The sequence below is a fragment of the Gammaproteobacteria bacterium genome (assembly GCA_019748175.1).
Classification (GTDB): domain Bacteria; phylum Pseudomonadota; class Gammaproteobacteria; order JAIEPX01; family JAIEPX01; genus JAIEPX01.
The window spans coordinates 1-57,671 of sequence record JAIEPX010000010.1 but is presented as its reverse complement, the minus strand read 5'-3'; the positions used below and the strand labels follow the sequence as shown (position 1 = coordinate 57,671).

The following is a 57,671-nucleotide window of genomic DNA, read 5'->3' as shown; positions in this document are numbered from 1 at the left end:
GTCGACGTAGCTCAACTGGCCGATCACTTGCTCAACTTCACCGCACTCTACTCTATAGCCACGTATTTTAACTTGATGATCAATACGTCCGACATAGACAATATTACCATCTGGCAAGCTGTACCCTAAATCACCAGTCTTATAAATTTTCTCCTCTTTACGGAAAGGGTGTGGTAAAAATTTTGCTTCAGTGAGATCTTTTCGATTTAAATAGCCCAACGCCAACTGATTACCACCTAAATAAATTTCACCAACAACCCCAATTGGCAATAATCGCAATTGATCATCCAAAACATACATTTGTTGGTTTTTGAAGGCTTTTCCTACTGGTAAACTTGGGGTTTTCGGCACTAAATCAACAACTTCGTATATCGTATCAGCTACTGAAGTTTCAGTTGCACCATATTCATTGATAAACCGAATAGTTTTATTTTCAGCTCGCCAAAATGCAACATCATCGTGATATAAAGCCTCGCCACCAACAACAACTGTCAAGCCTGGATAGGTCCCTAACACTTCCTTTGGCAATAAATCACGCAGCAAACGTAAATGAGCCGGCGTAATCTTTAACAAGCTAAAATCAGAACGTTTTGTAAGCGCTTCAGCTAACTCTACAACTCCTGCAGACTCTGGCAACATAAAGACAGTCTTTCCGACCAAGACTGGCCCAAATAAACTTGTGACTGTCAAATCAAACCCCAATGAAGAGTGAACCAGAGCTCCACAGCCATTAGCAATTCCAAACTCTTCCAGCGCAAACTGCATATAGTGGGATAAACCCTCGTGACAAATCATAACCCCTTTGGGGTTTCCAGTAGAACCTGAAGTATAAATAACATACGCTAAATCATTCGGATCTGACTGGATGTCTAAATTCCCTACTTCAGCTGCGGCAATCTCGGGGTCTTTATCAATATTGACGACCTGGCCACCAATTTCAGCGAAAGCATGATATCTGGACGCCATGCGCTCTAGAGTTAATAACAGTTTAGATTTAGTATCTTTCAAAATATAATTAATTCGTTCTTGAGGGTAACCAGGGTCAATCGGAACATAAGCAGCGCCTGTTTTTAATACACCTAATAATCCAATCAATAGCTCCAGAGAACGCTCAACACAAATTCCAACAAGCAACCCTCGACACACGCCCTGATTTCTCAAATAATTCGCCAATTGGTTAGCACGTTTATTAAGCTGAGAGTAGGTTAATTCAACAGATTCATATATTAACGCGATTGCATGAGGTGTTTTTACAACTTGTTCTTCAAATAATTTATGAACAGTAACACCTACTCGATAATCCTCATCAGTAGCATTCCACACGAGTAAAATTTCATTACGTTCCTGCTCAGTTAAAATTGTGATATCACCTACTTTAGCAGACAATCGGGAAACAACAGAACTTAGAACGTGTTGAATATGATCAACCAATCTTTTGACGGATGAGTGAGAAATCAAATCATTATCATAGTTCACTTGCAAACTTAATGTGTCGCTCAAATATGAGAGCAAGGTAATTGGATAATTTGTTTTTGAATAGCCACGAGGACCAGTTATTGTAATATTTGAAGGAGTTTCAAGATCATATCCTGGGTAGTTCTCATGAACAAACAAGCTAGAGAATAATATATTTTCACGTGCAACTCCAGCTATCGCTTGTATTTCAGCCAATGAAAGGTAACTGTTGAGATTAATATCGTTGAACTGCTCCTGAAGAGATTTCAAAAATGACTCAATATCTTGTGATTTATTTAACTGCACCCTAACTGGCAAGGTGTTGATCAGCAAACCAGTCATACTATCTATGCCAGATAATGACACAGAGCGACCAGAAACTGTTGTTCCAAATACCACATCAGAACTACGCGTGTAGCAGGATAACACAACTGCCCATGAAAAATGCATCAATGTACTGATAGTAATCCCAAGTTGTTTTGCAAACTCAACTATTTTTTGACTCATTTGTTGGTCAAAGTTTAATTTAAGCTCACCAAATTTAGTTATAGATTTGAATAGATCGATTGGCTGCTCATGAATACCTAGAGTATCAGCACACTGATAATCCATAAATTGTTTACGCCAAAATGATTCTACCTCGGAACGATCTTGATTTTTAATCCAAGCAATGTAACTTTCATAGGGCTCAATAATGACAGACTGACTGGCAGACAATTCTTGAGTTTCCAGGAGTTTGAAATATCGAGAATGCAAAGATTTAATTATAATGGCCATTGACCAGCCGTCTAAAATAATATGATGACTTGTCACCAGCACTCTAGCGAAAGTATCTGAAAAGCGAATTACGTGTACTCGGAAAGAACAGCCCGGTTTACTAAATTCAAATCCTTTCTTCTTATCCTCTTCGAGATAAGAGGAAAACTCTTCATCACAGCGTTTAAAATCTTTTGACCTCCAATCAAGTTCAACCCAACCTAACTCTGCAGATTGAGACACTATCTGTAATGGCTCAGAGAAACCTTCCCAAACAAAAGAAGTGCGAAGAGCATCGAAATCAGAGACCACACTTAACCATGCAAGCTTATATTTTTCAATGTCAAACTCACCCTGATAATCAAAATCTAATTGTACATAATATTGATCAGAGTCAGGCATATGCAGGGCATGAAAGAATAAACCTTCTTGCAATGGACTTAAAGAATATATACGTTCGATAGAGTATTGCTGTTCTATCTTTTCTAATTGCTCTTGTTGTAACTTTGCTAGTGGAAAATCAGAACATGTGAACCCACCCACGCCAGGCTGCATACAATGTGCAATTAATTGTTGTAAACTTTCTTCATAGAGATGCGCAAATAATTGAATATCTTCATAACCAATGACAGAAGCGTCATAGTCTACTTGTAAAGACAGCCGATCATTAACTACCCAGCCACTAACCTCAATTAACTTCAGTCCTGGATGTCCCCCAGCATTTTCACCAATACTTTCCTTTGCTATCAACCAGTCGCCTACCACACTTTCATTTAATCGCCCGAAATAATTAAAGTTAATTTGCGCTCGATCCGACTGAGCCAAAACCATACTACGAGGGTCACCTGACAAATAGCGCAACATACCATAACCAAGACCTTTCATGGGTATTAATCGTAATTGCTCTTTTACAGACTTGATTATCAGAGCTAAATTTTGAGGGCTGAAAAGCTCGCTAGAATCTGTAGACAAAATAGACTGCGGTAAAGACAGGCAAACTGGGTATAAACTTGTAAACCAACCGACCGTACTGCTAAGATCCACACTTCCAAATAGCTCTTCCCTTCCATGCCCTTCCAAGCTCAAGAATACATCACGGCGTGACTTCCATTGACAAATACAAAGCAACAGTGCTGATAATAATAGGTCGTCTTTTTGAGTATGGTACGCTTGCATTGATTCCCCTAAGAACGCTCGCGTACTATCTGTCCCCAAATTAATTTCGACTGTTTGTAGATTAGCCTCAGGTTCACCCGCGACTTTGAATAGATCAGTGACTTTTTCACCAAGCCGCAACCAATAAGACCATTGCGATTGCACCATTTCAGAATGCACTGATTTTATTAATACTTCACCCCACTTTTGATAGGTATCACTCAATCTGAGAACCTCTGGGTTTCTTTTTTGACTCAAAGCCTGGTAAATTCGTTGAAATTCAGAAATGAGCATCCTCCATGAAACGGCGTCTACCACCAAGTGATGAATAGTCCAAAATAACCTCTGACTGCCATCTTTAAATCCAGTAAATAGAGCCAACTGCATGGTTGGCCCACTCTCAATATTTAATCCCATTTGTAAGCTGTTACAAATAGATATTAGAATCTCAGGGGACCATTGATCTGAAGAATTGATATCAATAACTTTGAAATCAATATTATAAACATTCGCATCGTCAGAATAAACTTGAGACCATTGACCATCTTTATTTCGATAGTAACGCAATCGCAGAACATCATGTTGCTCAATTAATTTTCTGAGAGTATTAATCGACAACTCAGGTTTTAATGTTATGTTATCCGATAGATGGAATAAAAATGATTGATTAAAGTGCTGAAAATCATTATTTGATTTTTCAAAAAACCAATGCTGTATAGGTAGCAATGGTGCAAACCCTTCTGTTTTTAACGAGCGTATATGCAATGTTGAATCATTTACTTGTGCGACTTGTGCCAAATATGAAATGGTAGGATTAATAAACAATTGCTTAACAGTAAAAATCAAGCCTTTTAATTTTGCACGGGCAACAAACTGTATTGCTATAATCGAATCACCGCCAGAACTAAAAAAATTATCGTTAATACCAATCTGTTTTACCTGAAGAAGATCACGTAAAATTTTATGTAAGGTCACCTCTTTCCAATTTCGAGGAATTGCTGATTCAACAAAGTTTCGATTTATTGTAAAATCCGGCTTAGGCAAAACTGCACGGTCTACTTTACCATTGATAGTCAAAGGCATCACATCCATCTCCACAAAAACAGTGGGGATCATATAACTTGGCAGCTGTTTTTCGATATTACTTCTTACTCTTTCGGTGACCGCTACCTGACCAGGAACCGGAACCACATAAGCAACTAATCGCTTACTACCGTGCTGATCATCACAGGCTAAAACTAGTACTTGATTGACGTAATCTAATTGTGCAATCACTTGTTCTACCTCACCACACTCCACTCTATATCCACGAATCTTTACCTGTTGATCAATTCGACCAACATACACAACATTTCCATCTGGTAAAAGATAACCAAGATCTCCCGTCTTATAAATCTTCTCACCTAAACGGAATGGGTTCGGCAAAAACTTCGCTTCTGTTAAATCATGTCGATTTAAATATCCCAATGCTAACTGGTTACCACCTAAATAAATCTCGCCTATAACTCCAATAGGCAATAAATCTAAATTATCATCCAAAACATACATCTGCTGGTTTTTAAAGGCTTTTCCTACAGGAATACTCGCTGTGCTGGGAATCACGTCCGTGATTTCATATGTTGTATCTGCTACTGAAGTCTCAGTTGCACCATAAAGATTGATAAAGCGTATTGATTTGTTTTCTGCTCGCCAAAATGCGACATCCTCTTGGCATAAGGCCTCACCCCCAACAACCACCGTTAAAACAGTATGCTTAGTTAACACTTCTTTTGGTAATAATTCTCGCAATAGACGCAAATGTGCGGGGGTTATTTTCAATAAACTGTAATCGAATCGCTGTGCAAGTGCCTCCACTAAACCCGCAAATCCTGCCTGCTCCGACACCATGAAAACGGTTTTCCCCACCAATAGTGGTCCATACAAGCTAGTAACTGTAATATCAAAACCAAAAGAAGAATGCATCAAAGAACCGCAGCCACTATCGATGCGAAACTCCCCCAAGGAAAACTGCAAATAATGCGATAAGCCCTCGTGAGAGATCATTACTCCTTTGGGTTTTCCAGTTGACCCAGAAGTATAAATAACATAAGCCAAATCATTTGCTTCTGATGCGAGGTCTAAATTATCAGAAATAGAAAAATTAATCTCCGGTGTGGAATCAAGACTAACTACTTTCCCACCTCGTTCAACAAAACTTCGATATCTGGAGCTCAAACTTTTTTGAGTTAATAAAAACTTGGCTTGGGTATCCTGCAAAATAAAATCAATCCGATCATCTGGGTAGTCAGGATCAATTGGAACATAGCCTGCACCCGATTTTAATATGCCAAGCAGACCAATCAACATTTCCAAACTGCGCTCAATGGATATAGCCACAAGCTGTCCTCGACCTACACCTTGGCCAGACAGGTAATGCGCGACTTGATTTGCACGCTTATTGAGTTGATCATAGGTTAATTCAGTGGACTCAAAAGCTAATGCTATTGCATTCGGCGTATTCTCAACTTGCTCTTCAAATAATTTTTGTACCGTAACGTTTTTTCGATAAATACCATCCGTACCATTCCATTCGAATAGAATTTTCTTACGCTCTGAGTCTGTTAAAAGTGGTAATGCATACACATTTTTTTCCGGCTGAGCGATAACACTTCTAAGTAACACAGTAAAATGAGTTAACATCCTCTGCGCAGTTGTATGATCATACAAATCTACAGCGTAATTTAAATCAATTACTACGCGCCCATCGTCAGGCTCCTGAACATCCCAAGTCAAATCAAATTTTGCCGGATCAGAAGCCATACCTGTGTTCTTAGAAACCCTAAGCCCTTCTAAATCTAGGTCACCCATATCACGGTTCTGCATAACAAGCATCACCTGAAATAGAGGTGTTCGATTTAATTCTCGCTCGATTTTTAGATAATCCACCAATTGCTCAAATGGAACATCCTGATGGGCATAAGCCCCTAATGTCAGGTCTCGTACACGCTGAAGCAAATCAACAAAACGATCGTTTTTTTGAATTTGTGCTCTTAATGCCAGAGTATTAACAAAAAAACCAATGATCCCTTCAAGTTCTACTGACCGCCGATTAGCTACAGGAGTACCAACAACAATGTCTTGCGCCCCTGTATATCGATGCAGCAATACAACCAGAACAGAAAGGAAAACCATGAACAGACTACAGCGCTCTTTTTCTGCGAATGCTCTTAATCCAGCGACCACATCTTGTTCGAGCTCATACGAAACAGACCGCCCAATATAACTCAACTCTTGAGGTCTTAATCTATCGGTTGGTAAATTTAAATTTTGGGGCGCGTTGGCCAAACTTTCTTGCCAATAAGATAATTGAACGCGCAAGTACTCATCTTGTAGCCATTGCCGCTGCCATATTGCATAGTCAGCATATTGAAATTTTTGTGAACTAAATCCCAAGAGGCTATCTTGATTTTTCACATGCCAACGATAAAACTTCTGCAGATCTGCCCACAACACACCAAGTGACCAACCATCACTGATAATATGATGCATATTAAACAATAATACATGATGATCAGAAGAAAGTTGCAGCAACAAGACTTTCCATAAAGGCCCTGAACTCAAATCAAACACATGTTGCTGATCCATTAACATGTATGATTGGAGCGCTTTTTCCTGCTCACTTGTGCTTAACGCCATTAAGTCTATAGTTCGCAAATTTATTTCTGCCATATCATCAATTTGCTGATAAGCAACACCAAGCTCTGATGGAAAGTGTGTACGTAAAATCTCATGACTATTCAACAAATTATTTAAAGCATTCTCTAAACATCTCGTCAACAATTTTCCTCGTAAATTCATAGCCAAAGGAATATTATAAGCTGATTTATTTTCAAGCAGCTGATCTAAAAACCACAAACGCTGCTGAGCAAATGACAATTCTAAACGCTCAGGACGTACCTGCTTCACCAACGGCGGCAACAATGTTTTCCCTGCTTGCTCTAAATTTGTTCGTACTAGTCGAGCAATTTCATCGATACTACTTCTCTCAAAGATTTCCTTTATACTTATCTCCACCTCAAATACTACTCGCAATCTCGACACTAGCTGAGTAACCAATAATGAGTGCCCACCCAGTTTAAAAAAATCATCTGACATCTTGACAATATTAGTTGACAATAATTCGCCTATTATCTTAGCAACTTGATGACCTACCCAATCTTGCGGAGCTTGACTCACCTCCTGATCACACTCGTAATTTCCAGGTTTTGGCAATGCACTTCGATCAACCTTTCCATTAGCACTCAATGGAATTGACTCCAGCACAACATAAGCACTCGGAATCATATAATTTGGCAATTCCTTCCTTAGATGTTCTCGTATGCTTTCGATTAAACTCTGCTCGTTGCCTTGACTATTTACAACTAAATAGGCTACTAATCGTTTGTCACCCACCCGATCTTCACGGGCTATTACAATCACTTTATTAATTACACTAATTTTCGCGATAGCACCTTCCACTTCACCACATTCGATTCTAAATCCTCGAATTTTTACCTGATTATCTACTCGACCTAAAAAGACTATATTTCCATCAGACATATAACGTGCTTTATCGCCCGTTTTATAAAGTCTTTCTTGTAACTTTTGGCTAACAATAAAATTCGCTTTTGTTTTTTCAGGATCATTCCAATAGCCTTTCGCTAAACCATCTCCTGCAATATAGAGATCCCCCATCACACCAACAGGAACCGGTGCTAAATATTGGTCCAATATATAATATCGTTGGTTACTCAATGGACGACCATAAGGGATGCTCACCCATCGAGGATCTACATCTTGGATAGCAAAGAAATTCGACCATATTGAAGCTTCCGTAGCACCTCCCATACCAATTAACTGAACAGGCCCTGGCATTAAACGCCTCACATCAACCGGTAGGGTTAAAGGAATATAATCTCCACTAAGCATAATGACTTTCAGAGATTTTAATTCACTCTTTTCATACTCCGCTTTCTTTGGCTCATCAAGATATTCCAACAGTATTTGCAAAAAGGCCGGAACAGAATCCCAGACTGTAATATTATATTTTGCAATTAATTCAACCCAATAACTTGGATCTCTTGCTCTATCAGACCTCAACAATACACACGTCGCACCAATCGCTAGCATTCCAAAAATATCATACACCGAAAGATCAAATGTCATTTCTGATAATGCAATTACACTATCATTGGCTCCAAACAGAAACCGTTTATTAATATCTACGATTGTATTAACAGCACCTTGATGCGCTATAACAACACCTTTAGGCTTACCCGTTGTTCCTGAAGTAAAAATAACGTACGCCGTTTCTTCAGAATTAATATCAACATGAGGAGGGTCACAATAAGAATTAAATCCGAGAAATTCCTTATCTAACATAATCAAAGCAACATCCAGCCCGTAGCTTTCTAACGTGCTCTGCGTTAGCATCACCTTGATACCTGCATCTTGTAAAATCGACCCTACTCTCTCTCTAGGGTAAGTCGGAGATATTGGGACATAGGCTGCACCTGATTTTAATATCCCCAACAACCCAATAACCATCTCTAATGAACGCTCCACACATATTCCTACCAAATGCCCCACACCAATACCTTGACCTATTAAATAATGCGCCAGCTGATTTGATTTGTTATGTAATTCTTGGTACGTTAATTCTTTCCCATCGTAAACAACAGCAACATGGTTTGGTGTTTTTAATACTTGCCTCTCAAATAAACCATGCAGTGTTTGCTCTTTTGGATAAACCGATGCTGTATCATTCCAAGAAACCAGGATCTGCTTCCGCTCAGACTCAGTCAGCATAGGCAAGTCACTTATCCGTGCTTGTGGATTAGCAAGAACCCCTTCTAACAACACTATAAAATGATTGAGCGTTCTTTCAATGGTGGCTTTTTCATATAAGTCTTTCGCATAAGTAATCTCGAGAGACAATCCTCCTGATTTTTTTTCTTCGAAGCAAAAAGTTAAATCAAATTTTGCTGAATCCGTCACCAAACCGTCGAGCCGAAAAACATCCAAAGCCTCCAATTCGAATTCACTATCTGTTTCATACTGAAGAAGTAACATAACTTGAAATAAGGGTGAGCGATTAAGCTGTCGCTCTAACTTTAAATGATCAACAATTCGTTCAAATGGAACATCCTGATGAGCATACGCTTCCAAAGTAACTTCTTTTACTCTATTTAATAAATCAATGAAACGATTACCACTTTTGACCTCCGCCCTAAGAGCCAAAGTATTGGCAAAAAAACCAATCATACGCTCGGTCTCTCGGAAATGACGATTTGCTATTGGAGCACCTACTACAATATCGTCACTACCTGTTTGCCGATGCAGCAACACATTTAATACTGACAAGAGCAACATAAATGTACTGCAACGCTCTACTTCCGCGAGTAATTTAATTTTAGCTCCTATAGAATCACTCAACACACAAGCCACTCGACAACCAACGTAGCTTAATTGATTTGGTCGCGGCATATCTGTGGGCAACGTTAACTCACTCGGCACATCACGCAATTGCTTTTCCCAATACATTAATTCTTTTTCTAAGCGCTCACCTTGTAACCAATCACGCTGCCACAAAGCGTAATCAACATATTGCAAAGACGAGGAAGGCAAGCACAATTCTTCTGCGTAACCATTAAGATGATGGGAGTAAAGAGATGACAACTCTTTGAAAAATAACCCCACAGACCAACCATCACAGATACTATGATGGACATTAAAGAGCAATGTACAATCTTCTTCAGAAAAATACAGCAGTTGTGCGAACCACAGGGGACCACTACTAAGGTTAAATATATGATTCTGATTTAACTCCATCTGACCTTTAATACAAATAAGCCTTTCCTCAGCATTAGAACCACTTAAATCAAGGAAATGAAATCCTAGCGTGTGTTTTTCATCAATCACTTGATAAGGTTTGCCCAAATTAGACGGAAAATACGTTCGTAATATTTCGTGACGCGCGATAACATCATGAAAGGCATTTTTCAAAGCGTCTAAAGATATTCTTCCTCGGATACGAAAACCCATGTCAATATTATAAATCGATTTATTTTCAAGTAGCTGATCTAAAAACCACAGACGCTGCTGAGCAAATGACAATTCTAAACGCTCAGGACGTACCTGCTTCACCAACGGCGGCAACAATGTTTTCCCTGCTTGCTCTAAATTTGTTCGTACTAGTCGAGCAATTTCATCGATACTACTTCTCTCAAAGATTTCCTTTATACTTATCTCCACCTCAAATACTACTCGCAATCTCGACACTAGCTGAGTAACCAATAATGAGTGCCCACCCAGTTTAAAAAAATCATCTGACATCTTGACAATATTAGTTGACAATAATTCGCCTATTATCTTAGCAACTTGATGACCTACCCAATCTTGCGGAGCTTGACTCACCTCCTGATCACACTCGTAATTTCCAGGTTTTGGCAATGCACTTCGATCAACCTTTCCATTAGCACTCAATGGAATTGACTCCAGCACAACATAAGCACTCGGAATCATATAATTTGGCAATTCCTTCCTTAGATGTTCTCGTATGCTTTCGATTAAACTCTGCTCGTTGCCTTGACTATTTACAACTAAATAGGCTACTAATCGTTTGTCACCCACCCGATCTTCACGGGCTATTACAATCACTTTATTAATTACACTAATTTTCGCGATAGCACCTTCCACTTCACCACATTCGATTCTAAATCCTCGAATTTTTACCTGATTATCTACTCGACCTAAAAAGACTATATTTCCATCAGACATATAACGTGCTTTATCGCCCGTTTTATAAAGTCTTTCTTGTAACTTTTGGCTAACAATAAAATTCGCTTTTGTTTTTTCAGGATCATTCCAATAGCCTTTCGCTAAACCATCTCCTGCAATATAGAGATCCCCCATCACACCAACAGGAACCGGTGCTAAATATTGGTCCAATATATAATATCGTTGGTTACTCAATGGACGACCATAAGGGATGCTCACCCATCGAGGATCTACATCTTGGATAGCAAAGAAATTCGACCATATTGAAGCTTCCGTAGCACCTCCCATACCAATTAACTGAACAGGCCCTGGCATTAAACGCCTCACATCAACCGGTAGGGTTAAAGGAATATAATCTCCACTAAGCATAATGACTTTCAGAGATTTTAATTCACTCTTTTCATACTCCGCTTTCTTTGGCTCATCAAGATATTCCAACAGTATTTGCAAAAAGGCCGGAACAGAATCCCAGACTGTAATATTATATTTTGCAATTAATTCAACCCAATAACTTGGATCTCTTGCTCTATCAGACCTCAACAATACACACGTCGCACCAATCGCTAGCATTCCAAAAATATCATACACCGAAAGATCAAATGTCATTTCTGATAATGCAATTACACTATCATTGGCTCCAAACAGAAACCGTTTATTAATATCTACGATTGTATTAACAGCACCTTGATGCGCTATAACAACACCTTTAGGCTTACCCGTTGTTCCTGAAGTAAAAATAACGTACGCCGTTTCTTCAGAATTAATATCAACATGAGGAGGGTCACAATAAGAATTAAATCCGAGAAATTCCTTATCTAACATAATCAAAGCAACATCCAGCCCGTAGCTTTCTAACGTGCTCTGCGTTAGCATCACCTTGATACCTGCATCTTGTAAAATCGACCCTACTCTCTCTCTAGGGTAAGTCGGAGATATTGGGACATAGGCTGCACCTGATTTTAATATCCCCAACAACCCAATAACCATCTCTAATGAACGCTCCACACATATTCCTACCAAATGCCCCACACCAATACCTTGACCTATTAAATAATGCGCCAGCTGATTTGATTTGTTATGTAATTCTTGGTACGTTAATTCTTTCCCATCGTAAACAACAGCAACATGGTTTGGTGTTTTTAATACTTGCCTCTCAAATAAACCATGCAGTGTTTGCTCTTTTGGATAAACCGATGCTGTATCATTCCAAGAAACCAGGATCTGCTTCCGCTCAGACTCAGTCAGCATAGGCAAGTCACTTATCCGTGCTTGTGGATTAGCAAGAACCCCTTCTAACAACACTATAAAATGATTGAGCGTTCTTTCAATGGTGGCTTTTTCATATAAGTCTTTCGCATAAGTAATCTCGAGAGACAATCCTCCTGATTTTTTTTCTTCGAAGCAAAAAGTTAAATCAAATTTTGCTGAATCTGAAATCAGTCCGTCAACTCGAGAGGCGCTTAAACCTTCGAACTCAAGACCAACGTCATCTTCAACCTCTAGTAGTAACATAACTTGAAATAATGGTGTGCGATTAGTCATTCGTTGAATTTTTAGATGATCTACAACTTGCTCGAATGGCACATTCTGATTTGCGTAAGCACTTAACGTCAATTCACGCACCCTATTTAGCAGACTCAAAAATGTATCATCACATTTTATCTCAGACCGCAATGCCAAAGTATTCACAAAAAAACCAATTAAACCTTCGGTCTCTTTAAAATTCCTGTTAGCAATTGGGCTGCCCACAACAAGATCTTCAGCCCCGGTATATCTGTGCAACAACACATTCAGTAATGACAACAATACCATAAACAGAGTGCAATGCTTCTGCCCAGCCAATGATTTCAAATGTGTAAGTACTGCTTCGCTCAACTCACAACTAACCTGCCCTCCTTCATAAGTCAACACAGGAGGACGTGGCCGATCTGTTGGTAAGTCCAAGTAAGATGGAGCACCAGACAGTTGAGATACCCAATACGAAAGCTCACTGGTCAAACTCTCACCCTTGAGCCAATCTCGCTGCCATAGGGTGTAATCAATGTACTGTACTGGCAACGGCTCAAGCTCTATTCCTATTTCTTTTTCCGATTGATGGTATGAATAGAACTCTGCTAACTCTGACCAAAAAACTCTCAGCGACCATCCATCACAAATGACATGATGCATAATTAGTAAAACTATATGCTGATCTTCAGCTAACTTAACCAATTGCATACGCCACAGGGGGGCGGTGTTCAAATCAAAAGGCTCACGAAGAGCATTGCTCAACGTACGATGCACTGCATCATTTTGTGAATCAACTGAGACACTGCTTAGATCCACCACAGACAACTTAATCGCGCTCTCTTCACTTATCTTTTGTGTGGGCCTACCAAGAAGAGAAGGAAAATATATTCTCAAAACCTCATGACGTTGCATTAAGTCATACAACGCACGCTTTAATGAATTTACTGAGAGCAGTCCATGAAACTTCTTTATATAAGGCACATTATACACTGACTTATTTTCATACAACTGGTTTAAAAACCACAAACGTTGCTGAGCAAAGGACAAAGGTATATTTTCTGGACGAATCTGTTTTACCAGTTTAGGGGGTGCGAATTGATTTATTGCTTGCATATCGTTACGAACAACTGTCGCAATGTCTGATATGTCAGTACAATCAAGCACCTTTCTAATACTAATCTCCACTGAAAAAACAAGGCGCAAACGTGACACCAGCTGTGTAATTGATAACGAATCCCCTCCCAGCGAGAAAAAACTATCCGTCATACTGATAGAATTCAAGTCAAGCAATTCGCTACAGACCTGCGCTACTTGCTCCTCCACCCAATCTTGCGGACTCCGAAGTGCCGTGGCGTTTTGGATATATGTTTCAGGCCTGAATAATGCGGCACGATCTATTTTGCCATTTATTGTTAGTGGCATCTTTTCCAGGACTACCACGGTGGGCACCATATATTCCTGTAAATGCATAACACACAGCGCAAGAAGCTTTTCCTTCAGAAGGTCTACTTGCTCACGATGTGTAAAAACATCCTTTGGAACCACATAAGCCACCAACCGCTGTTGACCGGGAATATCTTCGCGAAGCAGTACAACAGAGTCCTTTATTTCTTCACACTGTCGTAACACAATCTCAATTTCGACGAGTTCTACTCTATAACCTCGAAGCTTTACCTGATAATCAGATCGACCTAAATATTCTATCGTACCATCTGCCAAATATCTGGCTCTATCGCCCATCCTATATAAAGTCTTATACGAATCGTAATCAGGATAAAATGGATTTTGAATAAACCGATCTGATGTGATCGATGGATCTAAATAACCATCTGCTATTCCGGCTCCACTTACACATAGCTCACCAACGACACCGATCGGACATAAATCAAAATTTTCCTCAAGAATATAGCTGCGTGTGTTACTAATAGCTCTACCAATTGGAACGGTCGAAGAAAGTCTATCCCATTGATCAGCTTCATAGCATGTCACATCAATCACTTCTGATGAACCATACATATTCAGAAGTTTCGCATTTGAAAAAACTTCATTAAATGCAATAACAAGATTGGAAGATAAAGCCTCTCCAGAAATGAAAAAGTACTTTAGGTTTGGCAATTTCCTTGTCCCAATCACTTCTAGAATCATTTTTAATAATGATGGCACGAGAAAGATTTGGGTAACAGAATTAGCATCCAAAAAGTTTACCAACTCTTGAGGGTTTTTGAGTTTGTCAATTGATGCCATAGCCATTTTCGAACCACTTAGCAAACAACTCACTATCTCAGTAATCGAGTCAATAAAATTAATTGTTGTCTTCTGACAAAAAATCTCATCTTCTTGCATGTGATAATGTTCTTGTACCCATAAAAATCGGTTAACCATTCCTCGATGATGCCCCTTTACGCCTTTTGGTTTCCCTGTTGATCCGGAAGTGTAAATCACATAAGCCAAGCTATCTGGCTCAACAATGGATTCTAAATTTGTTGCCAGGAATTGATGAGAACTTTTATTCATCTTATCTAAAATGAGAATATTCCTATTATGAGAATACCCCTCAAATCGTTGAGCCAAATGTGATTGAGTAAGTAGAATTTTAGCCCCTGAATCCTCCAACATATACCGCAACCGTTCTGGAGGACATATAGGATCTAAAGGCACGTATACTGCCCCTGCTTTGAGTATCCCAAAAATTCCGATAATTAGATCAAAACTTGTTTCAGCACTCAATGCAACCATCGTCCCGACTTGAACTTCCAAACTTCTCAAGCGATGAGCAAGCTCATTAGCTCTAGCATTCAACTCATGATAAGTAAGTTGAGCTTCACCTAAGACCAGGGCAATCTTACTAGGCGCTTTAACCACTTGCTCTTCAAATAACTGATGAATTGTTTTATTTAGGGTATAATTTTTTTGTGACCGCCCCCAATTCTTAAGTAGTTTTTCACGCTCATGGGCAGCTACTACCGGTAAAGTTGCAATGCTTTGCTCTGGATTTTTGATGACAGCTTGGAGTAAAACACAGAAATTCCCCAACAACCTTTCAATAGTATCGCGATCATACAAATTGCTAGCATAGCTAATATCAATTTTTAATCGTCCATCATCTAACTCGGTAACACGCCAAATAAAATCATTTTTGGCCTGTTCAGCTACAAAACTGGTTATTTTATTAACTTGCAAATCTCCTAAATTCGCCCGAGCTTTTTCCTGGACATCCATAACTAATACTGTGTGAAATAATGGCGAGAGATCCGCTCTAGATTGGGTCTTTAGATGATCGATCACTTGTTCGAATGGGACTTCTTGATGGCAATAAGCCTCAAGAATTGTGCTACGTACATGTTGAAGTGCCACATTAAACTGGTCACTCGACTTGAGCACGGTTCGTAATGCCAAACAGTTAGAAAATGGGCCTATCAGTCGTCGCAGCTCTTCAATTGGTCGATTGGGAAGGCGAATCCCTAATACGACATCTTCCACACTTGTGTATCGATGAATCAAGACCTTTAACACACCCACTAGTGCCATAAATAAAGTACAATCGTGTACCGTTGCCAACGCATTTAAAGCCAAGGTATCTTCAGTGTTAATCTCACAAGAAATGTGCTCAAATTCATAATTTAAAACATCTGTTCGAGGCCTGTCTGTCTTTACAAAAGACTGAGACGGGATGTTCGCGAGCTTGTCAAACCAGTATGCTAACTCAGCTTCTAAACGCTCACCCTGCAACCAACCTCGTTGCCACAAGGCGTAATCAGCATACTGAATGGGTAATCTCGTTAAATTCAATTGCGCAGCATTTACGCTTAAATGATGAAAATACTGCTCAAATAAGTCAGAGAAAAACAGTTCAAGAGATAACTCATCGCTTATAGCAGCATCCAAAATTAAAACAAGCACATGATCTTCGATACCAAAATTTAAAAGTTGCATTTTCCATAAAGGCCCCTTACTCAAATCAAAAACAAATCGTTGATTTAGTCCAATTTGCTTTCGAATGCAGGATTCTCTGTCCTCGAGAGCAATTTCGTGAAAATCAATCTTTTCAAAAGTAACTTGGGGTTTTTTACAAATTCGTTGATAAGGATTTCCCTTGTGCAATTTAAAATGTGTGCGTAAAATCTGATGGCGTATCGACAAGTCAGTTAGTGCATTTTTTAAGCAATCTACAGACAACACCCCCTTTAACTGGACCACATTCACATTTGAGCACCTTAAACGCTGTTGCAGTCGTCCCGAACTCCAAACCTGCCTCTGCATGAATGATAATGGTATATGGGTTGGTCGAATTTGTAATACTATAGGTGAAGCTTGAATTTCTGAATCTGCTTTTTTGAACGTAAAGTCTTCAATAACCTGGGATTCATTTTTTGTGAAGAGTTTCATGACTTAAAATCCTTGCTGGTAGTAAATTTAATTCCATTAAAATTCGCAATATCCACAATGTTAACTACTTTTGATTTCAGAAACAATTTAATTTTGCTTGCCTGACACTCAGAGTCAAAAGCTCATTGACACCACTATTATTCTATACTGACTTAATAACTATGATTCTTTATACCTTAGACATTTTCTTAACTTAATTAGGCAGAACTAATAAGAGAAGACAAAATAGGTAAAGCCGAGAGCTCTATGTATCAATATATTAACCCGCAATTAATGTTATCCATATCGACTCAAAAAGCGTAGCTACTCTCAAATAAAATATCTTTAATCTTAAGCACAAAAATAGATCTTTTACCAATTTAGCGCCTTCAATTAACTTGCAGTGAAAAACCAACTCGATTACTAGTGGCGGCCTAATACAATCATTTGACATCACAAAATAGATACAGTAGTATTTTCGCTGAACGTTGTTGCATTTTAATTTTTCCAAAAATTACTCGACATAACGAAGGTTGCCGCACGACTGTTTGCACAACCTCAGAACAGATTTTCATCAATACTCAAGGAGAGAGTATATGGCTCACCAGACAATTGACTATTTCTTAAAGCACGTATCACACGATAGCATTCATAATATACTTAGAATTCAATCTGAATTATTGTTCGCCCTTCATAGTTTTGCGTATGCTAACAAATTTACACAACTCTTGCCTCTCTTGCTGTCTCCCATAACCGACCCTTTGAATCATTCGGTGTATCCAGCTGATTTGACATACAAAAACCGCAAACTAAAACTCACTGCAAGCATGATTTTCCATAAACAGTTATCTTTTGTAAACGCAAACATCAAGAAACTCTACATTGTATCACCCAACATTCGCCTTGAACTTGACGAAATCAAGTCATCTAAACATCACATGATAGAGTTCTCGCAATTTGATGTCGAAATTCGTGATGCCAATCGCTTTGAAGTAATGACGCTTATCGAAGAATTACTCGTGCATGTTTTCAACCATATCGAAACCCATTGCGCTGAAGAGTTACATGATATGGGCTCAAAACTACCTAGGCTGAAAAGACCATTTAAAACAATTGACTCATCTGAAATCTCCAGTGACGACCTAGACACCGAGATTAATGCTCTATCCTATGAAAGTGACCAGCCATTTTTCTTATTGAATTTAAAAAGAGAATTCTATGACGCTGAAAGCTCAGATACACCTGGAACTTACAATAATTTTGATCTGATTTATCCACAAGGTTTTGGCGAGGCCTTATCAGGGGCCGAGCGAGAATACGAATATGCTCAAATTATTCGACGCATGGATCTACAAGGTGTTGACAAATCACACTTCGAAAACTACCTAGAAATTGCCAAACATGGAAAACTCTCTAAATCAGCAGGCTTTGGAATCGGTTTACAACGATTATTACGCTTTATTTGCGCCAAAGACACAATCAAGGAGGTCTGCTACTTTGATCGCAGTGTAGGCTCCGAATTTATATTCTAATGCCCAAACTTATGCTAAAAATAAAAAAAACCGCAAAGGAGCTTCTTAACAAAGAAAATTTAATGCGTCTTTTACAGCAAATTGATATAGAAGAGCATATTTCTAACAGCTACCTGCACCTTACTGCCAACGAAAATGTCATGTCAGATACAGCAAGAAAATGCTTATCCAGCAAATTGTCCGATCGCTACCATATAGGAACTTCTCTAGATCACCTAGATAACACGCCTGTTACTCAATTTGGCAACTTATCATTTATTGCCCTGAACAATCTATATGAACTTGAATCCGACATTCGATTAATTAGCCAAAAAATCTTGCATTGCGCACTTTCTGACTTTCGCCCTCTATCGGGAATTCATGCACTGATGTGCACACTTATCTCCGCCACCAAGATTGGCGATTGCGTATTTTCTATCGACCCGACAGATGGGGGGCATTTTGCCACAACAAATCTTCTAAATCAGCTCGGCCGCAAATCGGCCTTAATGCGATTTGATAGCACTTTGACCATTGACATAAGTCATTTTGAGGAACTCGTTAAAATACATAAACCTGCTGCTATAATTTTTGATCACAGCGCAACACTAACTGAATTCCCATTGAAGCAAATTCGCAATATTGCAGGCGAACAAGTACGTATAATTTTCGATGCTTCACACACATTAGGACTTATTATTGGCGGTTGTTTTCAAAATCCACTATCTGATGGCTGTGATATTCTTCAAGGAAATACCCACAAAACATTTCCAGGACCACAAAAGGCAATGATTCATTTCCGCGATCTGCACCTTGGAAAACAGGTGATGACCGACATTGGTAAAGCTTTGGTTTCCAGTCAACACACACACCATACTTTAGCACTGTTCGTCACAATGCTAGAAATGTCATATTTTGGGCCGCAGTACGCACAGCAAATGATCAATAATGCGCGCGCACTCTGCAAATATCTCTCAGATGATGGCTTTGATCTTGTAGGTGTCGGCGAACACCATACCAACACAAATTTAGTCCTCATTGACCTAAAAGATGATTATGCATTACGTAACGCATGTAATCGCTTATCCTACGCAGGGATAGGAACTAATGCCAGAACGATCTATAACAAAAATGTCCTACGCATTGGCACACAAGAACTCACTAGGCGCGGAATGAAAGAAGAGGAGATGAAAAAAATTGCTGACTTTTTTAAAAGAACTCTATTAATCCAGGAAAATCCAACTACTGTACGAACTGATGTTATTGCGCTAAACGATAGCTTTCGTTCCGTGCTTTTTTCTTTTGATGGAGAGACACATGATAACAAATAGCAACACCCAAGATTCTCTTTTCGACAAAATATGGCATGCACATGTTCACAAACATGAGAAAGATTATCCTGCTATTATGAAAATAGATTTTACTATTTTGCATGAGGTAACGTCCGCCCAAGCTTTTTCTGAATTGACACGCAGAAACTTGCCAGTGAGAAATCCCGATCGCTGCTTATCCGTCCTGGACCATAGCATTCCAACCACCTCGGACCGAAGCCAAGTTGTAGATGCTATAGCAGAATTACAAATAAACACTCACAGAAAAAACTCGATTGACAACAAAATATTACTGATGGACTATAACGATACCTTCCATGGTATATCGCATGTCATAGCTCCGGAAATGGGTGTAATTCATCCTGGGATGACAGTAGTTTGCGGTGATTCACATACTCCCACACTAGGTGCTTTTGGCGCATTGGCCATAGGGATTGGCACCACCGAGCTTGCTGAAGTGCTAGCAACCTCATATTTGTTAATCCACAAACCAAAAACAATGAATATCATCATCAATGGTAAACCTAGACAACATGTCTACGTTAAAGATGTTATCATGAAAATTATCCAAAAAATTGGTTGTGCAGGTGCTCTTGGTTATGTCATTGAGTACTCCGGTGATTATGTTTCCAGCCTATCGATGGAAGAACGAATGACCCTGTGCAATATGTCCACAGAGGCCGGCGCCAAATCTGCCCTCATCGCACCTGATCTAATTACTTATTCTTATTTGCAAACAAAAATGAATGTTGATCATGCACAATTTACGGCTTACTATGAACAATGGGTATATTATAATAGAGATGAAAATGCGAATTACGACAAAAGTATTTCCATCGACATATCTGAACTTCGCCCCATGGTCAGCTGGGGAACCAATCCAGAACAAGCAATACAAATTGACGATAATATACCGAGCGCAGACAGTTTAGAGCATAAAGGAGCTCTATCACTAAAAGAATCCTTACAATATAATCAACTACATGAAAATACCCCTATCTACGGAACACCAATAGACTATGCTTTCGTTGGATCTTGCACCAACGGTCGAATTGAAGACTTGCGTGTGGTAGCAAAAATCTTAAAAGACAAGAAAGTTCACGCTAATGTTACCTTCTTAATTGTTCCCGGCTCTGAAAACGTTCGAAAGGAAGCAGAAAAGGAGGGTTTGGCTAATATTTTTCGGGTCGCTGGGGCTGAGTTCCGAAATCCGGGATGCTCAATGTGTGTAGCTATGAACGGTGACTTTGTTCCGCCCGGCAAACGTTGTATTAGCGCCAGTAATAGAAACTACATCGGACGTCAGGGCCCAGGGAGTTACACTCACATTGCCTCTCCAGCAACTGTTGCTGCAAGTGCTATTGTGGGGGTCATTACGTCTGCCGCATCAATAAACGATGAATCCTAGGGATAAAATCATGAGCCCATCTACCCAAATTACTGGTTTTGCGCTTTATGCACCATTTGACAATATCGACACCGACTTGATCATCCCAGCACAACATATTACCTCAATTGAAAAAGATGGCTATCTCAAAGGAGTATTTGAACAGCTAGGTTTTGTTCGTCAAAAAATTGTTGGGGATGTCAACGCCAAAAATGAATACGTCATGATCTCTCAAAGTAACTTCGGTTGTGGCTCTTCAAGGGAACAAGCCATTTGGGCACTCAAGGAAGCTAAAGTTACTGCTGTGATTGCGAGCAGCTTCGCAGAAATATTCTCTAACAATGCAGCGCGTAACCAATTTCCATTAATTTGTGTTGAAAACAATGATATTTCAGCTCTGCTTTTACCAGGAAATTCAGAGCAATTTATTAGCATTGATCTAGAAAAATCATTAATTTCGACCTCTCATGGCCTGAATATCACTTTTCAGATGAATGCTTATGTAAAAAGATGTTTGCTCGGTGACATAAATCATATTGACTATATCTTAGCTAACATCTAAACAATATAATAAGCTACTGAGCACCCGAACACAACATACCATTAGTATTTCATTTGTCTGCTTATTTGCTGAGCCTCAAGTTGTTACTACCAGATTGACCAGATGGGTCCTTTTCTGGCGACTTAGGAGGAACGCTCGTAGGCAGATTAAATTTCGTAGGTCTTGGAGATGCCCGAGGAGACTTAGCTGCATTACTTTGACCACCAGGAGCTGCCGTGAATGCAAACATTGAATTTCCCAGCGGGACTGCCCCAGACGTCGCTGTAGGTTGAGCAGACGGAGTCTTCGCAACAACATCACTAACATGCTGGAAATGCTGACCGACTAACTCGATGCATACCGAAACGCGCGATAGATTGTGTTTGAAACGAAATTCGACTGGCAGATTATTTGATGGCTCTAGCTTTAACTCAGCTAAATTACCAGTTTTTGAATCGTTGTATCGAACCGTAATTTGAAGTCCAAACATGGAAGAAAATAAATTTACTTCATCGAGAAAAACAAAGTAACTAGGCTCAAGAACCGCTTTTGCATAAATGTCGAATACAATTATATTATGGAAAAATTTGTTTCTTATTGCCTGAACATCGTACATCTCAGTGCTAGCGGTTTGCTTTATTAAGCCAATATATTTTGGCGCCAACTCAAACAACTTATCTCGAATGCACACTTCATTAAGAATATTTAAAATTTCATTTCGCTTCGCCCAAAAATCTTTCGGGCCTGGATTAGAAGAAAGCAGCTCACGTATAGCAATAATCTCAGCAAAATGCTTCTTGTCTTTGGTTAATCCTGGGCTATCATAGAAATCTTTCATCATTGTGCAAAATAATGGCTGGTAAGCCTTGTCGAGAGTAGCTATCCCATCATACATCAGATCTATCTCGCTAGATATCAGCGAAGAAGCTTTTTCCAACTCACTTATAGTCTTTGTTCTCAGCTGAATCACCGAACTAACATTCAACTGTGGCATTTTGGAAGGATCATCAAGATAAATTGAAAACATTTTCTCAAGACAATCCTTAAGCACGAGTGGCATATTATTATCATTCAGCGATTTGAATTTTGTCAGAACGTTATACCAATGTTCACGTACTTTGGCAGCATCAGCATATTGATATACACCTTTAGAATTAGGGGAACCGAGACACGCATGAAAAAAGCAGTTTCCATCTCCAATTGTGGGATTGCCCTTCATTGATAATATTTGTGGCAAAGTTTTTTTGTCAAGCCAGGATGCTGCCCTTACAGGTTTGCCATCACGATACGCCTCAATTCGCTCTCCCTTATCACTTGGCTCATAGCCTGCATAATACCAAAACAAATCCCTGTAAACTCCGTCTCTAAAAGCCCCCCCCAAATCATCATCCAGCTCTCCTCCTAAGTATGAATGCAATCCTTCCTCAATAATTGTGCCCACGGGTTTCTTTTCCATTCCGGGAGCTTGGTACAAATCTTTACCAAATACAAAAATGCTGCCCTGAGTTGTTTCAGAGAGCATTTTTGCCACCATCATGTTGTGAGTTATCACTACAGCTGCACATCCCTTCCTATTACTCAACATCTTAATAAAAGTATCCACAACCTTGTATGCAACATATGCATCCAAAGCTGCTGTTGGTTCATCTAATAAATAAAGCCTTGCATTTTCTTTCATAAATAGTCGAGCAATCCCAATACGCTGCCGCTCTCCCCCTGAGACTTCCTGACCTATAGGTGATGTTAAACCAAGTTTATCTGAGAGCGAAGTTAATTCTGCAGATTTAACCGCTTCTAAAAATTTCTCATGATAAGGCCTAAAGTCAGTTTCTAGGTTAGCTTTTCTGGTTCTGTAAGTTTCAACTTTTTGTTCACTTAGATGCTCATAATAATAGAGCAATCTCAAGAGATCAGCACGAACCATTTGAATGTATTCCTTTGTTTCTTCTTTTTCCACAAGACGCTGTGAACGTTCAAAATAAAGGTCCAAAAAGAACATTAATTTTTTGACTGTTATTAGCATTCCTTTGATCGAAGATTTATATACACTCACCTCTGTTGTTCTATCCGCACAGCTTTTCCTTAATTCACCTTGCTGAAGAAATAATTTATCATACAGTTTCTTAATCTTATTACTGCGAAATTCTGTAGCCTCTTGTTCATTATGGCTATTGGAAGTGCGGGTACAATTAAGCGGCGAGTTTTGATAGCTTGCCATTTCTAAGCATTTTAGCTTAACAACGGCATCATTATTCGGATTCGCGAAATACACTGTAATATCATTATAGATTTGCAATGCCCGTGAAATTAGCTCAATTTCCTCAAGCACCTGAAACTGATCATCAGAGATACCTGGGTCTCCATAACACACATTATAACGTAAAGACTTGTCATGAAATATCTGGACATGCTGAGGCAAATATCCAACATAATCCGTAAGTAATGAAGGAGAATTGTCTTGGAGCGCAAAAAAATCGAGACCATTCAGTGTAATCGTTAACTTCTGCTTAAAATCTGGATGAATTTTTGAGAGCCCTAATAAAATATTGAAAATGGTACTTTTTCCTGCACCACTGAATCCAACAGAGGTATATATTTTGCCAGGAGAGACATCTAGTGTAGCATCATGAAGCACAATACTCTGAGGTTTCAGCTTGTAAGCAAATTCATTTGCCTTAAAGTGCATAAGCAGAGACCTATCATCCTCAGAAAACAATTGATCAACATACTGGGTGTTAGTGCTATTTCGGACATCTTTTGGACTCAATTCGTTTGATGCAAACCTATCAAGATACTCTCTGATTGCGTTATTTAAATTTTTTAATATTATTTTATACTGATATACTTCATTCATTGAGGTCAATGTCAAACTAAGCTGAGAGAAGTATGGGAATATATATGTAAGCACCAATAAAATATCATTTAGATCGCTGATCGTTAGGACACCCGAGGGGGAGGCTTCAGATTTAGCGATAATTTTTACGCTGAGAAATACAATAACCACCAAGACTGGGACAGAATTGGTAATGAGTTTTGCTGTTGCTAACCTTTGAAATAAAATTTCCTGCTCATGAGAACACGAGCCAATGGCAGAAAAAGCTACTCTCCCTTGTAGAGCCTCTTTGTTGAGAGTCAGCATTGTACTGTGATAATCTGGTATGGTGGATAGTTTTTCAATTAGATTGTTATAATTTATGGTCTGAGTGATCACTGTTTGCTTATTAAGCAAAAGACTATTAATGGCATAGCCACCAAAGATATATAAAAGGCCACCTCCTCCCCATACTAAGCAAAAGACTGGGCTACCATTGGAACCGCGCGCATAATACAACGCCAAACCGCCCATCCCAATGAAAATCTCTGCTAACCCTGGCCATAACTGACCAACAACAGCATCATAAAAAAGACTCGCATAGGGAATTCGTGATATGTTTCCAACAAGAATGCTACGTTCATGCAGTATTACTTCGTTATCTAAAGCGATTAAATGTCGAGCATACCGCTCCCCAAACTTGCGCAAAGCCGTTTCTCGAACTTTATACGTCATGTAATATCTGAGATGAGGAATTAGATAAAAATACGAATTTGCTACCATATAACCAACTGCTATTGTAACTGCCGTAGGTGTTAAATTAAACACATCTTTAAGCAACGTCGGTTGCCCAACAATAGTAGAAATAAGATCTGCAGCTAAGATAGCACTTGCGACTCTAGCAACGGGTTGTCCAAGCCCTCCAAGAACCACATCAAATACTATAATCTGTGCTTTTTGAAAGAAGCCCCAGGTCTGTTTGAAATCAAGTAGCGTTATTGAACCAAAGAAAGACTTTAGCCAATTATAAAAATCGTAGCCGGTGACCTCTTCACTACGCCGACTCTCCCATTCTTCGTAATCGTACACAGAATACACTCCTTGTTACGCATACCAGAAACGCATTAAATCAGAACTAACACTTGTTACCCAATATATATTCTGGGGTATCTGGAGTTAAATATCATAACACTGGCTATTTGTACAGTCCTGCCCTAATCAATAAAAACATCGCATCAGAACACACCATAATATCTTACAAAAAAAGGTTGCAGCATTAAATATTAATGATCAATGCTTCTGATCATCAGTGGCAGTATTAGTATTTCTCAATTATCTTGTACACATTCTTCACTAATAATTCCGCCCTGTCGTTCTGTTCATCAACAGCACTATTAAATGCAGCTGAGATGATAATTCCACTAGCAGGGACATAAATATACAATGCGCGAAATCCCTCCATCTTTCCCTCATAAGACCAGTAGCGACCCAGCATCTTATCAAAACCCTGAAAGACTCCTAGCCCATAGGCAGATGAATCATTTTTCGATGTCTTATCGATTGGCTTACCAGTAGCAGTTGAAACAAGCTGTGTTAGTTTTGCTTTCTGTTTGGCATCTAGAAGATTATTATCTATCATCAATGCTTTGTGCCAATTGATGATATCAACCGTATTAGATATTATCGCTCCAGAAGCACCTGCTGAGGAAAGATTATTCCTACTTGTGTCTTCACCAAGAGTTTTTACGTTGCCGTAAGGGTTGTACTGATAACCATGTGCCAAGCGATTTGCAACTTCCTTGGGCATTGTCGGTACTGGATAAAAAGTATTAGACAATTCCGCATGCTTAAAAAGGCGGCTTTCAATTTCACTCTTGAAAGAATTTTTCGTCACTCTTTCTATTATCATTGAAGTCAAAATATAACCTGTATTATTGTAGTTATATCCGTGCATTAAAGGTGGTGAAAAATTACCGGGCGGGTAAGCATACGAAATTATCTCCTGATTAGTCCAAACATGCCCCCCATCGTAATATGCTTCGGCATTGAAAGCCACCGAGCTTGTGTAATTCGGTATACCACTGGTCATATTCAATAAAGAAGCAAGCGAAATACCTGACCACTTTGTGTATTCCGGGAGTAGGCGTTTCAAATTTTGATTCAAATCAACTTTTTTTTCTTTTTCCAACTGCAAAAGTATAGCTGATGTAAATGATTTTGTGATGCTTCCAATTTCAAATAAAGTATTCGAATCGATTTTTTTACTATTCTTATCATGTCCACATCTGCCGATATAATAGCTTCTTATTCCTCGTTTTGGGATATAAATAGAAAGAGCGATACCTGAAAAATACTCTTTGTCCCTATAAGCATTATAATGTAATGTCAGCACCTCATTCACTCGATCATCTATCGAATTTGCAGATGCAACAGTGAAGTAGAATGCACCAATTACAACAGCATAAAAATGACATCTCCAAAACATAAACAGAGACCCTCCTGCTAATTATTACCAAACTTCGCATCTGAAGTTATTAGACTGTAAGCAACAAGATAAAACATTAACCACAGGCAGTATAGCGTCTGCCTGATTATCATACTATAAAATCATGAAGTCGCCTGTAGAATATTTCCAGGTAATACACAGGGCCTACCAAGCTGATACCCTAATAGCACAAAAATACGCAACTTCATTGAAATGACGTCCGTCAAAATCTGTAGCTGTTCAAACTTGATGCATAAATTACCGATTTTCTCTAGTCACTCACAGTCAGCTAATGTTGAGACTGTCAACTTTCTCCTGCCAGATTCTTTTTCGATTAAGAAATGGTCCCTACATAAAATGCATCTTGCAATCCCAAATAACTGAAAGGATTACGGTCTATCTGACTCCTTTTCATTTTTTAAAACTCGTGTTTTAAATAAACTCGGTATCTGTAAGAAGCTGTCAAATTTTTAATCTTATATTTAGCACTTTCAACTTGATAACTACAAGCGTTACACTACTTCGATGCTGATTGAGTAATAACACCACACACCATTCTGCCACCACCGCCACCCGATTTGGCAGGCTCGTCAGAATAATTATCTCCACCTTCATGAATCATTAGAGATCGATGTCTGATGTCTTCAATATGTTTAATTCGAGGAGCAAGAACTGGCGTGGTCGCTTCACCTTTGGCATCTACTGTTAAAACAGGCAGATCACCTAAATGACCATTCTCATTATCGGGCCCAAGATGCTTACCTGTTTTATTCGGATCAAAATGCCCACCCGCTGCCGTACCATTATTTTGGCAACTATCAAATTCATGAATATGAAATCCATGTAATCCTGGCGTCAATCCTTTTAAATGTGGTGTAAATAATAATCCATTTTTAGTAGGGGAAATTTCTACAAATCCTACTGACTTACCTACTCCTTTTTCCACAGTAAAACTCATGGGTACAGAAATTTTTACATCTGCATATGAAACAATTGCTATCATCAAAGAAGCACTAAAAACAATCCATTGCGTAAGTTTCATCACTAGAGTCTCCTGTTAATTTTGAAGAGAAAGCATAGGCTTTAATCGCACAAGCAAGATTAATTAATCAAAACGCTGATTTGCACAACTCAAACAACCACCCAGGAAACAAACCTAAAACCAAAACGGCCAGGCCATTGATAGTTAAAGCAATCTGCATATCTTTTGGTATCGCATATGCTTTTTCAGAGTCTGGTTCTTCAAAGTACATCACTTTCACAACACGAATATAATAATAAGCGCCTACAATTGCGAATAATAATGCCAAAGCGGCTAACCAGACTAAATCGACTTGAATTAATGCTTTTAACACGCCAACTTTAGCCCAAAATCCTACTAGCGGAGGAACACCTGCCATTGAAAACATCATGATTAACATGATAAAAGCTAACCAAGGATTACGATTGTTTAATCCTTTAAAATCAGCGATATTTTCCACTTCATATCCCGCTCTACTCATTAACACCAATAATCCGAATGAACCTAATGTCATTAATGAATAGGTGATAATATAAAAAGTAGAAGCAGCATAGCCTTGATTATTGGCTGCAATCACACCCAATATCATGTATCCCATATGGGCAATCGACGAATACGCTAACATTCTTTTGATATTCGCTTGAACAATTGCTGCGAAATTACCCAATGCCATAGAAAGCACCGCGATTGCAATTAAATCTTGCTGCCACTGAATATGCAGAGAAGGCATTGCATCGACTAATAATCGTATCACCATCCCTAATGCAGCTATTTTTGGTGCACTTGCTATAAATAGTGTAACTGCATTTGGGGCGCCTTCGTACACATCAGGTAACCACATATGAAAAGGCACTGCGCCTAATTTAAAGGCAATGCCTACCATCACAAACGCTAAACCAAATATTAAAATGAGTTGTTGTTCTGGCGCAGTATTAGCAATAGCAGACGCAACCAGAGAAAAGTCTAAATTATTTGTGGCACCATAAATCATGGAGATACCATATAAAAGCATCCCGCTTGCCATAGCACCAATGATAAAATATTTCATCGCCGCTTCAGCTGCCATACCTGATTCACGCTTCATTGCCACCATTGCGTAGACTGGAAGCGACATTAATTCGACGCCTAAATATAAGGTTAAAAAATGATGTGAGGACACTAACACCATCATTCCCAACATCGCAAATAAGCCTAAAATATAATATTCACCCCGCGGCATATCATTATCAGCGAGATATACTCGCGAATAAAAAAAGCACAGAAACACTGAGAGTTCAATAAATAGTTTCAGAATTACGGCAAATTTATCAAGAATAAACGTGTTATCAAATGTTAGCATCGTGGGTTCGTTAATGAATCCCAGTGTAAAAACAGCCGCGATTAAAATCGTTAATTGCACAGCAGCATAGGTAATGATTGGACGTTTCTGCCCCCAAAATGCTTGGACGAGTAATGCCAAGGTACCTAATGAAAAAACAATCATTTCTGGAAATGCAGGAACTAAATTTGGAATGTCATAGGACATACTCATTAACCTCTTTATAACTTACTTTGTAAACTTAATTGCACTAAATGATCAATGGATGAATGCATCACGCGCAATAATGATTCAGGATAAAAACCAATGACAAAAATTGCGATTACGAGCATCATTAATACACTCCACTCTAACCACGACACATCCTTTAATGTTGCAACGTCATTACTAATCACTTCACCATAAAAAACTCGTTTATACATCCACAATGTATAGCTAGCCCCAATAATTAACGTCAATCCTGCAGCAATCGCAATCCAGAAATTCGCTTTGAAAGCGCTTAAAATCACCATAAATTCACCGACGAAACCACTCGTGCCAGGTAAACCTACATTCGACATTGCAAACACCATAAACAGCGCAGCAAAAACTGGCATAGTGTTCGCAATACCACCGAACTTAGCAATTTCACGAGTATGCATCCGATCATATAACATACCGAATCCAAGGAAGAGTGCACCAGAACCAAATCCGTGCGAAATCATTTGAACCATGGCACCTTCAAGTCCCATAAACGCATCTTGATGATTCCCCGTGGCTTTCACAATCATATAAATCATAAAGCAGCCCAGTGTCACGAATCCCATATGAGCAACCGAAGAGTAGGCAATTAATCGTTTCATATCAGTTTGCGCCAATGCGATCAGACCAATATAAACAATCGCAATTAGAGAAAGCCCAATCATTAACCAGCTCAATGTATTCGATGCATCAGGGGTGATTGGCATACTGAATCGGAAAAATCCGTAACCGCCCACTTTCAACATTAAGGCTGCCAAAATAACAGATCCACCTGCAGGTGCTTCGGTATGCGCATCAGGCAACCATGTATGCACTGGCCACATGGGCACCTTTACAGCAAACGCTAATAAAAACGCTAAGAATATGAGCACTTGTTGAATCATCGTTAACGGTAAGCTATAAAAACTTGGTATTGAAAAACTATCTGCACGCATTCCTAAATACAACATGACAATTAACATCAGTGCAGAACCCAAAAATGTATACAAGAAAAACTTTATTGCTGCGTAGGAACGATTTTGACTTCCCCAAATTCCGATTGCTAAATACATAGGTATCAGCATTGCTTCCCAAAACACATAAAATAGCATCGCATCAATCGCAACAAACACACCAACAGTCATTGCTTGCAACACTAAAAATGTCGCCAAATATTGAGTAGCCTTATCTTGAATCGCTTTCCACGACGCTAAGATTACAATCAGAGAAGTAAAAACGGTTAAAATGACTAACGGCATCGCGATACCATCTACACCAATATCATATTGAATTCCAAACATCGGAATCCACGATAAGGTTTCCCGGAATTGATACGCATAAGTTGTTGTATCAAAATTTGTATACAACGGAATACACAATAATAAGCACAGAAAAACAGTCGCAATCGCTAGAATACGTCCTAGTTTTTCAAAACCGATTTTTCCTAAAAATAAAACCACAGCTGCCGATAAGGTCGGAAGCCAGATTTGCAAACTCAGTAAAGGTAAATTCGTTAACATTCTTTAATCACCTAACTCAACACAACCCAAAGTAACAGAGCCACAATGCCCAAAATCATGGAAAACGCGTAATGATATAAATAACCGGATTGCACTCGCCGAATCAGCGAAGCAACGCGTTGAACTCCACGACCAGATCCATTGACCAACCAACTATCGATCACTTTTGCGTCAGCAAAGTAATAGAAAAAATTACTTAGTGTTCTAGTACCACGCACAAATACCAACTGATTCAATGCATCAAAACCGTAGCGTTTTAGAAGTACGTAACGCACTGTAGCAAAACGTTCTGCAAATAATTTAGGTAACTCAGGTTTTTTAATATAACAAATCCATGCTGTCGCAAGCCCGGCCATCGTAAACCAGAAAGTTAATCCTAAAAATCCGTGCAGCATCATCGGTAACACACCATGATACTCTTTCGCTAATTCTCCCAACACATCGAGTCCAGCTGGTACCAACATAGTTTGCCCCATGAGCTTTGGCTGGGTGAATAACATGGGGCCCACAATCAGCACGCCCAACAGCACAGAAGCAATCGCAAGAATAATGAGTGGCACGGTAATAACCGCTTTCGTTTCATGTAAATGGGAACGGGTTTCTTCGTCCATGCGTTCAGAAGTATGAAATGCTAAAAAGAGGGCACGAAATGAATATACGGCTGTAACAAAAGCACCTATTAATAAACAACAATACGCATAAAATGCACCTGACACATGTGATTCACGAACAGCTTCAATAATCGTATCTTTTGAGAAAAATCCTGCGAATGGCGGGATTGCTGTTATCGCGAGAGTACCAATTAAAAAAGTAATATATGTGATGGGCATATATTTTCGTAAATTTCCCATCTTGTGCAAATTTTGTTCGTGATGCATCGCAATAATGACAGAACCCGCCCCTAAGAATAATAGTGCTTTAAAGCACGCATGAGTCGCTAAATGAAAAATGCCCGCTTCATAAGCACCTGCACCATTGGCAGCCATCATATAACCTAATTGTGACATCGTTGAAAAAGCAATCACGCGTTTAATATCATTTTCAACGACGGCTAATAATCCGAGTGATAAAGCGCCTGTAGCACCGATTATCATCACCACAGACATTGCGGTTGGACTGAGATTATAGAGCGGAGACATTCTAGCCACCATGTAAACACCCGCTGTCACCATCGTCGCCGCATGGATCAACGCAGAAATAGGTGTAGGACCTTCCATCGATTCGGGCAACCAAATATGTAATGGTAACTGAGCAGATTTACCCATCGCACCTACAAATAAAAGCAAGCAAATTACTGTCAATGCAGACCATTCATAATTAGAAACGATTGATAATGTTGAATTCAAGAAGTTAGGTGCTGCTGCAAACACTGTTGCGTAATCTAAGGTGCCAAAATAACTTAATATAACAGCGATCCCCAATAAAAATCCGAAATCACCCACTCGATTCACAATAAAGGCTTTGAAACCTCCCAAAGCGGCCGAATCCTTTTTGAACCAAAAACCGATTAAAAGATATGACACTAATCCGACCGTTTCCCAACCAAAAAACAATAATAGGAAATTATTGGCCATCACGAGTGAAAGCATTCCAAAAGTGAATAACGACATATAACTAAAAAATCGTTGTACGCCAGGATCACCTTCCATATAGCCAATACTATATATATGAACCAACAGCGAAACAAAGGTCACAATGTTCATCATTAAAACGCTTAATTGATCAATCAAAAAACCAACTGATAGCGTGTAATTTCCACTGGTGCCCCAGACATAGATTGTTTCATTTAACGGCTGAACATGATCAATCAATATTGATTTTGCTAAAATCAAAGAGCAGAGAAATGAAACTGCGATACCTGCAATTGTCACCGATTGCGAACTGTTCACACCGATTTTTTTACCAAATAATCCCGCGATTAAACTTCCGACTAGCGGAGCCAAAATAGCAATTAATGCAAGATTGTGTACTGTCGTTATCACAAATTAACCCTTCAATGTATCTAATTCTGCGACATTAATAGTGCCGCGCTTACGATATAATACTACGAGAATTGCCAAACCGATGGCTGATTCAGCAGCAGCCACAGTCAGAATAAAAAAGACAAAGATTTGCCCCATCGTACCACCCAGATACTGAGAGAAGGCGACAAAATTCATATTGACTGCGAGCAACATGAGTTCTACACACATAAATAGTACAATTAGATTTTTACGATTCAATATTATCCCTGCAAGACTCAGAGAAAACACAATTGCACCAACAATCAAATAATGTGATAGGGTAATCATCTATTTACTCTCTTTTGGATCAACCAAATACATTCGATCTGCTTTCGTTGCAGATAATTGCTTCTTAATAAGCTGGACTCTCGAGTGCTGACGACCTCTAAAGGTTAACGTAATCGCAGCTATTATTGCCGTTAATAATAATATTGCGGCAAGCTCAAACGGGTAAAAATACTGCGTATACAATATCTCGCCAATTTCTTTCACATTACTATAACCTTCTGGATGAGCGACAACTGCTCCCGTCGAGCCTAATTTAAAATGTTCCGGTGTGATAACAATGATCATCACTGAAACAAATAAAACCATCACTAAAATACCGAAAGGTAAATAGCGGACAAATCCTTCGCGCGAAGGCACTAAATCCAAATTAAGCATCATGACAACGAATAGAAATAATGTCATGACAGCGCCTACATACACAAAGATCAAAGCAAGCGCTAAAAATTCAGCTTCCATCAACATCCACAACACGCTGCTCGCAAAAAATGCCAACACGAGGAATAACGCTCCTCTTACAGGATTGCGCGAAATAATAACCATCGCAGACGACAACACGAGCAATGACGCAAACGCATAAAAAACAAGTACTGGTAAATTAATCATCTCTGTGCTCCCCTACCGATATTTTTCATCAGCAGCCCGATCAGCGGCTAGGCGTTCTTCATACAAATCACCAATAGCCAACAGTTTTTCTTTAGTCAAAATATTTTCACCGCGATTTTCCATGTGGTAATGCATCTCTGGCGTTAGCACAATGGAATCAACCGGACAGGCTTCTTCACAAAATCCACAATTAATACATTTAAATGCATCAATTTCATATTTTGTTGTTCGACGTGTACCATCCTCTCGTTCTTCCGCTTCGATCGTAATCGCCGCTGCAGGACAAACAGCTTCACATAATTTACATGCGATACAACGTTCTTCACCATTGGGATAGCGTCTCAGTGCCAACATCCCTCTAAAACGAGGGGATATAGGCGTTTCTTCTTCGGGATATTGAATAGTAATTTTCTTCCCAAAAAAAGCGCGCCCAGTGACAAATAACCCTTGGAATAATTCCCAAAGTGTAAAACTTTTAACTGTATTTAATAATCTTTTCATCATACAAACCAAGGTGCTAAATGAAATTGAACCGCAAGTGCTACCACTAAAATCCACAGCAACGTGACAGGAATAAGCACTTTCCATCCTAAACGCATAATTTGGTCATAACGATAGCGTGGAAACGTTGCTCGTATCCATAAATACAAATACAAGAACAACGAAACTTTCGCAGCAAACCAAATAATGCCAGGCACCCAATTAAACGTCGACTCTAATAATGGGATTCCTTGAAAAGGTGACAACCACCCACCCAAAAACATCAATACCGCTAAGCTAGAAATTAAAATCATATTGGCATATTCTGCTAAGAAAAACATTGCGAATGTCATACCAGAATATTCCACATGAAATCCAGCAACAATTTCTGACTCACCTTCTGCGACATCAAAAGGAGCGCGATTTGTTTCAGCAAGACCCGCTACCCAATACACAACAAACAACGGCAATAATGGCAACCAATACCAATGTAATAAGCTACCACTTTGAGCATGAACAATTTCAGTAAAGTTCATTGAGCCAGCAGCAATCAAAACTCCCACCAACGCAAACCCCATCGCAATTTCATAGGAAACCATTTGCGCTGCAACACGCATCGCACTAAAAAAAGCGTATTTAGAATTTGACCCCCAACCTGCACAAATAATTCCATAAATTCCAATTGAGGTCATCGCAAAAATAAATAGAACACCGGCATTAACATTAGCCAAAACCCAACCATCATCAAAAGGAACTACTGACCAAGCGACAAGAGCGGGTGTCATTGCTAAAATAGGAGCCAATACAAACAAGTAACGATTAGACGCAGTTGGAATAATAATTTCTTTAAACACCAATTTAATTGCATCTGCAATGGGCTGTCCAATTCCTCGAATTCCTACACGATTTACTCCAATACGATACTGCATATATGCAATGACTTTTCTTTCGGCCATCGTCAAATAAGCAACAACGCCAAGCAATGGCAGCACAATAATTAAAATTTTTGCAATGATCCAAGCTAAGCTAATTAATTGTTCAAGCATGGCGATTACCTCGCTCTACATTAATTTCGGCAAATCCGTCACCAAACCCAGAAGTTAAAGTAATACCTTTTGGAATCAATACACAGTTATTAGGTACTCGCGCATCAACTTGAACCGGAACTGTGATTTCAAGACCACTTTGCTTAAGTGTGATTTCTTGCTCTGCATTAACGCCTAAATCTTGTGCCATGCTTTGATTAATAGAAATCGCTTGTTGCATCGAAGGTAATGTAGCTTGAAGCGCCTTCGCTCGACGAGCTAATCCATCAATACACACAGCAGGCCATTCATAAATAATTTCTAATCCTTTTTTTCCAGTAGCAGTCGCATTTTTATCTAACGATGTACGTTCTGTAGGAGCAGTGCCATGCTCTAATAATTTTTCTAATTCGGTTCGAATTTCAGAGGCGCAAATATAATCATAACCCTGCAATTCGAGTAAATTACCTAACACACGTAACACTTTCCAACCGGGTCGCACTTCTCCAAAGGGAGGACTCACCGCATTAAAAGATTGCCATTTACCTTCTACGTTTACAAAAGTTCCATCAGTTTCAGTAAAAGGTGCAATAGGCAATAACACATCCGCAACTTCTGCGTGAACAGAACTCATATAAGGAGACATGCACACGACAAAATCGGCAGCTTTTAATGCTGCGATAGCAGAAGCTGAATAGATTAAATCATGTTCCGGCTCGACATTTAACAATATATAAGCAGCTCGTGGTTGCGAAAACATGGTTTGAGCATTCAGACCTTCGGTGGTTAAATTTTCACCCGCTGCTTTTCGATGAGGCACTGCACCGGCAATCCACGCGCCTGCACTATTCGCACCCACTGTCATCGTGGCAACATGGGCATTCGATAGTTTTGCAATTTCTAAACACAACGCACGAACTAAAGTTGCTTGCGGATGTGATTGAGCTTCAGCACCTAAAATAATAATCGATTTCTCTGCACTTTTAAGCTGTTGAGCAATGGGGTTGTTATTCGCACTTGTTGTCAATGAATCCAGTATTGTTTTTAACGTTTCAATCAATGAAAACGGTGTGGTGTGAATATTTTCTGTTAATTTAAAATTCATTTCACTATCAATGCTTCCAATTCGCATAATAGTAGCGCCATTCAATGATGCTTTACGTACTCGAAGTCCGGCTAAAGGTTGTTCGCGACGAATATCAGAACCTACTAATAAAATTGTATCCATAGACTCTAACGAAGCAAGCTCCGTATTCATGCCAGGATATAATGCACAATTTTCCTGTTGCGAAAAATCCATTTGTTGCAAACGATGATCAATATTATTAGAACCTAAATCTCGCATTATTTTTTGTAATAAATATAATTCTTCTGTAGTCGAAGAAGGCGAAGCAATAGCAGCTAACTGTTCAGATTTTTTCGCATTAACGACATCGCGCAAATTATTGACTGCGAAATTGAGTGCGGTTGACCAATCAACTTGCAACCACTTACCTTCTTTTTTAATCAGGGGGCCCGTTAATCTATGATCTTTATGAAGGCCTTCATAACTAAATCGATCTCGATCTGACAACCACGTTTCATTAATACTTTCATTTTCACGAGGCACTACTCGCATCACTTCACGATAGTCACTGTACTCATAACCACGTGTATGAACATAAATATTTGATCCTAAACAATCATGAGGTGCAATACTGCGCTGCTGAGACATTTCCCAAGCTCGTGCAGTAAAACGATATGGTTTAGAAGTCAACGCGCCGACCGGACATAAATCAATGATATTTCCGGAGACTTCAGATTGCATAAAATGTTTAACGTACGTTCCAATCCGAGATTTTTCTCCACGACCCGTCATACCCAATTCACGAAATCCTGCAATTTCAGTACCAAATCGAACACAACGTGTGCAATGAATACAACGTGTCATTTCTGTTGCTACTAAAGGACCAATATCTTCATCAGCAACCGAACGTTTTCCCTCGGTATATCGTCCTACATCATCACCATAACCCACCGCTAAATCTTGCAACTCACATTCACCGCCTTGGTCACAAATAGGGCAATCTAATGGATGATTAATGAGCAAAAATTCCATGACTGCTTTCTGAGCATCTAAAGCTTTCTGCGATTGAGTAAATACTTTCATTCCAGACACAGCGGGTGTAGCACACGCTGGAACAGGTTTGCCCATTTTCTCAACTTCGACGAGACACATGCGACAATTCGCAGCGACTGATAATTTTTTGTGGTAACAAAACCGTGGAATATAAATACCTGCTGCATCAGCCGCATCAATGACCATCTGACCATCATTGGCTTCAACTGATTTACCATTTATTTCAATATTAAACATAATGTACCTTTTACTTAAACGGACATTTCTTTTGAGTGATATGCGCTTCAAACTCATCATAAAAATGTTTCACAAAACTTCCTACTGGCCATGCTGCTGCTTCACCTAACGCACAAATTGTTCGACCTTCGATATTTTTTGCAACATTGGTTAGCTTTTCTAAGTCACCTGGACATCCATGGCCGTGTTCTATTCGCTCTATCATGCGCATTAACCAACCTGTTCCTTCACGACAGGGTGTACATTGACCACAGGATTCATCAGCGTAAAATTCTGAAATTCGCAATAATGCATCGACCATGCACGTCTTCTCGTCCATGACGATCACACCAGCAGAACCCAACATAGAACCTGCCTTCATTAAAGAGTCATAATCCATATCGGTATTCATAATCACGTCTGCCCGCATGACAGGCATTGACGTTCCACCAGGGATGACCGCTTTTAATTTATTGCCATCTCTTACCCCACCTGCAAGTTCTAATAATTTCGCAAATGGAATTCCTAATGGCACTTCATAATTACCCGGTTTTTCAACATGACCAGAAACACAGAATATTTTGGTCCCACCATTATTGGGCTTACCCAAGTTTAAAAACCACTCCGCACCTTTTTCCATAATCACAGGTACTGAAGCCAGTGTTTCAGTATTATTAACAGTCGTTGGTTTTCCATAAAGCCCATAATTTGCCGGAAATGGCGGTTTAAAACGTGGGAATCCTTTTTTACCTTCAAGTGATTCAATCAACGCAGTTTCTTCTCCGCAAATATAAGCGCCAGCACCTAAATGATTATGTATTTCAATATCAATTCCTGAACCCAAGATATTGCTACCCACGAAGCCTGCTTGTCGGGCCTCGTTGAGTGCTCGCTCAACCGCCAGAAATGGTTCGCCACAATACTCACCACGCATATAGTTATACCCAACGCTTGAACCAATTGCATAACATCCAATAAGCATCCCTTCAATTAATTGATGAGGATTGTAGCGCAAAATATCGCGATCTTTACAAGTGCCCGGTTCACTTTCATCTGAATTGCACAGCAGATATTTCTGTACATCCGAATCCGGCATAAAACTCCATTTTAATCCAGTAGGAAAACCGGCTCCACCACGGCCTCTTAGGCAAGATTTTTTTATAGTTTCAATGATATCTTTTTTAGGCGTATTTTCTTTAACAATTTTTTTCCACGCAGAATAACCACCCAATTTTTCATACGTTGACAAACTCGAAGGGTTTTCATGTCCTAATGTGCGAAAACAGACTTCATTCGCCATTATTTGCCCTCCTCTTTTTCTAGTCGGTCTAAAATGGCATCCACTTTTTCTGGCGTTAATTTTTCATGGTATTCAAAATCGTTAACTTGCATCATTGGAGCACCAACACAAGCGGCTAAACATTCAACACCTTTTAAGGTGTAAAGACCATCCGCCGTCGTTTCGCCTATTTTAATACCTAATCTTTTTTCTAAATGAGAAACAATTTTATCACAACCACAAAGCTTACAAGAAATATTTGTACAGACATCAATTTTATTTTTACCAACAGGTTTTAAATCATACATATCATAAAATGTGGCAACTTCATAAACTGCAATACGGGGTAATTCTAAATAATCCGCAACGGCATTTAAATGAGCCTCACTTAACCAACCACCATTATCACGTTGTACAAACATTAATGCCTGTAAAACAGCCGATTGTTTTTTATCTTCGGGATATTTTTTCAGCCAGTGATCAATTTCTGCTTGAGTTTCTGGCGCAATTGTAACTGCCTCGGTCATCGATCGATTTCTCCAAATACAATATCTTGACTTGATAATACTGCCACCATATCAGCGATCATGTGGCCACGAACCATCGGATCCAGTGCAGCTAAATGAGAAAAACCAGCTGCACGAACTTTGACTCTATAAGGTTTGTTCGCACCATCTGATATCATGTAAATTCCAAATTCACCTTTAGGATGCTCAACAGCAGCATAGGCTTCACCTGGGGGAACTGTGTATCCCTCAGTAAATAATTTAAAATGATGAATCATTGATTCCATATCTTGCTTCATTTCTTCACGTGAAGGCGGCGTAATTTTATGATCAGGATGAATGACAGGACCTGCATTATTTTTCAACCAACGAACACACTGACGCATTATTTCATTAGACTGACGCATTTCTTCAATTCGAACTAAATACCGATCATAACAATCACCATTTTTTCCAATAGGAATTTTAAAATCGATTTCGTCATACACTTCGTAAGGTTGGTTTTTACGTAAATCCCATTCAACACCAGAACCTCTTAACATTGGACCCGTAAATCCAAGTGCTAATGCTTGCTCGGGACTCACAACACCAATATCAACGGTACGTTGTTTCCAAATTCGATTGTCGGTTAACAACGTTTCATATTCGTCTACAAATTTCGGGAAACGTTCAGTAAATGCCCAGATAAAATCCAACAGTGACCCATGGCGATCTTGATTACGCTCTTTCATATCTTCATCTGAGCGCCATTCAGTCGCTTTATATTTCGGCATTTTATCCGGAAGATCTCGATAAACACCACCAGGGCGATAATAAGTGGCGTGCATTCGAGCACCCGAAACAGCCTCGTAACAATCCATTAAATCTTCTCGTTCGCGAAAACAATATAAAAAAACTGTCATCGCGCCAATATCAATGGCATGAGCACCTAACCACAGCAAATGATTCATGATTCGAGTCATTTCATCAAATAACACGCGAATATACTGAGCGCGTACGGGTGGAGTTATTCCTAACAATTTTTCAATGGCTAAAACGTAAGCGTGTTCATTGCACATCATGGAAACATAATCTAATCGATCCATGTAACCAATACTTTGGTTGTATGGTTTAGATTCTACTAGTTTTTCTGTTGCTCGATGCAATAAGCCGATGTGCGGATCTGCACGCGTAATCACTTCACCGTCTAATTCCAATACTAATCGCAAAACACCATGTGCAGCAGGGTGCTGAGGCCCGAAATTCAGAGTGTAATTTTGAATGCTAGACATCTTTTTCCCCAACATAACGACTGTCGTTACGAATCACTTTTGGCACTAATGTGCGAGGTTGAATACTAACAGGCTCATAAACGCAACGTTTTAACGCAGCATCATAACGCATTTCGACATGACCAATCAGCGGGAAATCTTTTCTGAAAGGATGGCCGACAAATCCGTAATCGGTTAAGATTCGACGCAAATCAGGATGGCCATCGAATAAAATCCCAAAAAGATCGAAGGCTTCTCGTTCAAACCAATTCGCAGATTCCCAAATATCCATCACCGATGCAATTCGCGGCGGATCTCCGTCAGGAAAAGATCGAATGCGAAGACGCCAATTATTTTTCACAGATAACAAATGATAAACCACCGCAAATCGAGGTTTATTATTGGATGGTGCGGTATTTGTTTGACTATTTTTTTCCACACCACGACTATAACCTGTAAGCGTAGCATCCTCAGTTTCCCAATCAGACAAACCATAGTGCAAATAATCTACACCACACACATCAATTAATTGCTCAAAATGAAAATCTTTTTCATCTCGTAACGATAAACAAAAAACATGAAGGTACTCAGGTAAAATTTCTACAGTGAGCTCACCAAATTTAATTTCTTGAGAAAGAAGTTGATTTCCCCATCGGGTTTCTAATTTTTGCTGTAAAATGTCTATATTCATAGCTTAATCACAATCCCTATCGTTCAATAGTAGAATGACGACGAATTTTATTCTGCAGTTGAATTATTCCATACACTAAAGCTTCTGCAGTGGGAGGACATCCCGGCACATAAACATCAACTGGAACAATTCGATCACAACCTCGAACAACTGAATAGGCGTAGTGATAATAACCACCGCCATTTGCACATGACCCCATCGAAATTACATATCGAGGTTCAGGCATTTGATCATAAACTTTACGAAAAGCAGGAGCCATTTTATTACACAGCGTTCCTGCAACAATCATTAAATCTGATTGACGTGGACTAGGACGAAATAATAGTCCGAACCGATCAAGATCATATCGTGACGCGGCAGCGTGCATCATTTCAACGGCACAACACGCGAGTCCAAAAGACATAGGCCACAAGGATCCACTACGAGCCCAACCGATGAGTTTATTCACAGAAGTGAGCATAAAACCTTGTGACTGCACTTCGCCTACTCCCATTCTAATGCTCCTCTCTTCCACTCATATATGAATCCCACTACTAATACAGCCAAAAAGACCATCATGGAAGTAAAACCGAACCAACCTATTTTACGCAGTGCCACTCCCCACGGAAATAAAAAGGCTGTTTCTAAATCGAAAATAATAAAGAGAATAGCGACAAGATAATAACGAACATCAAAAGGAATACGAGCGTCTTCAAAGGCTTCAAATCCACACTCGTACGGAGAATTTTTTGCTTGATTAGGTTTATGAGCGCCGAAAATGGCACCCAACGCCATCGGTGCGACAGCAAATACAATCCCAAGTCCTAAAAATATTAATATTGGCAAATAATTTTCTAACATTCTCGCCCCTTAGTCTTGCGTTATCGTATGGTGCCGAAGGTCGGACTCGAACCGACACGGCCTTACGGCCACTGCCCCCTCAAAGCAGCGTGTCTACCAATTCCACCACTTCGGCATAGTTTGCAACTTAATCTATCTCAACACACTTAATTTGGTGTTTCAGGAACGTTCTTAACAGGTAAATTCTTTGTTGGCAGATCTTTTTGATTCTTCTGACCTTCAACTGAAGGCACAGAAGGAGTCTCTAGGATTTTGTGGATGGGTGCAACCATCTCATGTCCCTTAACTCGTGAAGACACCATATAGGTTAGGCCTAAACTTGTCATGAAAAATATCGCTGCCAATGCGCCAGTCACTTTCACTAAAAAAGGTGTTGAGCCAGCACTACCAAACATCGTGTTGGATGCCCCACTACCAAATGCTGCGCCCACATCAGCGCCTTTACCATGCTGTAAAAGCACCAAAACGATTAAGCTAATCGAAGCTAAAACATGTATAATCAGTATTATCTGTTGCATAAACGTGCTATATCCAAAAAATGTTGACTATCTAACGAAGCCCCACCGACCAATCCGCCATCGACATCGGGTTGCGACATCAATTCCGCGGCGTTGTCGCGTTTAACGCTGCCACCATATAAGATTCTGAGGGCTTTAGCAAGCTTTTCATCCCTTTTCGCTACCTGTTCACGCAAGTATTGATGGACAGTCTGAGCTTCCTCAGGAGTTGCCGTTTTACCTGTTCCAATGGCCCACACAGGCTCATAGGCAAGCACAGCATTATAAAGGGATTGTTCCGCATTATCCAAGGCCAAAACCGCTTCTAATTGCCGCCCTATGACTGACAATGTCTGCCCTGCCTCACGTTCGGCTAAAGACTCCCCGACACAGATAATAGGTTTCAATCTTGCTTCAATAGCTCTGCTAAACTTCATAGCTACCACTTGGTCACTTTCACCGTAATACTGACGGCGTTCTGAGTGCCCGATGATTACATACTGGCACCCAAATTCAGCCACCATAGTGGCAGAAACCTCTCCTGTAAAAGCCCCTTGTCGCTCGCTGGAAATATTTTGCGCTCCATAGGCCACTATCGTGCCTGATAGACTCCTTTGAATCTGGTCAATAAAGATAAAAGACGGAAAAACCGCTAATTCAACTGCGGATACTTCGCCAGCACCCTCAGCGATACTGTTTGCTAGGACCTCAACTTCTGATCGAGTACCCACCATTTTCCAATTTCCAGCCACCATCGGTCGTCTCATAATGCTAACTTCCTTTCAATAATAGAATTTCAAAAAATTATCCGCTAATAATGCAATGGGGTCAAACTTCAGCACCTCTCGTTTATAGATTTTGGGTTTTTGCTCACTTATTTTGTAATAATTCCCATTAATGCTATCCTTATAACAGTTGGAACGTTTAAATTCAGGATGAATAATATGGACTTTACTTCGCTCAGCACTATTGCAGTTAGCCTTTTTACATTAACGCTGCTAGAAATAATTCTAGGCGTTGATAATTTAGTTTTTATTGCTCTAGCGAGTAATCGACTCCCCCCAGAAAAACAAAAGATGGCTCGTCGATTCGGACTTTTATTAGCGCTCATCACTCGCTTATTATTATTAGCTTCTGTGTTTTGGATAGCTCATTTAGAATTTACACTTTTCACAATCATGGACTCATCTTTTTCTGCCCGCGATGTATTGTTGATCGGTGGAGGATTATTTTTACTTTATAAAGGCACTCAACAAATCTATGCTGAAACAGAATTAGCAGGAGACGCAAAACTCAAACATCATTACAGTAAAGTGCAATGGGTGATTTTACAAATTGGAATTTTAGATATTATTTTTTCCATTGATAGTGTTTTTACAGCCGTCGGCATGACCTCACAATTTTGGATAATGGCAACCGCGATCACAATTGCAATTATTGCCATGATTTTTGCAAGTGAACCGCTGAGCCGTTTTATTGAAAGCCGACCAACCCTCAAAATACTCGCGTTGAGTTTTATATTATTAATTGGAACACTCTTGATCGCTGATGGTTTCCATTACCACCTACCAAGAGCATATGTGTACTTTTCAATTTGCTATGCGATTTTTATAGAGCTATTAAACAATTGGGTTCTGCATAGGAAAAATGCAAAACCCAAACACAACTAAAAACTCGGGGCAGAGATATCTAAGCGGCGACCACAGGAACTACTTGCCGCTCAAAATAATCTACATCTTCACGAATGTAGGATAATTGATTCGCATAACCACCATTGAAAAAGGTATTACGATATCCTTCAAAGAAGAAAGGTATTGTAAAGCCTACGAATCCAGCAATGATACCAACAAAACCTTTCAACAACGTCATGTACCATACCTGATCTGTTAACGAAGTGAATCGTTGATCTTCACCTTCGATAATGTCGTTCAACAATTCAACGAGATCTTCTTTAATGGCATCTATTCTGGCTTTTCCATCGAGATTAGCATGTCCATTGAGAGCAGCATCAATCTCTCCAGTTAATTGGTTAAGAGAAATTTTCATAGCTTGCTCTTGCTCATTGTCAGCTGCAGCTCTTAGTCGAGATATCACTTTTCTTTCAATATAACGTTTAAACAACGAAATTGTCATTTTCTTTGGATCAAGCTGAGCGTGTTTATTATCCCTTTCCCGCTCAACTTCAGCAAGCCTTTCTCTTAGTGCGGTTAATTCTAGGCCATTCTGTTCAATTAGCACATTTTTTTCTCGCTCAAGGCGTTCTCTCAATTCCTGTAATTCTCTATTTTTCCTTTCAATTTCCGAATTTTTCTCACCCTCAAGCTGTTCTCTCAATTGCACCAATTCTCTATTTTTAGCTTCAATATCTGAATTTTTATCACGCTCTAGGTTCAATCTAGCTTGCGCTTCTCTCTCTGTCAGCTCATGCAAAGCTGTTTGATTTTGAGCCTGTAATTGCTGCAATTCAGAAGCTTTCCCTGCTAACAATCTTTCATTCTCTTCTCGTCGTCGCTTTTCTAAATCTCCTAACGCAAGTTCTTTTTCATGCACTTCATGACGTAACTTTGATTTTTTCGAATTAACAAAATCTTTTTCCAAATACTTTGGCTGGCCAGACTCATCAAATAAATAACCTGGCAATCTGACCGGAACTTGATCTTGTGCTTTTGTATTAACAAACGGTTTAATATCATCCCACGCAGTACGAGATGCAATAACACCGTTTTTGGATACTGCATTTTCATTAGCCTGGTATTTTACAAGCCGATCATACGTCTCTTTAAATCCTAAAGCTTTAGCTAGATGCAATGCAGTAATACCATTAGCATCACGTGTATTAGTATTAACCAATTTTGATAAGGTGGGTAAATCTTTTTCATCTGCTTTTGCATAGAGTTTTAAAATTTCAACGGGAGATACTAAACGCCCTGGCTCAAATCGAGAATGGACATGCTGATGATGAGTAAATTCTTTGAATAAACCATTTTTAACTAATCGTTTTCTAGTTCTAATCGATAATGAAGTAGGTTCAAGTGTGTGCCCATGTGCACCTTGATAATCGAGGATTCCAACAGCACCACCACTATCGCAAAGATCTTCTTTCTTTCGATCAGTAATATTAAAGTCGAGAGTACCCACATCTAATGTAGAGACATATACGGTACGCTCATGATCCAAACCACGACCATGATAATAATCCTGTTGGCCCCACATTACCGCAAAAACCATCTTAAAGAGATAATCTAAAAATGATTTGTCATCGACAGGTGCGTGCTGTGTAGGCCCATCACAGGCAAATTCTTGAAATTGATGAGGCGGAACCAAACAAAAGCCTAAGGTATGAGGATTATAAAGTTCAACGCCTGTCTTAGGATCCACATCAAACGCACTTGCTGGATAGTTATCAAACAACCCCCCATCAATACGTGGATTGTCATCAACACGAACAGATTGATAATAACGCTTACCCTCTTCTTCTCGAACTAATCGTCTCTCTTCAAGAAATGCCGGTTGAAAAATAACAGGAAGAGACATAGTAATGCGCATGGCACTTAAAATCGTTGCATTAGGCGTTTTTTCAACCGAGTATTCTTCACCTCGTTGAGTAGCTATATTAGTGCCAAAACATTTAAATTCCAAAAATAAATCAGGGAAATCTTTAAAGTCTTGGAATGTAATTAATGCTACTTTTTTACGCAGTATATATTCTTGTTTTTTAATCTCAGTATCGAGAGCATCGTACTCTTTTTTTTGCTCTTGCGTCAGCTCAACATTTATTCGCTCAAGAACTTCAGTACCTCGAACTTTTTCCAAGATCTGATCGATGAGCCAATCTTTATAGACCTCTCCTTTAAATAGCCCAGATCGGTGTTTACCTAATTCTTCAAATAAGGATGGCAAACTGCGTAACGTGGATAATTTACCAAGGAAAGATGCTGTGCCATTCAGCATAGTTTTAATAGAATCACCATATCCCATTACAGTCTCTGTGTGAGTTCTATCCACATCATCTAGAAAACTCATAAATTCGAGATTAAATAATTTCTCTCCTAGTTGTTCTCCAGTATTTCTCAATGCCCACAGTAGACCAACAATCGCTCCCGCCGAAGTACCTGCGGTCCCTATTTGTTCCTCAGGTATTACGAAATTATCTTTAATAGCCTTAATTAGGGCTCCCACATTCGCGGTACCCTTTGGCCCACCCCCTTTGAAAACTGTATATTTAATCTCTCGTTTTGTAGCTGGAGCAGATGGAACATTTTCTTTCTCGTCAAAAGAGCGAGTGTAATTAGCTAAAAGCTTTGCAGCATTTTCTAAATCGGTCAGTTTTTTATCCAGATGATTCTGAACCCCTAGCCTATTGGTTTGAAGATTTGATAAACCGACTAAATCCGCAAGTTTCAGTGCATCATTTTGTTGCTGTGATAACACTTGTCTTATAGACTTCTTTAATAGATTAATTTTAGCTGTTAACTCACCAACTTTCGTTTTTTCGTGTTCAGTACGTTCATCCGAAATGAGTTTATTATACTCGAGCAAAGCTTCTTTTAATGCATTGAGCAATCCTTTTGCCTTATCTTTATCACCATTCCCATTGTTAGTTTTAATAAGATCCAAATCGGCTTTTATCCGATCTTTTTCATCGTGGTTATTCTTAGTAAAAGCGACTTTCTTTTCCTTAATAATATCAGAGGGTGTTTTACCTTCTTTATCTTTAACAAAAGGATCAGCACCTTTAAAATACAGCATATTAATAATATCAGGATTGCCTATTTCTGCAGCCAGATGCAATGCTGTTTTGCCGTCTTTATTCTGTTTGTTTATATTAGACGTATTCAATAACAAAGCGCCTACAGACTTAGTCATGTTATTTTGTGTTGCATAATGCAGTGGTAAATTACCCAAATTATCTTCCATATCTGCCAGATTTTGCTGTCTCTGAGTTAGTTTGGAAAAGGTTTCTATCACTACAGGCAGGTCATGACCCTTCTGACAGAAAAGATGCAAAAGATTTTGTTCTGTATTATTTATCTGTGTTAACTTACCACTTCGAGCCGACCACTTTAGTAATTCTATGATCATCAGAATGTTCAAACCATCATGACCATCACCATACTCACGAATTTGAGTAATCTGATCTGTAATTGTTTCTCGATTTTTGGCAAGATCCGCGTCTTTTGAAACTACCGCGGCAAGTGCCAACATTTTTCCGGGATCAAAACATCCGTGAGGAGTTGACAGCATTTTAGATAGCAGTTCTGGAACGTTCAACTCAGCATCAACCATCGCAGAATTTAATATGGTCTTCACACTAACATAGTCATCGCTTTGCATAGCATCAATAATTAAGTTCGTAATTTCAGAGGGAAAACTATTAACGAGAAGAGGAATCACACGATCTTCACACTTTGCTGCTCTACTTAATGCTGAAACTCCGAATTCACCCGTTAATCGAAGAGTTTTTGGTTCAACCTTAGAAAGTCGATTACAGAATACTTCAACTGCCGGAATACATCCAAGATGAGCAGCATATTGTAGCGGACTAAAATCAAATTTGTGCTGATTTGCTGCTGTCTTTTGAGTAAAACGTTCAGTTAAAAATTTAAATTCATGACCTTCTTCAACAGGCGGCACAATGTATGTTTTTGAAAGTAATTTCTCATTTAAAAGCAAAGATGGGTCTCTAAAAGAAGACTGAAGTGCATGTATAGCTTCATCTTGTATTGTTTTTAGTTCATCTAAGTTATTTTCGAACAAAACAAGAATCTCTTCAAAGGATTTCTTAGTCGTCATGTGAAGTTTGTTTGATGAATAATCTTTACTAATATATCCAACGTGGTCTGTTCTTAGCTTATGAACTTTGGCTAAAGCTGTTGCACAATCTTTCAATTTAGATTGAGTAGATTCACATATCCCCTTTATCCCTAACGATTCTAATATATCTTCAAAATCAAATAGTTCATTATATAATCTCAACACCAAATCATTTGCATCTGATAACTTGTTTTCTTTTTGCAAAGACTCTAACGCACCGAGCTTTTCCAAAGTCTTACGAGCTTTTTCCAGCGCCCCTTTCAATTTATGATGAGCAACAGCTCTATTAATGTAGTCTCTAACCGTCTCTTTAACTTGCATCGTTTCCCCCAAAAATCAGAGTTTTCATCAAAATTGCTTTAAAAATACCATAAACAGGCCAATATCTCAAGCTTTTGTAGGAAAAGCGCCCGACCTACCGCTGTTTTAGTCTATGTATGCCATAAACAGAGTATATAACCATGTGTTTATTAAGAGATTATTAAATCGGCGTCGCGCCTTGAGTTGTGAGAGATTTTGTATCTTTAATAATGAAATTAAATAAATTAAGGTTATATTTATTGCTTTTTAGCCAGGGCGCCAGTGTATGATATATTCAGGTTTAGACGCGACGCCGTTACTGGTCGGATATTGTTCTAGCTAAAATTTGCGCCAATTGCTGCACTTCATCAGGATTGCGACCTTCGACCATGACGCGAATGACAGGCTCAGTGCCAGAGGCTCGTAGTAATACGCGACCATTATTTCCTAATTGATTCTCAGTGTGCCGTAACGCATCTTGAATAAGTGAATTATTTAAATCAAAAGTTGCAGGTGTTGGAACGTTTAATAAAACTTGTGGGTATTTTTGCATACCATTTTTTAAATCGGTCAAACTTCGACCAGATTCGATAATTGCACACAACACTTGCAGTGCAGAGATTATGCCATCACCGGTTGTTGATAATGCAAGATGTACAATATGACCCGATGATTCTCCACCTAATTGCCAATTTTTTTGTTTGAGCAGTGACATTACATTACGATCCCCAACAGGCGCGCGTTCAAAAGGTATATTTAATGCAGCCAAACCTTCTTCAAAGCCTAAGTTTGTCATTGAGGTCCCTACAATGCCGCCGTGCAGTTTATTGATTCCTTGAAGATGACGGGCGATAATAAATAATAATTGATCACCGTCTACAATTTCTCCTTTTTCATCAACCATAATAACGCGGTCACCGTCACCATCAAATGCAATTCCCAAATGTGCACCCGCTTCACGCACAGCATGTTGCAAAAATGTTGGGTGTGTGGAGCCGCATTGCGCATTAATATTCAATCCATCAGGACTTGTGGATATTTCTACAACTTCCGCACCCAATTCGCGAAATACTGCGGGCGCGACATGATAAGTTGCTCCATTAGCGCAATCCACAACTATTTTTAATCCATTAAAATTAACTCGTGAAGGAACAGTACTTTTACAAAATTCAATGTAACGCCCAGGCGCATCTACGACGCGCACTGCTTTTCCTAATTTAACCGATTCAATAGTTTGCATCGGTTTTTCAATTTGAGCTTCAATTTCTAATTGCAATTCATCGGGTAATTTATAGCCCTCTGGAGAAAAAAACTTTAATCCGTTATCTTCGTAACCATTGTGTGATGCACTGATTACGATTCCTGCACAGGCTCTAAGTGTACGCGTTAAATAGGCAATCGCAGGTGTTGGCATAGGACCTAATAAATGAATATCCATTCCTGCTGCTGACAATCCAGCTTCCAGTGCAGATTCCAACATATACCCTGAAATGCGCGTATCTTTCCCAATGAGAACTTTTCCGCGAGTTTCTTTACCCAGGATTTTCCCAATGGCCCAACCCAATTTGATGACAAACATCGGATTAATGAGTGAATCACCTACTTTTCCTCGTATTCCATCAGTACCAAAATAATGTTGTGTTGCCATAATTTCCTCTAAGCCATTTCTAGTTCTTTTTCTAAGACAGACGTTGCTAAGCGATTTTGCATAGCAAGGCCATCACGTAATGCACGCACATCATGCGTTCGAATCCAATCGACACCTTGAGCAGCTGCAAATAATTCTGTACTAAGAGTACCTGCTCCAGTCATTATTGGTGCTTGTTCAGTTATTCTTTGAATAAAAGATTTACGAGAGACAGACACTAAAACAGGTAAATTAAATTGTTGCTTCAGCGCTCGAATATTTTGTAAAACCACCAATGAAGCTTCTGGCTCAGAACTCAAAAAATATCCCATGCCTGGATCCAAAATTAATCGTTCTATTGCTATACCAGCGTTGACCAAAGCATTAATTCGTTGATCGAAAAATTGATAAATTTTTGACATGATTGTTCGTGGGTCCGTGACAATTCGCTCAGCTGGTTTATCTCCGTGGATATTTTGCATAACAACTAAACTACAGGTACTACTCGCTAATTCGGGGTAAAAATACGGGTGAGGGAAACCGTGAACATCATTAATTATCTGAACACCTTTTGCAATCGCATAACGTTGTGTCTCTGGATGAAATGAATCTATAGAAATCGGTATTTGCCTTGCTAATAACGCATCCAGCACTGGCTCGAGATGTTCAATTTCTGTTTCTGGTGGAACAATTGGCGCACCAGGATGACTTGAAGAAGGCCCTAAATCTATAACTGCGGCACCTGATTTGTATAATTCTATCGCATGCGCAATTGCATTTTGAGGACTTAAAAAATGGCCACCATCTGAATAAGAATCTCGTGTGATATTCACGATTCCCATTAAAGCAGTCATTTTATCTCCTTATCTAACTCGACGCAGCTTCAGGATTACTATCAGCACGTGATTCCGTTGATCGCTGCGAACTAGCTGATTCATTCTCATTTGGCGTAGTAGACTGAGTGGGTGTATTAAAATCAGATTCAATCCAATCTGCAGGTGGTCTTGCTTCACGACCTGCCATAATATCTTGAATTTGTTGTTCACCTATCGTTTCGAATTTAATTAATGCATCAGCCATCATGTGTAATTTATCAACATTTTCATTAAGGATTTTTTCTGCCAACTGATAATTACGATCAATAATAATTCTAATTTCAGAATCGATCGCGTGTGCGGTTGTATCTGAAACATTTTTATGACGTGACATTTCTCGGCCTAAAAAGACTGCACCTTCTTCTTCACCATAGGTGAGCGGCCCTAAATTATCAGAGAGCCCCCACTTAGTAACCATGCTACGCGCAATTTCTGTGGCTTTTTCAATATCATTGGATGCACCGGTTGTAATATTTTTCTCACCAAAAATTAAACCTTCAGCAATTCGACCACCAAATAATCCTGCAATTTGAGATTCCAAGCGTTGTTTAGAATAACTATAACGATCTTGTTCTGGTAAAAACATGGTGACACCTAATGCACGTCCACGAGGAATAATCGTTACTTTATAAACAGGATCATGTTGTTCAACTAATATACCAACAATGGCATGTCCCGCTTCATGATAAGCTGTTAATTTTTTCTCTTCATCGTTCATCACCATGGATCGACGTTCAGCACCCATCATAATTTTATCTTTTGCCAATTCAAATTCTTGTTGCCCTACTTTCCGTTTATTAGATCGGGCAGCAAATAAAGCAGCTTCGTTTACTAAATTCGCCAAATCAGCACCTGAAAATCCTGGTGTACCTCGCGCAATTTGTGTTGCATTTGCGTCATCACTCAGAGGCACTTTTCTCATATGTACTTTTAAAATTTGCTCACGACCACGAATATCCGGTAAGGACACAACGACTTGACGATCAAATCGACCTGGACGTAACAAAGCGGGATCTAAAACATCAGGACGGTTCGTCGCAGCGATTACAATCACCCCTTCTTTACCTTCAAAACCATCCATCTCAACTAAGAGTTGGTTTAATGTTTGCTCACGTTCATCATGACCACCCCCTAAACCAGCGCCACGATGACGTCCAACAGCATCAATTTCATCAATAAAAATAATGCACGGTGCATGTTTTTTCGCTTGATCAAACATATCACGTACGCGAGAAGCACCGACACCTACAAACATTTCAACAAAGTCAGAACCTGAAATCGTAAAGAATGGAACACCAGCTTCACCGGCCACCGCTTTAGCAAGAAGTGTTTTACCAGTACCTGGTGAACCAACTAGCAAAACACCACACGGTATTTTTCCGCCCAATTTTTGGAACTTACCTGGATCTTTTAAGAATTCGACTAATTCTTTGACTTCATCTTTAGCTTCTTCGACACCCGCCACATCGGCAAAAGTCACTTTGACTTGATCTTCAGTCAACATTCTAGCGCGACTACGTCCAAATGCCATTGGACCACCCTTTCCACCGCCACCTTGCATCTGACGCATGATGTAGACTAAGAAAAGGATCAACAGAACCGTTGGGAAAAGACTCACGAACAATTGCATAAACAGACCCCGTTCTGCCGGTGCCTTACCATTCACTTCCACGCCTTTTTTAACAAGCTCCGTTAAAAGCGTTTGATCTTCGATCACAGGCATATAGGTATTAAATGTTTTGTGATCAGTGTAAGTCCCATTAATGCTACGGTCATCAGTAATGGTCACTTTAGTGACTTGACCTTTATTAACAGCATTCAAAAACTGGGAATAAGCAATTTTATCATTGGCTGTATGAGGTGGATTCATATTGTTGAATACCACTACCATTATTAGGGCTATCACTGCCCATAGCATCAAAGTTCGAACCATATTCATTGGCGTGCCACTCTTTCAAATAACATTAGATAAAATAACATTATAGTCTGTCTTTCTTATATTGGAAACCTAAATCATCTCCCGGTTAAGAATTTTGGATGTTTTGCTCACTCAATGCCCTATATGAGGGCTGTTGATTCTAAAACCGTTTGAATGGGCTTGGTGTCGGCAGAGAGCTCGGGTTTAGTCGTAACATATCCGCTGTATATCGACTCGTCATCTCGACGCTATTTGTCAATTGCCGACGAATTTCAGGCATATTCACTTTAGTTAAAGCCTCATCCAATACCTCTAATGCATTACTGTATCCATGCTCAGCACACTTCGCTAAAACTGCTGTTAGGGCCTTACGCACGCTTACGGAGGTAGAGTTTGACGTTAATACTTTCACTAGGGCTTGACGCGCAGCGGGATCGTTATTGAGCAGTTTAGCAATCATTTCAAGCACATCCGCAGGCAAATTAGGTTTGAGCACTAATTGGAGCAGATCTCCAGGCACTAAGTCTTGCCCCGCACTCTCTTGAGTTTCCCCGCCCTTGTCAGTTTCAGTATGAACAGACTCATATAATTCATGAGCAATAACACCTTGATCCATCTCGAACTCACCTTGAGATCGGCGACGCGCAACAATCAGCATCAACGCATGCAGAATTTCATTTTCTATAGCTTTAGGAGATATGAGCATTTTATATATAAACTCTAATTAAGATCAAAAGATGATATTAACACGAAAACCTCTGTTTTCACAGCGTTTAGCACTTTGAATCATCGAAAAAATTATTTGAGAATTGTATTTTGAGATGGCTCTAATGCGTTCTCTTTTGCCCATTGGTCCAGCTGACTTTGTATGGAATCATTGTCGTTAAGACGACGGCCGAGCGCGGATTGACGTTGCTGAGCTAGGGCAACAACAGTCTCCATTGGGATCGTGGCAGACGGATTTTGACGAAAAACCGTGAGCTCTCCTTGTTTCTTATTGCTCATAACATGCTCCTTTGCATTAGAATCCTTTAAGTGTTGGTATCTTAAAGATCGCACTAAAAAAAATCAAGCTACAAGACTTTTGCCAATAAAACATGATAAAAAAGCAATTTCACATTGACTTCTTAGATTTCTACCCCTAAACTATGCGGCTAGAAAACTTAAACTGATACCTTAAAAAAGAGAACTAAGCATGCAAATGTCTGACGAAGATGCGATTTTGGACACACTCCACACTGAACTACAAAAATGTATAGAAGAAATGAAAAGCATTATTGATAGCGCTCAAGAAGCTCAATCCTTAAAAGCAAAAGACGCTATTCAGACTCAAAAGCAAGATTATTTTCAAGAGAATTTTGTTGCTCAAGTTCCTTCCCATATCCGAACTAAAAAGACTTTTCCTGAAACTATTGGTCTAAGAGCCAGATTATTAGGCCAAAAAACACCACCTAAAAAGAGACTACTGAGCGACTTAAACTCAGACGACTCACCCGCGCGATCTGTTCACTGGAAATCTCCAAATAAACCCCCATTTGCAAATAGTCTTGCAACAATTCAGCCAGTAGCACGAAGTCTTGAAGACGAATTAGAGGCAGATGAACCGATTTTCGAGGATTCCTCAACAGTTTCATCAAAATCCTCTCCAGAAGAATACTCACGCGGCCACTCACCAACCCCAAGACAAAATAAATCTCAAAAAGTTTCACCAAGATTTCTTTCGGGACCTGATATGCCCGCTTCTCCTTTAGGTAAATCTCCATCTTTCAATTGGTCACAATCTTTAGGTCTAGGATCAATGCCACGAGCCGACGCTGACTCACCTCAAAAACAAAGCTCACCTAAAACTCAAATTTTACAAAGTCAACCAAAATGCGAATTAGATCCATTAGAGAAGACTAATTATCTCCATCAAGAACTTACAGAGCTGAATACTCAGTATAAAAAAATAATTGAGAATGAATATCAACAAATCAGCGAGTTGTTAAGACATAGTCGCGCCTTATTACCTCAGGAAATCAATTTAGATGCACAACAATCATCACTATCACATTGGATGTCAGAAGAATTATTTAATTTGCTCTCACTTTCTTGCTTACGTCAAATAACAAGCTTGACTACAAGAACATATATCGGTTTGGAAACATTACAGCAAAAAATTAAAACTCTCGATGTTTTACAATGTGAAGATGCTCAACTTGTTTCAATTTATAATCAACTTACTGCAAGTATCGATAATGCGATTAATGAAGACATTCAATTTCTTAAGAGCGCATCTAACTCATTGGAAAATTATGAAATGCAATCGAAGTTTTTTACAAAGTATTTCGAGAATACCGAAAATGAATTACGAGTAATCAACCAACTCTATGAATTAGTAAAAAATGACACCTTAGTATCTAAAGAATATCTAGAAAAAAACCCAACACTCGTACGAAAAATGGTTGAAGAAAGTTATAAATTTATTAAGGCAATTCCTGAAACCACTACTCGTCTCCAATATTTTTCAACTATTTTTCCAAAATTAATAAATAATCTCGTCAGCATGACATCCGAATATCAAATTGAAAAAAATAACAACCAGCAAGTTGCTCAACTCGTATTTTAGTCGATAGGGAGAGCGTAGCCGTCACTCTAGCGGAAGAGCGTTACTATGCTCGCTCATATCCTGATTGTTCATCTTGCTCAAATCTCAAAGCCCTCGTGGTTATACCACTAAAGATAATCTTTCATTGCACACAGGGATTATTCATGTAAAATTCATCGCCTCATGATATTTAATTTGTAACCGGAGAAACGTGTGACAACAGAAGTTGAACTACATAAAGATGCCTTAGGCCTTGGTGAGTCAATGGTCATGGGTATCGCTGGAACCGCGCCTGCTTTTAGCGCCACTGCAACAACAGCAACATTAATTGCAGCAGTAGGCGTGTTGGCCGCGGGAAGTTTGCTGTATTGCGGACTCATCATGCTCGGTATTACATTCGCTTTTATGCATTTAAATAAAATGATTACTAATGCTGGGGCTTCCTACGCCTGGGTTGGAAAAGTATTTCATCCAACTTTAGGTTTTTTAGCTGGGTGGGCACTTCTTGTCGCTTCCACCGTCTTTATGGTGTCGGGTACAATCCCCGCCGCAACAGCGACACTTATCCTTATTGCTCCCAAATTTGCCACGGCTCCCGGAGCCGTAACCTTTGTCGCCGCAGGATGGCTTTTGGTCGTCAGCGCCATTGTCGTTAAAGGTATTAAACCAACAAGTTATACTCAAGTGATAATGACAACCATCGAGGTCGGCGTTTTAGTTGCCGTCATTATCGCCTCCATTATCCACTACAATCACGAAGGCGCACACTTATTTACGTTGCGTTGGTTTTCATTGAGTGAATTTACTCCAACTCTTTTTGCTAGCGGAGCTCTGATCGCACTATTTTTTTTCTGGGGTTGGGACGTAACGCTCAATCTCAACGAAGAAACAAAAAATGGTGAACATGTTTCGGGTCGTGGCGCATTAGCAGCCATGATTACATCGTTATTATTGTTTATAGGGTTCGTTGTCGCCGTATTATTAGTGCTAAGTGATGCAGAAATTCAACAGTCCAGCACAAATGTCTTATTTGCATTGGCTGAAAAATTATTTCCACAACCTTGGAGTTACTTGGCCGTTTTTGCCGTCATGTTAAGCTCAATAGGCACTCTCGAAACATCCATACTTCAATTTACTCGCACCATGTACGCAAAAGCACGCGATGGAGCACTTCAACCACGTTATGCGATTTTACATAAAAGCTGGCGAACCCCTTGGGTTGCAACGAGCGTGATTGTTGCACTTGGCTTAGCATTATTATTCCTTTCATCGTATTTTCCATCGATTAATTTAATCATTAAAGATTCTGTTAATGCGATTGGATTTCAAGTGGCGTTCTATTACGGTTTAGCAGGTTTTGCCTGTGCATGGCATTATCGCTCTGATGCAATGAAAGGCATATGGCCTTTTATTACCTTATTATTATGGCCAGCCGCCAGCGCCAGTTTCCTCGTATTTATTGCCTGCTATAGTATTCCAACTTTTGATTTTATCACGGTCCTAATTGGCATCGGAGGTATTGCTATAGGAATTATTCCAATGGCCCTCAATCGTTTGCGTCAGAAATCAAA

General features: G+C 39.4%; 33 protein-coding genes and 1 tRNA gene (1 of these 34 running past the window's edge). 7 read left to right on the top strand and 27 right to left on the bottom strand.

Annotation, left to right across the window (positions count from 1 at the left end; genetic code table 11):
* Window positions 1–17,058, bottom strand: partial view of a non-ribosomal peptide synthase/polyketide synthase gene (locus K2X50_05620; protein ID MBX9586719.1) — the 5' portion only. Its footprint begins 7,662 nt before the window's first position; the window shows 17,058 of its 24,720 coding nt (coding positions 1–17,058); its start codon is at window positions 17,056–17,058; its stop codon lies off the left edge, out of view.
* Between the two features lie 575 nt (window positions 17,059–17,633).
* Between K2X50_05620 and K2X50_05615 the strand changes: the two genes are divergently transcribed.
* The 4 genes from K2X50_05615 (at window position 17,634) to K2X50_05600 (ending at window position 21,828) form a co-directional block, all read left to right on the top strand.
* A complete protein-coding gene (locus tag K2X50_05615; protein MBX9586718.1) occupies window positions 17,634–18,569 on the top strand; it encodes an asparagine synthetase A in 936 nt (311 codons plus the stop codon).
* A 62-nt stretch (window positions 18,570–18,631) separates the two neighbouring features.
* Window positions 18,632–19,879 (top strand): hypothetical protein, encoded by a 1,248-nt coding sequence (locus tag K2X50_05610; protein MBX9586717.1) that lies wholly within the window; start codon window positions 18,632–18,634, stop codon window positions 19,877–19,879.
* A complete protein-coding gene (locus K2X50_05605; GenBank protein MBX9586716.1) occupies window positions 19,866–21,287 on the top strand; it encodes a 3-isopropylmalate dehydratase large subunit in 1,422 nt (473 codons plus the stop codon). The genes K2X50_05610 and K2X50_05605 overlap by 14 nt, the downstream gene beginning before the upstream one ends.
* A 10-nt stretch (window positions 21,288–21,297) precedes the next feature.
* Window positions 21,298–21,828 carry a hypothetical protein gene (locus K2X50_05600; protein ID MBX9586715.1) on the top strand — a complete coding sequence of 177 codons (531 nt, stop codon included), beginning with the start codon at window positions 21,298–21,300 and terminating at the stop codon, window positions 21,826–21,828.
* 61 nt (window positions 21,829–21,889) lie between these two features.
* On the opposite strand, the gene K2X50_05595 is transcribed toward K2X50_05600, so the two are convergent.
* The 20 genes from K2X50_05595 to tpiA form a co-directional block, all read right to left on the bottom strand.
* Window positions 21,890–24,946, bottom strand: coding sequence for an ATP-binding cassette domain-containing protein (locus tag K2X50_05595; protein ID MBX9586714.1), 3,057 nt, complete (start codon window positions 24,944–24,946; stop codon window positions 21,890–21,892).
* A gap of 991 nt (window positions 24,947–25,937) precedes the next feature.
* Window positions 25,938–27,104 carry a beta-lactamase family protein gene (locus K2X50_05590; protein MBX9586713.1) on the bottom strand — a complete coding sequence of 389 codons (1,167 nt, stop codon included), beginning with the start codon at window positions 27,102–27,104 and terminating at the stop codon, window positions 25,938–25,940.
* A 517-nt stretch (window positions 27,105–27,621) separates the two neighbouring features.
* On the bottom strand, window positions 27,622–28,146 hold the full coding sequence (locus K2X50_05585) for a superoxide dismutase family protein (protein MBX9586712.1): 525 nt from the start codon (window positions 28,144–28,146) through the stop codon (window positions 27,622–27,624).
* Window positions 28,147–28,213: 67 nt separating this feature from the next.
* On the bottom strand, window positions 28,214–29,650 hold the full coding sequence (nuoN, locus tag K2X50_05580) for an NADH-quinone oxidoreductase subunit NuoN (GenBank protein ID MBX9586711.1): 1,437 nt from the start codon (window positions 29,648–29,650) through the stop codon (window positions 28,214–28,216).
* Window positions 29,651–29,664: 14 nt separating this feature from the next.
* A complete protein-coding gene (locus K2X50_05575; GenBank protein ID MBX9586710.1) occupies window positions 29,665–31,182 on the bottom strand; it encodes an NADH-quinone oxidoreductase subunit M in 1,518 nt (505 codons plus the stop codon).
* An 11-nt stretch (window positions 31,183–31,193) separates the two neighbouring features.
* Window positions 31,194–33,161 (bottom strand): NADH-quinone oxidoreductase subunit L, encoded by a 1,968-nt coding sequence (gene nuoL, locus K2X50_05570; GenBank protein ID MBX9586709.1) that lies wholly within the window; start codon window positions 33,159–33,161, stop codon window positions 31,194–31,196.
* Between the two features lie 6 nt (window positions 33,162–33,167).
* Window positions 33,168–33,473: an NADH-quinone oxidoreductase subunit NuoK gene (gene nuoK / locus K2X50_05565; protein MBX9586708.1), complete on the bottom strand. Its 306-nt coding sequence runs from the start codon at window positions 33,471–33,473 to the stop codon at window positions 33,168–33,170.
* Window positions 33,474–34,076 (bottom strand): NADH-quinone oxidoreductase subunit J, encoded by a 603-nt coding sequence (locus tag K2X50_05560; GenBank protein ID MBX9586707.1) that lies wholly within the window; start codon window positions 34,074–34,076, stop codon window positions 33,474–33,476.
* Between the two features lie 12 nt (window positions 34,077–34,088).
* The gene (gene nuoI / locus K2X50_05555; GenBank protein ID MBX9586706.1) at window positions 34,089–34,577 is read right to left on the bottom strand and encodes an NADH-quinone oxidoreductase subunit NuoI; all 489 of its coding nucleotides are present in this window, start codon (window positions 34,575–34,577) and stop codon (window positions 34,089–34,091) included.
* On the bottom strand, window positions 34,577–35,602 hold the full coding sequence (nuoH, locus tag K2X50_05550; GenBank protein MBX9586705.1) for an NADH-quinone oxidoreductase subunit NuoH: 1,026 nt from the start codon (window positions 35,600–35,602) through the stop codon (window positions 34,577–34,579). Before nuoH ends, nuoI begins: the two co-directional genes overlap by 1 nt.
* The gene (gene nuoG, locus K2X50_05545; protein MBX9586704.1) at window positions 35,595–37,937 is read right to left on the bottom strand and encodes an NADH-quinone oxidoreductase subunit NuoG; all 2,343 of its coding nucleotides are present in this window, start codon (window positions 37,935–37,937) and stop codon (window positions 35,595–35,597) included. Before nuoG ends, nuoH begins: the two co-directional genes overlap by 8 nt.
* 10 nt (window positions 37,938–37,947) lie before the next feature.
* Window positions 37,948–39,216: an NADH-quinone oxidoreductase subunit NuoF gene (gene nuoF / locus K2X50_05540; protein MBX9586703.1), complete on the bottom strand. Its 1,269-nt coding sequence runs from the start codon at window positions 39,214–39,216 to the stop codon at window positions 37,948–37,950.
* Window positions 39,216–39,722, bottom strand: coding sequence for an NADH-quinone oxidoreductase subunit NuoE (gene nuoE / locus K2X50_05535; GenBank protein ID MBX9586702.1), 507 nt, complete (start codon window positions 39,720–39,722; stop codon window positions 39,216–39,218). Before nuoE ends, nuoF begins: the two co-directional genes overlap by 1 nt.
* Window positions 39,719–40,972, bottom strand: a complete 1,254-nt coding sequence (locus tag K2X50_05530) for an NADH-quinone oxidoreductase subunit D (GenBank protein MBX9586701.1) — start codon at window positions 40,970–40,972, stop codon at window positions 39,719–39,721. Before K2X50_05530 ends, nuoE begins: the two co-directional genes overlap by 4 nt.
* Window positions 40,965–41,642, bottom strand: a complete 678-nt coding sequence (locus tag K2X50_05525) for an NADH-quinone oxidoreductase subunit C (GenBank protein ID MBX9586700.1) — start codon at window positions 41,640–41,642, stop codon at window positions 40,965–40,967. Before K2X50_05525 ends, K2X50_05530 begins: the two co-directional genes overlap by 8 nt.
* A gap of 16 nt (window positions 41,643–41,658) precedes the next feature.
* A complete protein-coding gene (locus K2X50_05520) occupies window positions 41,659–42,135 on the bottom strand; it encodes an NADH-quinone oxidoreductase subunit B (GenBank protein ID MBX9586699.1) in 477 nt (158 codons plus the stop codon).
* A complete protein-coding gene (locus K2X50_05515) occupies window positions 42,126–42,482 on the bottom strand; it encodes an NADH-quinone oxidoreductase subunit A (protein ID MBX9586698.1) in 357 nt (118 codons plus the stop codon). The genes K2X50_05520 and K2X50_05515 overlap by 10 nt, the downstream gene beginning before the upstream one ends.
* A gap of 28 nt (window positions 42,483–42,510) precedes the next feature.
* Window positions 42,511–42,597: transfer RNA gene (locus K2X50_05510), tRNA-Leu, on the bottom strand.
* Window positions 42,598–42,628: 31 nt separating this feature from the next.
* Window positions 42,629–43,000, bottom strand: coding sequence for a preprotein translocase subunit SecG (secG, locus tag K2X50_05505; protein MBX9586697.1), 372 nt, complete (start codon window positions 42,998–43,000; stop codon window positions 42,629–42,631).
* Window positions 42,988–43,746 carry a triose-phosphate isomerase gene (tpiA, locus tag K2X50_05500; GenBank protein ID MBX9586696.1) on the bottom strand — a complete coding sequence of 253 codons (759 nt, stop codon included), beginning with the start codon at window positions 43,744–43,746 and terminating at the stop codon, window positions 42,988–42,990. Before tpiA ends, secG begins: the two co-directional genes overlap by 13 nt.
* Before the next feature lie 177 nt (window positions 43,747–43,923).
* Between tpiA and K2X50_05495 the strand changes: the two genes are divergently transcribed.
* Window positions 43,924–44,649, top strand: coding sequence for a TerC family protein (locus K2X50_05495; GenBank protein ID MBX9586695.1), 726 nt, complete (start codon window positions 43,924–43,926; stop codon window positions 44,647–44,649).
* Between the two features lie 19 nt (window positions 44,650–44,668).
* Here the strand turns inward: K2X50_05495 and K2X50_05490 are convergent, their stop codons facing one another.
* From K2X50_05490 to K2X50_05465, 6 genes are all read right to left on the bottom strand, one after another.
* The gene (locus K2X50_05490; GenBank protein MBX9586694.1) at window positions 44,669–49,114 is read right to left on the bottom strand and encodes an ankyrin repeat domain-containing protein; all 4,446 of its coding nucleotides are present in this window, start codon (window positions 49,112–49,114) and stop codon (window positions 44,669–44,671) included.
* Window positions 49,115–49,409: 295 nt separating this feature from the next.
* Entirely contained in the window at window positions 49,410–50,741 is a 1,332-nt protein-coding gene (glmM, locus tag K2X50_05485) for a phosphoglucosamine mutase (protein MBX9586693.1), read from the bottom strand.
* Window positions 50,742–50,749: 8 nt separating this feature from the next.
* A complete protein-coding gene (gene folP / locus K2X50_05480) occupies window positions 50,750–51,574 on the bottom strand; it encodes a dihydropteroate synthase (GenBank protein ID MBX9586692.1) in 825 nt (274 codons plus the stop codon).
* Between the two features lie 13 nt (window positions 51,575–51,587).
* Window positions 51,588–53,534 (bottom strand): ATP-dependent zinc metalloprotease FtsH, encoded by a 1,947-nt coding sequence (gene ftsH / locus K2X50_05475; protein MBX9586691.1) that lies wholly within the window; start codon window positions 53,532–53,534, stop codon window positions 51,588–51,590.
* Window positions 53,535–53,673: 139 nt separating this feature from the next.
* Window positions 53,674–54,219 carry a hypothetical protein gene (locus tag K2X50_05470; GenBank protein ID MBX9586690.1) on the bottom strand — a complete coding sequence of 182 codons (546 nt, stop codon included), beginning with the start codon at window positions 54,217–54,219 and terminating at the stop codon, window positions 53,674–53,676.
* A gap of 92 nt (window positions 54,220–54,311) precedes the next feature.
* Complete coding sequence (locus K2X50_05465) at window positions 54,312–54,518, bottom strand: hypothetical protein (protein MBX9586689.1); 207 nt, start codon at window positions 54,516–54,518, stop codon at window positions 54,312–54,314.
* A 190-nt stretch (window positions 54,519–54,708) separates the two neighbouring features.
* Between K2X50_05465 and K2X50_05460 the strand changes: the two genes are divergently transcribed.
* On the top strand, window positions 54,709–56,121 hold the full coding sequence (locus tag K2X50_05460; protein ID MBX9586688.1) for a hypothetical protein: 1,413 nt from the start codon (window positions 54,709–54,711) through the stop codon (window positions 56,119–56,121).
* Between the two features lie 249 nt (window positions 56,122–56,370).
* A partial coding sequence (locus K2X50_05455; protein MBX9586687.1) for an APC family permease occupies window positions 56,371–57,671 on the top strand: 1,301 nt, incomplete at its 3' end.

Excerpts from the sequence above, each read along its gene's own strand:
- K2X50_05615 (MBX9586718.1), top strand. The coding sequence starts at position 17,634 with ATGGCTCACCAGACAATTGACTATTTCTTAAAGCACGTATCACACGAT.
- K2X50_05610 (MBX9586717.1), top strand. The coding sequence starts at position 18,632 with ATGCGTCTTTTACAGCAAATTGATATAGAAGAGCATATTTCTAACAGC.
- K2X50_05605 (MBX9586716.1), top strand. The coding sequence starts at position 19,866 with ATGATAACAAATAGCAACACCCAAGATTCTCTTTTCGACAAAATATGG.
- K2X50_05600 (MBX9586715.1), top strand. The coding sequence starts at position 21,298 with ATGAGCCCATCTACCCAAATTACTGGTTTTGCGCTTTATGCACCATTT.
- K2X50_05595 (MBX9586714.1), bottom strand. The coding sequence starts at position 24,946 with ATGCTGACTCTCAACAAAGAGGCTCTACAAGGGAGAGTAGCTTTTTCT.
- K2X50_05590 (MBX9586713.1), bottom strand. The coding sequence starts at position 27,104 with ATGTTTTGGAGATGTCATTTTTATGCTGTTGTAATTGGTGCATTCTAC.
- K2X50_05585 (MBX9586712.1), bottom strand. The coding sequence starts at position 28,146 with ATGAAACTTACGCAATGGATTGTTTTTAGTGCTTCTTTGATGATAGCA.
- nuoN (MBX9586711.1), bottom strand. The coding sequence starts at position 29,650 with ATGTCCTATGACATTCCAAATTTAGTTCCTGCATTTCCAGAAATGATT.
- K2X50_05575 (MBX9586710.1), bottom strand. The coding sequence starts at position 31,182 with ATGTTAACGAATTTACCTTTACTGAGTTTGCAAATCTGGCTTCCGACC.
- nuoK (MBX9586708.1), bottom strand. The coding sequence starts at position 33,473 with ATGATTACCCTATCACATTATTTGATTGTTGGTGCAATTGTGTTTTCT.
- K2X50_05560 (MBX9586707.1), bottom strand. The coding sequence starts at position 34,076 with ATGATTAATTTACCAGTACTTGTTTTTTATGCGTTTGCGTCATTGCTC.
- nuoI (MBX9586706.1), bottom strand. The coding sequence starts at position 34,577 with ATGAAAAGATTATTAAATACAGTTAAAAGTTTTACACTTTGGGAATTA.
- nuoH (MBX9586705.1), bottom strand. The coding sequence starts at position 35,602 with ATGCTTGAACAATTAATTAGCTTAGCTTGGATCATTGCAAAAATTTTA.
- nuoG (MBX9586704.1), bottom strand. The coding sequence starts at position 37,937 with ATGTTTAATATTGAAATAAATGGTAAATCAGTTGAAGCCAATGATGGT.
- nuoF (MBX9586703.1), bottom strand. The coding sequence starts at position 39,216 with ATGGCGAATGAAGTCTGTTTTCGCACATTAGGACATGAAAACCCTTCG.
- nuoE (MBX9586702.1), bottom strand. The coding sequence starts at position 39,722 with ATGACCGAGGCAGTTACAATTGCGCCAGAAACTCAAGCAGAAATTGAT.
- K2X50_05530 (MBX9586701.1), bottom strand. The coding sequence starts at position 40,972 with ATGTCTAGCATTCAAAATTACACTCTGAATTTCGGGCCTCAGCACCCT.
- K2X50_05525 (MBX9586700.1), bottom strand. The coding sequence starts at position 41,642 with ATGAATATAGACATTTTACAGCAAAAATTAGAAACCCGATGGGGAAAT.
- K2X50_05520 (MBX9586699.1), bottom strand. The coding sequence starts at position 42,135 with ATGGGAGTAGGCGAAGTGCAGTCACAAGGTTTTATGCTCACTTCTGTG.
- K2X50_05515 (MBX9586698.1), bottom strand. The coding sequence starts at position 42,482 with ATGTTAGAAAATTATTTGCCAATATTAATATTTTTAGGACTTGGGATT.
- secG (MBX9586697.1), bottom strand. The coding sequence starts at position 43,000 with ATGCAACAGATAATACTGATTATACATGTTTTAGCTTCGATTAGCTTA.
- tpiA (MBX9586696.1), bottom strand. The coding sequence starts at position 43,746 with ATGAGACGACCGATGGTGGCTGGAAATTGGAAAATGGTGGGTACTCGA.
- K2X50_05495 (MBX9586695.1), top strand. The coding sequence starts at position 43,924 with ATGGACTTTACTTCGCTCAGCACTATTGCAGTTAGCCTTTTTACATTA.
- K2X50_05490 (MBX9586694.1), bottom strand. The coding sequence starts at position 49,114 with ATGCAAGTTAAAGAGACGGTTAGAGACTACATTAATAGAGCTGTTGCT.
- glmM (MBX9586693.1), bottom strand. The coding sequence starts at position 50,741 with ATGGCAACACAACATTATTTTGGTACTGATGGAATACGAGGAAAAGTA.
- folP (MBX9586692.1), bottom strand. The coding sequence starts at position 51,574 with ATGACTGCTTTAATGGGAATCGTGAATATCACACGAGATTCTTATTCA.
- ftsH (MBX9586691.1), bottom strand. The coding sequence starts at position 53,534 with ATGAATATGGTTCGAACTTTGATGCTATGGGCAGTGATAGCCCTAATA.
- K2X50_05470 (MBX9586690.1), bottom strand. The coding sequence starts at position 54,219 with ATGCTCATATCTCCTAAAGCTATAGAAAATGAAATTCTGCATGCGTTG.
- K2X50_05465 (MBX9586689.1), bottom strand. The coding sequence starts at position 54,518 with ATGAGCAATAAGAAACAAGGAGAGCTCACGGTTTTTCGTCAAAATCCG.
- K2X50_05460 (MBX9586688.1), top strand. The coding sequence starts at position 54,709 with ATGCAAATGTCTGACGAAGATGCGATTTTGGACACACTCCACACTGAA.